Origin of the sequence: Pseudomonas sp. P9_2, assembly GCF_034008255.1 — a bacterium.
Classification (GTDB): Bacteria; Pseudomonadota; Gammaproteobacteria; order Pseudomonadales; family Pseudomonadaceae; genus Aquipseudomonas; species Aquipseudomonas synxantha_A.
The window spans coordinates 2,581,094-2,638,764 of the sequence record NZ_CP125376.1; the positions used below are offsets into that span (position 1 = coordinate 2,581,094).

Genomic DNA, 57,671 nt, shown 5'->3' on the forward strand with positions numbered 1-57,671 from the left:
CCAAGTGGGCACGGCGTGCCGTTGATATAGCCGCGGGAGCGACCTTCGGCAGTGATTACCCGGCGCAAGATGCACGGCCCTTCATTGTTCAGGTCGCGCTCGACCAGCCATGCCTCGGCCTCGGGAATGTCGGCCAGGTCAAAGGTCGCCAGGATATCGGCTTTGTCGGAGCCTGGGCGTACCACGCCACTGTCGGCGCGGTCGCCGAGGGTCAGGCCGAGGGCGTCGAGCATGATCGACTTGCCGGCGCCGGTTTCGCCTGTGATTACGCTCATCCCGCGATCCAGTTCGAGATCCAGATGTTCAACGATTGCGTAGTTATGTACAGACAGGTGCACGAGCATGACGGCCGCTCCCAGGCTTGAGGTCTGGTTATTTATACAGTGTTTTGTTTGTGGCTGACAATCCTGGCGCTTAGCTCGATTTGCTTGATCAATAGTTTTTTTTAGCGTGATGAGGAATGTAGGGGCAGGAAATGATTCGAGTCATGCGAAAGACTTTTGGTAACGCCCGCGCCCTTGAACCTGGAAATTGTGGCCCCATATACCGGAACAGAAGCGCGAGTCGAGATCGCGCATGATTTTGAAAGGAGAAATCTATGGCTGACGAACAGACGCAGGATACGCAAACTCCAGACGCCAATGCGGCTGCCGGTGATGAGCTGGCCACCCGTGTGCAAGTGCTCGAAGAGCAATTGTCCGCTGCGCAGGATCAATCGTTGCGTGTTGCCGCCGATCTGCAGAACGTCCGCCGCCGTGCCGAGCAGGACGTAGAAAAGGCTCACAAATTCGCGCTGGAAAAATTCGCTGGCGATCTGCTGCCGATCATCGACAGTCTTGAACGTGGTCTTGAGTTGTCTGACCCGGCCGACGAAAACATCCGCCCAATGCGTGAAGGCATCGAGCTGACGCTGAAAATGTTCCAGGACACCCTGAAGCGTTATCAGCTGGAAGCGATCGATCCGCAAGGCGGCGAGCCGTTCAACGCCGAGCATCACCAGGCCATGGCCATGCAGGAAAGCCACGACCTGGAGCCTAACAGCGTGATGAAGGTGTTCCAGAAGGGTTACCAGCTCAATGGTCGCTTGATGCGCCCGGCAATGGTGGTGGTGAGCAAGGCTCCTGCACCCGCTGCACCTTCTATTGATGAGCAGGCTTGAAATCCGCCGCAAGGCCCCCATCTATAAGTCAAGCGTTTAAGTGCTACCGCAGTTAGCCACAACTGCTGCGGCAACCAAATTCAAAGTTCGGGAGAGTAAATCATGGGCAAAATTATCGGTATTGACCTGGGGACCACCAACTCCTGCGTCTCCGTGCTGGAAAACGGCGTTGCAAAAGTTATCGAAAACGCCGAAGGCGCACGTACCACTCCGTCGATCATCGCTTACGCCAACGACGGTGAAATCCTCGTCGGTCAATCGGCCAAGCGTCAGGCGGTGACCAACCCGCACAACACCCTGTACGCGGTAAAGCGTCTGATCGGTCGTAAGTTCGACGAAGAAGTCGTACAGAAAGACATCAAGATGGTCCCTTACAAAATCGCCAAGGCTGACAACGGTGACGCCTGGGTTGAAGTAAACGGCCAGAAAATGTCGCCGCCGCAAATCTCGGCTGAAATCTTGAAAAAGATGAAGAAGACTGCCGAAGACTACCTCGGTGAAGCAGTGACTGAAGCGGTGATCACCGTTCCTGCCTACTTCAACGACAGTCAGCGTCAGGCAACCAAAGACGCCGGCCGTATCGCGGGTCTGGACGTGAAACGTATCATCAACGAGCCAACCGCAGCCGCTCTGGCTTACGGCATGGACAAGGCCAAGGGCGACCACACTGTGATCGTCTACGACCTGGGTGGCGGTACTTTTGACGTGTCCGTGATCGAGATCGCAGAAGTTGACGGCGAGCACCAGTTCGAAGTGTTGGCCACCAACGGTGACACCTTCCTGGGTGGTGAAGACTTTGACATCCGTCTGATCGACTACCTGGTAGACGAATTCAAGAAAGAAAGCGGCATGAACCTCAAGGGTGACCCGCTGGCCATGCAGCGCCTGAAAGAAGCCGCTGAAAAAGCCAAGATCGAGCTGTCTTCCGCTCAGTCGACCGACGTCAACCTGCCGTACATCACTGCAGACGCTACCGGTCCTAAGCACTTGAACGTGAAAATCTCGCGCTCCAAGCTCGAAGCTCTGGTTGAAGACCTGGTTCAGCGCACCATCGAGCCGTGCCGTATCGCACTGAAAGACTCCGGTATCGACGTTGGCTCGATCAACGACGTGATCCTGGTCGGCGGTCAGACCCGTATGCCGCTGGTTCAGAAGCTGGTAACCGAGTTCTTCGGCAAAGAAGCACGTAAAGACGTGAACCCGGACGAAGCTGTTGCCATGGGTGCTGCCATCCAGGGTGCGGTATTGGCCGGTGACGTAAAAGACGTATTGCTGCTGGACGTGAGCCCGCTGACCCTGGGTATCGAAACCATGGGTGGCGTGATGACTGCGCTGATCGAGAAAAACACCACGATTCCTACCAAGAAATCCCAGGTGTTCTCGACTGCCGATGACAACCAGGGCGCCGTGACCATTCACGTGCTGCAAGGTGAGCGCAAGCAAGCCGCGCAGAACAAGTCCCTGGGCAAGTTCGACCTGGCTGAGATTCCACCAGCACCACGTGGCGTGCCACAAATCGAAGTGACCTTCGACATCGACGCCAACGGCATCCTGCACGTCGGCGCGAAAGACAAGGCAACCGGCAAAGAGCAGAAGATCACCATCAAGGCCAACTCCGGTCTGTCTGATGAAGAAATTCAACAGATGATTCGTGATGCTGAAGCCAACGCTGATGCGGATGCCAAGTTTGCTGAGCTGGCTGGCGCCCGTAACCAGGGTGATGCGCTGGTTCACTCCACTCGCAAGATGATCGCTGATGCTGGCGACAAAGTGACCGAAGAAGAGAAAACCGCAATCGAAGCGGCCTTGGTTGCCTTGGAAGCCGCCATCAAAGGTGACGACAAGGCTGCCATCGAAGCCAAGATCGAGGAGCTGTCGAAAGTCTCCGCACCGGTCGCTCAGAAAATGTACGCCGAACAAGGCCAGCCGGCTGATGGTGCTGCGCAGCAGGCAGAGCCAGAAGCCAAGCACGACGATGTTGTCGATGCCGAGTTCGAAGAAGTCAAAGAAGACCAGAAGAAGTAACTTGGTCGCCCGGTTGACCGCTCACAAGCGGTGACTGGTAGGATGTCGCCGCGCGGGAGCTTGCTCCCGCGTTGGCGTGTCTGGGGTATGCGAATTTTTACAGCATGCGACAACGCTCGGATGCTGGCGGTGTGATCGGGAATGCTCCTGCTTTCCGAATGGCATTCACCGCGTTTTTGGCCGGGTCCCTGGCTAAAAGCAGTAATGACCAGGATCGTTGAATTGACGTGAGTTGGGTCCGGGCCTGTATTGGGGCTCAACGAGTTTGGCAGGGTTCAGGAGGGCCAGGCCGAACGTCCTTAAGAGTGCAAAGACTTATGGCAAAGCGTGACTATTACGAAGTATTGGGTGTGGAGCGCGGGGCCAGCGAGGCGGACCTGAAGAAGGCCTACCGTCGCCTGGCGATGAAGCACCACCCCGACCGTAATCCGGATAACAAAGAATCCGAAGAGATGTTCAAAGAGGCCAATGAGGCCTACGAATGCCTGTGTGATCCCAATAAGCGTGCGGCCTACGACCAGTACGGTCATGCCGGCGTCGACCCGAGCATGGGTGGCGGCGGCGCCGGTTTCGGCGGTCAGAACTTCTCCGATATTTTCGGCGACGTGTTCAGCGATTTCTTCGGCGGTGGCCGTGGCGGTCAGCGTGGCGGCGCGCAGCGTGGCAGTGACTTGCGCTACACGCTGGAGTTGAATCTGGAAGAAGCCGTGCGCGGCACCAGCGTCAATATTCGTGTGCCGACGCTGGTTAACTGCAAGCCGTGCGACGGTTCGGGTGCCAAGAAAGGCTCCTCGCCGATCACTTGCCCGACCTGTGGTGGCATCGGTCAGGTGCGCATGCAGCAGGGCTTCTTCTCGGTGCAGCAAACCTGCCCGCGTTGCCATGGCCAGGGCAAGATCATTTCCGACCCGTGCGATTCCTGCCACGGTGAAGGTCGTGTTGAAGAGTACAAGACCCTCTCGGTGAAAGTGCCGGCGGGTGTGGATACCGGTGATCGTATCCGCCTGTCGGGCGAAGGCGAGGCGGGTACCCAGGGCGGTCCGACTGGCGACCTGTACGTGGTGATCAATGTGCGTGAGCACTCGATCTTCCAGCGCGATGGCAAACACCTGTTCTGCGAAGTGCCGATCAGCTTTGTCGATGCGGCCCTGGGCGGTGAGTTGGAGATTCCGACCCTTGATGGTCGAGTCAAACTCAAGATTCCCGAGGGGACACAGACTGGCAAGCAGTTCCGCATCCGTGGCAAAGGCGTTGCGCCAGTGCGCGGTGGCGGTGCGGGCGACCTGATGTGTCGTGTGGCGGTGGAAACCCCGGTCAATCTGGGCCGTCGTCAGCGCGAACTGCTCGAAGAGTTCCGCAGCTCCCTGGAAGGCGATGACTCCCATTCGCCGAAAACCACTGGCTTCTTCGATGGCGTGAAACGCTTCTTCGGCGACCTGTAAGGACGTGAATATGCGACGTATAGCCGTAATGGGCGCTGCCGGGCGCATGGGCAAGACGCTGGTCGAGGCGGTGCAGCAACGCTCGCCGGCCTCCGGGCTGACGGCGGCGATTGTTCGCCCAGGAAGCACGTTGATCGGGGCGGATGCCGGTGAGTTGGCGTCGTTGGGCCGCATCGGTGTGTCGTTGACGGGCAGCCTTGAGCAGGTGGCTGACGAGTTCGACGTGCTCATCGATTTCACCTTGCCTGACGTGATGCTGAAAAACCTGGCCTTCTGCCGCAAGGCAGGCAAGGCCATGGTGATCGGTACGACTGGTTTGAGTGCTGAGCAGAAGCAGTTGCTGGTGGAGGCGGGCAAGGATATTCCGATCGTCTTTGCTGCCAACTTCAGCGTTGGCGTGAACCTGTCGCTGAAATTGTTGGACCTGGCAGCGCGTGTGCTGGGTGATGAAGCCGATATCGAGATTATCGAGACTCATCACCGCCACAAGATCGATGCGCCATCGGGCACTGCGTTGCGCATGGGTGAAGCTATCGCTGATGCGCTGGGCCGCGATCTATCGAAAGTGGCGGTATACGGGCGTGAAGGCCATACCGGTGAGCGCGCGCGCGACACCATCGGCTTTGCAACCGTGCGCGGTGGTGATGTGGTTGGCGATCACACGGTGTTGTTCGCCACCGAAGGCGAGCGCCTGGAGATCACGCACAAGGCTTCAAGCCGCATGACGTTCGCCAAGGGCGCAGTGCGAGCTGCACTCTGGTTGGAAGGCCGCGAGCCGGGCCTGTATGACATGCGTGACGTGCTGGATCTGCACTAATCAGTAGCTTAAATGGGGCCTCGGGATTATCCTGAGGCCCCGTTTTTACCCGCTAAGCGACGTCCTGTCGCATTCTCCTGCCTTTAAGGCTCATTAGCGGTGGACCCAAAAAGCCTTTTTCTGTAAGCTACAGCTTTAGTGTGTCCACTAAAAGCGCGCAGAATAATTCGATGAAGAAGCGGGGTGACGTGTCCATACGTCACTCCGCTTTTTTACAACCTGCGATCGCCCTTTCAGGCTTTATTTACGGGAGGTCTTCTTGACTAAGCCAGCCATACTCGCCCTTGCTGATGGCAGCATTTTTCGCGGCGAAGCCATTGGAGCCGACGGTCAAACCGTTGGAGAGGTGGTGTTCAACACCGCCATGACCGGCTATCAGGAAATCCTTACCGATCCTTCCTACGCCCAACAGATCGTTACCCTGACCTATCCGCACATCGGCAACACCGGCACTACGCCGGAAGATGTCGAGTCTGATCGTGTCTGGTCGGCCGGTCTGGTGATTCGTGACCTGCCACTGGTTGCGAGCAACTGGCGTAACACGATGTCGCTGTCCGATTACCTGAAAGCCAACAATGTTGTGGCGATCGCCGGTATCGATACGCGCCGCCTCACGCGCATCCTGCGTGAAAAAGGCTCGCAGAATGGCTGCATCATGGTCGGTGACAATATTTCCGACGAGGCGGCGATTGCCGCAGCACAAGGCTTCCCTGGCCTGAAAGGCATGGACCTGGCGAAAGTCGTCAGCGTCAAAGAGAAGTACGAGTGGCGTTCCACTGTGTGGGATCTGAAGACCGACAGCCACGCGACTATCGAAGCTGCCGATCTGCCTTACCACGTGGTCGCCTACGACTACGGCGTCAAGTACAACATCCTGCGCATGTTGGTCGAGCGTGGTTGCCGCGTGACCGTGGTGCCTGCGCAAACGCCTGCCAGCGATGTGCTCGCGATGCAACCGGACGGCGTGTTCCTGTCCAACGGCCCGGGTGACCCCGAGCCATGCGACTACGCTATCCAGGCCATCAAGGACGTGCTGGAAACCGACATTCCGGTGTTCGGTATCTGCCTTGGCCACCAGCTGCTGGCTTTGGCCTCCGGCGCCAAGACCCTGAAAATGGGCCACGGCCACCACGGTGCCAACCACCCGGTACAAGACCTGGACACCGGCGTTGTGATGATCACCAGCCAGAACCACGGTTTTGCGGTGGATGAGGCCAGCTTGCCGAGTAATGTGCGCGCCATTCACAAGTCGCTGTTCGACGGTTCCCTGCAGGGCATCGAGCGCACCGACAAGAGCGCGTTCAGCTTCCAGGGCCACCCTGAAGCCAGCCCGGGCCCGAACGACGTAGCGCCGCTGTTCGACCGTTTCATCAATGAGATGGCCAAGCGACGCTGACTGAGTGCTCTGCGGGCGGCCCCGAACCTCGGTGGCCCCCGCAGGCTCTTCAAGGATTGTTCTAGACGGCTTGCCGACTGACCTGCGGATTTGAGTGACAAACCCATGCCAAAACGTACAGACATAAAAAGCATCCTGATTCTCGGCGCTGGCCCGATCGTGATCGGCCAGGCCTGCGAATTCGACTACTCCGGCGCCCAGGCCTGTAAAGCCCTGCGTGAGGAGGGCTACCGCGTCATCCTGGTGAACTCCAACCCGGCCACCATCATGACCGACCCGGCCATGGCCGACGCGACATACATCGAACCGATCAAATGGCAGACCGTTGCCAAGATCATCGAGAAAGAGCGTCCGGACGCGCTGCTGCCAACCATGGGCGGCCAGACTGCATTGAACTGCGCCCTGGACCTGGAGCGCGAAGGCGTCCTGGAAAAGTTCGGCGTAGAGATGATCGGCGCCAATGCCGACACCATCGACAAAGCTGAAGACCGTTCGCGTTTCGACAAGGCCATGAAGTCCATCGGCCTGGCGTGCCCGCGTTCCGGTATCGCCCACAGCATGGAAGAAGCCAATGCGGTCCTTGAGACCCTGGGCTTCCCTTGCATTATCCGTCCGTCCTTCACCATGGGCGGCACCGGTGGCGGCATTGCCTACAACCGTGAAGAGTTCGAAGAGATCTGCGCGCGTGGCCTGGACCTGTCGCCGACCAAAGAGCTGCTGATCGACGAATCGCTGATCGGCTGGAAAGAATACGAGATGGAGGTTGTCCGCGATAAGAAGGATAACTGCATCATCGTCTGCTCCATCGAAAACTTCGATCCGATGGGCGTGCACACCGGTGACTCGATCACCGTAGCTCCGGCGCAGACCCTGACCGACAAGGAATACCAGATCCTGCGTAACGCCTCCCTGGCGGTATTGCGCGAGATCGGCGTTGAAACCGGCGGTTCCAACGTTCAGTTCGGCATCTGCCCGGACACCGGCCGCATGGTCGTGATCGAGATGAACCCACGTGTATCGCGTTCTTCTGCGCTGGCCTCGAAAGCTACCGGCTTCCCGATTGCGCGGATCGCTGCCAAGCTGGCTATCGGCTACACCTTGGACGAACTGCAAAACGAAATCACCGGCGGCGCTATGCCGGCGTCTTTCGAGCCGTCTATCGACTACGTTGTGACCAAGCTGCCACGCTTTGCCTTTGAGAAGTTCGCCAAGGCTGATGCGCGCCTGACCACCCAGATGAAGTCGGTCGGCGAAGTCATGGCGATCGGCCGCACGTTCCAGGAATCCCTGCAGAAAGCCCTGCGCGGCCTGGAAGTCGGTGTTTGCGGCCTGGACGAGAAGCTCGACCTGAGCAATCCGGAAAGCATGAGCATCCTCAAGCGCGAGCTGACCGTGCCGGGCGCCGAGCGTATCTGGTACGTGGCCGACGCCTTCCGTGCCGGCCTGAGCGTCGAAGATATCTTCGGCATGAACATGATCGATCCGTGGTTCCTGGTGCAGATCGAAGATCTGATCAAGGAAGAAGAGAAGGTCAAGACTCTGGGCCTGTCGTCTATCGACCGCGACCTGATGTTCCGTCTCAAGCGCAAAGGCTTCTCCGACCAGCGTCTGGCCAAGCTGCTGGGTGTGACCGAGAAGAACCTGCGTACTCATCGCCACAAGCTGGATATCTTTCCGGTCTACAAGCGCGTTGACACCTGCGCCGCAGAGTTCGCCACCGACACTGCCTACATGTACTCCACCTATGAGGAAGAGTGCGAAGCCGCGCCGTCGGATCGCGACAAGATCATCATTCTGGGCGGCGGTCCGAACCGTATCGGCCAGGGTATCGAGTTCGACTACTGCTGTGTACACGCCGCCCTCGCCCTGCGCGAAGACGGGTACGAGACCATCATGGTCAACTGCAACCCGGAAACCGTTTCCACCGACTACGACACTTCCGACCGTCTGTACTTCGAGCCGGTAACGCTGGAAGACGTATTGGAAATCTGCCGCGTCGAGAAGCCTAAGGGCGTGATCGTCCAATACGGCGGCCAGACCCCGCTGAAACTGGCGCGTGCCCTGGAAGCTGCCGGCGTGCCGATCATCGGTACCAGCCCGGACGCTATCGACCGTGCCGAAGACCGTGAGCGCTTCCAGCAGATGGTTGAGCGCCTGAACCTGCGTCAGCCGCCAAACGCTACCGTGCGCAGCGAAGACGAAGCCATCCGTGCAGCCAGCAAGATCGGCTACCCGCTGGTGGTGCGCCCGTCCTACGTACTGGGCGGTCGCGCGATGGAAATCGTCTACGAAGAAGACGAACTCAAGCGCTACCTGCGTGATGCGGTGAAAGTGTCCAACGACAGCCCGGTGCTGCTGGACCACTTCCTCAACTGCGCCATCGAAATGGACGTGGATGCGGTATGCGACGGTACTGACGTAGTGATCGGCGCGATCATGCAGCACATCGAGCAGGCCGGCGTTCACTCCGGTGACTCCGCGTGCTCGCTGCCGCCGTACTCGCTGCCGGCGCACATCCAGGACGAGATGCGCGAACAGGTCAAGAAAATGGCCCTGGAGCTGGGTGTGGTCGGCCTGATGAACGTTCAGTTGGCGCTGCAAGGCGAAGACATCTACGTCATTGAAGTCAACCCGCGTGCCTCGCGTACCGTGCCTTTTGTATCCAAGTGCATCGGTGTGTCCCTGGCCATGATCGCTGCCCGTGTGATGGCCGGTAAGACCTTGAAGGAAATCGGCTTTACCAAGGAAATCATTCCAAACTTCTACAGCGTGAAAGAGGCGGTGTTCCCATTCGCCAAATTCCCTGGTGTGGACCCGATCCTGGGCCCAGAGATGAAGTCCACCGGTGAAGTGATGGGCGTGGGCGATACCTTCGGTGAAGCGTTCGCCAAGGCCCAGATGGGTGCCAGCGAAGTGCTGCCAACCGGCGGTACTGCGTTTATCAGCGTGCGTGATGACGACAAGCCACTGGTTGCGGGCGTGGCCCGTGATCTGATCAACTTGGGCTTCGAAGTCGTCGCGACTGCCGGGACCGCCAAGCTGATCGAAGCTGCCGGCCTGAAAGTACGTCGCGTGAACAAGGTGACGGAAGGCCGTCCGCATGTGGTCGACATGATCAAGAATGACGAAGTCACGCTGATCATCAACACCACCGAAGGTCGTCAGTCGATCGCGGATTCCTACTCCATTCGTCGTAATGCCTTGCAGCACAAGATCTACTGCACCACCACCATTGCTGCTGGCGAAGCCATCTGCGAAGCGCTCAAGTTCGGTCCGGAAAAGACCGTGCGTCGCTTGCAGGATCTACACGCAGGATTGAAGGCATGAGCATAACCAAATACCCGATGACCGTTCAGGGCGCTCGCGCCCTGGAAGAGGAGCACGCCCATCTGACCAAAGTCGTACGTCCAAAGCTGAGCCAGGACATCGGTACGGCCCGCGAGCTGGGTGACTTGAAGGAAAACGCCGAATACCACGCTGCTCGCGAGCAGCAGGGTATGGTCGAGGCGCGGATCCGTGATATCGAAGGCCGTATGCAGAATGCGGTGATCATCGACGTCACGACCATCCCGCATACCGGCAAGGTGATTTTCGGCACGACCGTGGAAATCGCCAACGTCGAGACTGACGAAAGCGTGACTTACCAGATCGTGGGTGAGGACGAGGCTGATTTCAAGCAAGGCAAGATCTCTGTCGGCTCGCCGATCGCTCGCGCCTTGATTGCCAAGGAAGAGGGTGACGTCGTTGCCGTGAAAACGCCGAGCGGCGTCATCGAGTACGAGATTGTCGAAGTCCGCCACATCTGAAAGACGGCGCCCGCTGCGTGCGGGCGCCATGCTTTGGCAGCTCTCTCAGATGCTTTGGGTGGGTGGCCTGTGGCTGTTGCATATGGGTGTATTACCGGTGCTGGGCCTTATTGGTCTGGCACCGTTACTGATCGATGAGATCGACAAATTGCTGAGCGCGCTACTGGTGGGTTTTGCGGCGGCGTGTGTGTTGCTCCAGGCGTTAGTGCTAGTCAAGGCTGAGGGCTTTGAGAGTTTGTGGCGGGACATTCGCGGGCAACTGCTGTTGATGTCGCTGTATGCGTGCGCGATGTTTTGCGTGGTGTATATTTGGCTGCCGCAAGCGTTGCGCTGGCAGTTATTCAGCTATCTTGTGCTAGGGTTTTCCGGTTTGGTGCTGGTCATGCAGCCGGCGCCGGGGTGGAGTGGCAGGGCGCGCGAAGCACGCCCGTGACCCTTTTCATCATTTGAAACGATGAACGTTCGACAGTTGCTTGTTGACGCTGAAGTTCTTGCGATACAGCAGCGCCATCTTGCCGATGACCTGAACCAGGTCCGCTTTGCCCACCTTGCACAGTTCTGCGACGGCGGCCAAACGCGCTTCGCGATCAAGGATATTGACCTTGATCTTGATCAGTTCGTGATCGTTCAGTGCGCGTTCAAATTCGGCTAAAACACCTTCAGTCAACCCGTTGTCTGCCACAATCAGAACTGGTTTCAGATGGTGGCCAATGGATTTGTACTGTTTCTTCTGCTCTTGAGTGAGCGGCATAATCTGACCCCTGCGTCTGATCTTGTAAAAAGCGGCGGCCAGTTTACCCGAGCGAGTCCGGGACCGCCCAGTTAATCACGACCCGTTTTATTTTTCGAGGTGGCCCGTGGCCCGTTCCAAAACCAGCCTTAAGTGGCTACAAGAACATTTCAATGATCCTTACGTCAAAAAGGCGCAAAAGGACGGCTACCGTTCCCGGGCCAGCTACAAGCTGCTGGAGATCCAGGACAAGGATAAACTGATCCGTCCGGGCATGAGCGTTATCGATCTCGGCGCGGCCCCCGGTGGCTGGTCCCAGGTGACCAGTCGTCTGATTGGTGGGCAAGGCCGATTGATCGCTTCCGACATCCTCGAGATGGACAGCATCCCGGACGTGACCTTTGTTCACGGCGACTTTACCGAAGACAAGGTATTGGCCGAGATCCTGGAGGCTGTGGGAAATTCGCAGGTAGACCTTGTGATTTCCGACATGGCCCCCAATATGAGTGGATTACCGGCTGTTGATATGCCGCGTGCCATGTTCCTGTGTGAGCTGGCGCTGGATTTGGCGGGTCGGGTATTGCGCCCGGGTGGCGATTTCCTGGTGAAGGTCTTCCAGGGCGAAGGTTTCGACGAGTACCACAAGAACATTCGCAAGTTGTTCGACAAGGTGCAGACCCGTAAACCGGACTCTTCCCGTGACCGGTCCAGGGAGCAGTATCTGCTGTGCCGTGGCTACCGCGGTGTGGAAGGCGCAGCGAGCGAAGAGCGTTTTTGAGAAATTCGAGGAGGGCGATAGGTTTTTTTATATCGCTTTCGTCACGAAGCTTTACGAATATTGTGTAGTCAAAGTTTCACAAAGGGTTACAGACGGCGCCTGCCAGAGTTGTAGGTAATGTAGTAAGTTAGGCCGGTGAATATCATGCGAAGCGCGCGCCAGTAGCGGAGCTTGCTTCAGAGGGTAGTTAATTGAACGATATGGCAAAGAATCTGATCCTGTGGTTGATCATCGCGGCTGTCCTGGTGACGGTGATGAACAACTTCTCCAGCCCTAACGAGCCACAGACCCTCAACTATTCCGACTTCATCCAGCAAGTCAAGGATGGCAAGGTCGAGCGCGTAGCGGTTGATGGCTACGTGATTACCGGTAAGCGCAACGACGGCGACAGCTTCAAGACCATTCGTCCGGCAATCCAGGACAACGGTCTGATCGGTGACCTGGTGGATAACCACGTGGTTGTCGAAGGCAAGCAGCCTGAACAGCAAAGCATCTGGACTCAGCTCCTGGTGGCAAGCTTCCCGATCCTGGTGATTATCGCCGTGTTCATGTTCTTCATGCGCCAGATGCAAGGTGGTGCGGGAGGCAAGGGCGGGCCGATGAGCTTTGGCAAGAGCAAGGCGCGCCTGCTCTCCGAGGACCAGGTCAAGACTACTCTGGCTGACGTTGCAGGTTGCGACGAAGCCAAGGAAGAAGTGGGTGAGCTGGTCGAGTTCCTGCGTGATCCGGGCAAGTTCCAGCGCCTGGGTGGTCGTATTCCTCGCGGCGTGTTGATGGTCGGTCCTCCGGGTACCGGTAAAACCTTGCTGGCCAAGGCGATTGCCGGCGAAGCCAAGGTGCCTTTCTTTACCATTTCCGGTTCTGACTTCGTCGAGATGTTCGTCGGTGTGGGCGCCAGCCGTGTTCGCGATATGTTCGAACAGGCCAAGAAGCATGCGCCGTGCATCATCTTCATCGACGAAATCGATGCCGTTGGTCGCCATCGTGGCGCTGGCATGGGCGGTGGTCATGATGAGCGTGAGCAGACCCTCAACCAGTTGCTGGTAGAGATGGATGGTTTCGAGATGAATGACGGCATTATCGTCATCGCCGCGACCAACCGTCCGGACGTACTGGACCCGGCGTTGCTTCGCCCGGGCCGTTTCGACCGTCAGGTCGTGGTTGGCCTGCCGGATATCCGCGGTCGTGAACAGATTTTGAAAGTACACATGCGCAAGGTGCCAATGGGTGACGACGTGGCTCCGGCTGTGATTGCTCGTGGTACGCCTGGCTTCTCCGGTGCCGACCTGGCCAACCTGGTCAACGAGGCTTCGTTGTTTGCTGCCCGTACCGGCAAGCGCATCGTTGAAATGAAAGAGTTCGAATTGGCAAAAGACAAGATCATGATGGGCGCTGAGCGCAAATCCATGGTCATGTCCGAGAAAGAGAAGCAGAACACGGCTTATCACGAAGCCGGTCACGCCATTGTTGGTCGCGTTGTGCCTGAGCATGACCCGGTCTACAAGGTGTCGATCATTCCTCGTGGCCGTGCGCTGGGTGTGACCATGTTCCTGCCGGAAGAGGATCGCTACAGCCTCTCCAAGCGCGCATTGATCAGCCAGATCTGTTCGCTGTATGGCGGGCGGATTGCCGAAGAGATGACCTTGGGCTTCGACGGCGTCACCACAGGTGCTTCCAATGACATCATGCGTGCCAGCCAGATTGCACGAAATATGGTGACCAAGTGGGGGTTGTCGGAAAAACTCGGTCCTTTGATGTATGCAGAGGAAGAGGGTGAGGTGTTCCTCGGTCGTGGTGGTGGCGGTCAAAGTGCCAGCTTCTCCGGTGAGACTGCCAAGCTGATCGACTCCGAAGTTCGCAGCATCATTGACCAGTGTTACGGCACGGCCAAGCAGATCCTCACCGATAACCGCGACAAGCTTGATGCCATGGCTGATGCGCTGATGAAGTACGAGACCATTGATGCCGATCAGATCGACGACATCATGGCCGGTCGTACACCGCGTGAGCCTCGCGATTGGGAAGGTGGTTCAGGTACTTCGGGTACCCCACCCGTCGTTCAGAACGAACGCCCTGAGACCCCGATCGGCGGCCCGGCAGCTGACCACTAAGGTTTGAAATGACTTCTGCTTTGTCCTCTACCCGGTTGCCTTGCGGCAACCGGGTTCTTGATTTGGCCCATACGCATGTCATGGGTATTCTCAATGTAACTCCCGATTCCTTTTCCGATGGTGGCCGTTTCAGCCAGCTGGATGCTGCGTTGCGTCATGCCGAGGCGATGGTGGCTGCCGGTGCGACCTTGATTGATGTGGGCGGCGAGTCCACTCGGCCTGGGGCTCGTGTGGTGTCCCCGTTGGAAGAGCTTGAGCGGGTAGCGCCCATTGTCGAGCGTATCGCCCGTGAGCTGGATGTGATCATTTCTGTGGACACTTCAACTCCCGCGGTAATGCGTGAAACCGCGCGTCTGGGGGCGGGGCTTATCAATGATGTGCGTTCGTTGCGGCGTGACGGTGCTCTCGATGCCGCTGCAGCGACCGGCCTGCCGGTGTGCCTGATGCATATGCTGGGTGAGCCCGGTAACATGCAGGACAGTCCTCACTACGACAACCTGGTCGGCGAGGTCACTGGGTTCCTGGCAGACAGGATCGCTCAGTGTGTCGAGGCGGGCATCGCGTGCGAAAAGATCATCCTTGACCCGGGGTTTGGCTTCGCCAAGACCCTGCAACATAATTTAAGCCTGTTCAAGCATATGGAGGCGCTGCATGCCCTTGGTCGGCCGCTGCTGGTCGGTGTGTCGCGCAAGAGCATGATAGGGCTGGCCTTGAATCGCCCGGTGGGTGAGCGCTTGTACGGCGGCCTCGCCCTTGCAGCGCTTGCCGTGACCAAGGGCGCTCGTATTTTGCGTGTGCATGATGTCGCCGAGACGGTGGATGTGGTGCGCATGATTGCCGCTGTAGAATCAGCCGAATAAGAATGATGGAGCACTTATGACTAAAAAATACTTTGGCACCGACGGCATCCGTGGTCGGGTTGGCGAGTTTCCGATTACCCCTGATTTCATGCTCAAGTTGGGTTGGGCGGCAGGCATGGCGTTCCGCAGCATGGGGGCGTGCCGGATCCTGGTTGGCAAGGACACCCGTATTTCGGGTTATATGTTTGAATCCGCGCTTGAGGCAGGCTTATCTGCTGCCGGCGCCGACGTAATGCTGTTGGGGCCCATGCCGACGCCGGCGATCGCTTACCTGACGCGTACCTTTCACGCTGAAGCCGGTATTGTGATCAGTGCGTCGCACAACCCGCATGACGACAATGGCATCAAGTTCTTCTCGGGGCAGGGTACCAAGTTGCCTGACGAGATCGAGTTGATGATCGAAGAGCTGCTGGATGCGCCGATGACGGTGGTTGAATCCAGCAAGCTGGGCAAGGTGTCGCGTATCAATGATGCGTCCGGCCGTTATATCGAATTCTGCAAAAGCAGCGTGCCGAGCAGTACCAATTTTGCCGGGCTGAAGATCGTTGTCGATTGCGCCCATGGTGCGACCTACAAGGTAGCGCCAAGTGTTTTCAAGGAGCTGGGAGCGCAGGTCACCGTGCTGTCGGCTCAGCCTAACGGGTTGAACATCAACGACAACTGCGGCTCCACGCACATGGAGCAACTGCAGGCGGCGGTTCTGGCCGAACATGCGGACCTGGGTATCGCGTTCGATGGCGACGGCGATCGTGTGCTGATGGTGGATCACACCGGCATGATTGTGGATGGTGATGATTTGCTGTTCATCATTGCCCGTGATCTGCATGAGCGTAACAAGCTGCAGGGCGGCGTTGTGGGTACCCTCATGAGCAACCTGGGGCTTGAGTTGGCATTGGCGGAGTTGGGTATTCCGTTTATCCGCGCCAATGTCGGCGACCGTTATGTGATCGCCGAGCTTCTGGAGCGTAACTGGCTGGTAGGCGGCGAGAACTCGGGACACGTCGTATGCTTCCAGCATACGACTACGGGCGACGCCATCATCGCTGCGCTGCAGGTGCTTCTGGCCTTGCGTCGTCGTGACGAGAGCCTGGCGCAGGCGCGTCAGGCCCTGCGCAAGTGTCCGCAGGTGCTGCTCAATGTGCGTTTTGCCGGTGGTGAAAATCCAATCGAGCACCCTGCCGTCAAAGAGGCTTGTGAGCGTGTTACCCAGGCAATGGCCGGGCGTGGGCGTGTGTTGTTGCGCAAGTCGGGCACTGAGCCTCTGGTGCGTGTCATGGTCGAAGGCGAGGACGAAACCCAGGTTCGCGGCCATGCCGAAGACCTGGCAAAACTGGTAACTGAAGTTTGCGCCTGAATTCGGCTTGCCAGTGATGGTGTGGTTGGGTAACATCTGCGCCCACTTTGACCGACGGGGTACAGCATGCGTCGCACTATGGTAGCTGGTAACTGGAAGATGCACGGTACCCGCGCCAGTGTCGCTGAGCTGATCAATGGCCTTCGTCACTTGGCCTTGCCTAGCGGTGTTGATGTCGCGGTTTTCCCGCCTTGCTTGCATATCAACCAAGTGGTTGATGGCTTGAAGGGCAAGTCGATCCAGGTCGGCGCGCAGAATTCTGCGGTGGAGCCCATGCAAGGCGCATTGACCGGTGAGATTTCGCCGAGTCAGTTGGTTGATGCAGGGTGTGCCTATGTACTTGTCGGGCACTCCGAGCGCCGTCAGATGATGGGCGAGCGGGATGCGACGCTCAACCGCAAGTTCGCCGCGGCACAGGCTTGTGGCTTGGTTCCGGTGTTGTGCATAGGGGAGACCCTTGAGCAGCGCGAATCAGGCAAGACTCTTGAAGTTGTCTCGCGTCAGCTGGGCAGCATCATCGAGGAGCTGGGTGTTGGGGCGTTTGCAAAGGCGGTTATTGCTTACGAGCCGGTCTGGGCCATTGGCACCGGACTGACTGCTACACCGCAACAGGCGCAGGATGTGCACGCAGCCATCCGCGCGCAGTTGGCGGCAGAGAATTCTGAAGTCGCGCAAGGTGTGCGGCTTCTATACGGCGGCAGCGTGAAGGCGGCCAATGCGGTCGAACTGTTCGGCATGCCGGATATCGATGGGGGGCTCATTGGTGGAGCCTCCCTGAATGCAGATGAGTTCGGTGCGATCTGTCGCGCCGCGGGAAACTGAAAAAATGCTGGAAACAGTCGTAGTCGTTTTTCATCTGTTGGCTGCCCTGAGCGTAGTTGCTCTGGTTTTGTTGCAACAGGGTAAAGGTGCGGATGCTGGTGCGTCTTTCGGTGCAGGTGCTTCAAATACTGTGTTCGGAAGCCAAGGTTCCTCTACCTTTCTTAGTAAGTTTACTGCTATACTTGCCGCAGGTTTCTTCATAACCAGCTTAGGGTTAGGTTACTTTGCTAAAGAGAAAGCTCATGTGCTGACTCAGGTAGGTTTGCCAAACCCAGCAGTGTTGGAAGTTCCAAAAGCAAAACCGGCTTCTGATGATGTCCCGGTGCTTCAAGAGCAAAAGTCGGCTACTCCAGCGACTGACGTACCTCCAGCTCAAGAGCAGAAGTAAGAAGGGTTGTAAGCGCTGTATTGCCGAGGTGGTGGAATTGGTAGACACGCAACCTTGAGGTGGTTGTGCCCATAGGGTGTAGGGGTTCGAGTCCCCTTCTCGGTACCAATTATCAGGAGAGCCCGCTGTTGCGGGCTTTCTTGTAGGTGGAAGGTTACATTGACCCTGTAAGGGATCGGTCGTATACTTCCGCCCCAGCTTTGTCGCGGGGTGGAGCAGTCTGGTAGCTCGTCGGGCTCATAACCCGAAGGTCGTCGGTTCAAATCCGGCCCCCGCAACCAGTTTTAGCGGAGCCCCTTTTAAGGGGCTTTTTGTTAGCTGGACACTTTCAACGCCGCTGTTCGACGGCGTTTCAAGGATGGGCGTTTCGCCCATTTTTTTATTTTGCACAGCATGCACATACATGCACGAGGGGGTTCAGGTGTCGAGCAAGCTAGAAGAGTTGCAGGCCTTGCTGGCCCCGGTGGTCGTGGCCCTAGGCTATGAATGCTGGGGTATTGAGTTTTCGGCTCAAGGTCGCCACTCAATGTTGCGCGTTTATATCGATAAAGAGGGCGGCGTGCTGGTGGACGATTGTGCCATTGTCAGCCGTCAGATCAGCGGTGTGCTGGATGTTGAAGATCCGATTTCCGTTGAATACACCCTTGAAGTTTCCTCGCCAGGCATGGAACGCCCACTGTTCACTATTGATCAGTTTGCAAAATTTGCCGGTGAACAAGTGAAGATCAAGCTGCGTTCGCCCTTCGAAGGGCGACGCAACTTTCAGGGCCTTCTGCGCGGTGTAGAAGAACAGGATGTCGTGGTGCAGGTAGAAGACCATGAGTTCCTGTTGCCGATCGATATGATCGACAAGGCCAACATTATTCCCAGTTTTGACTGAGACGCGGATCCCGCGGATCCAATGGCTTGCGAAAGGCGAGGCGTACGATGAGCAAAGAAGTACTGCTGGTTGTTGAGTCGGTATCCAATGAAAAGGGCGTACCGGCAAACGTGATTTTTGAAGCGCTGGAGCTGGCCCTGGCCACTGCTACCAAAAAGCGTTTTGAAGACGAAGTTGATCTGCGTGTGGAAATCAACCGCCACACCGGTGCCTATGAGACTTTCCGTCGCTGGACGGTCGTCGAAGAAGCCGATCTTGATGATCCGGCCATCGAAACCTGGCCGAGCAAGGTTGCGCAAACGCACCCGGGCGCCCAGGTCGGTGATGTCGTCGAAGAAAAGATCGAATCGATCGAATTCGGCCGTATTGCTGCACAGACCGCCAAGCAGGTCATCGTGCAGAAGGTTCGTGAAGCCGAGCGCGCTCAAGTCGTTGACGCTTATCGCGAGCGCCTGGGTGAAATCATCTCCGGCACCGTGAAAAAAGTTACCCGCGACAATGTGATCGTCGACCTGGGCAACAACGCCGAAGCGTTGCTGGCCCGCGAAGACATCATCTCTCGCGAAACCTTCCGTGTCGGCGTGCGTCTGCGTGCGCTGCTCAAGGAAATCCGCACCGAGAACCGCGGTCCTCAGCTGATCCTGTCGCGTACCGCGCCGGAAATGCTGATCGAGCTGTTCCGCATCGAAGTGCCGGAAATTGCCGAAGGTCTGATCGAAGTCATGGCTGCGTCCCGCGATCCGGGTTCGCGTGCCAAGATCGCGGTTCGCTCCAAGGACAAACGCATCGACCCGCAAGGCGCTTGCATCGGTATGCGCGGTTCGCGCGTCCAGGCAGTGTCGGGCGAATTGGGCGGTGAGCGTGTGGATATCGTCCTGTGGGACGATAACCCGGCGCAGTTCGTGATCAACGCCATGTCGCCGGCTGAAGTGGCGGCAATTATCGTTGACGAAGATGCCCATGCAATGGACATCGCCGTTGGCGCAGACAATCTGGCTCAGGCCATTGGTCGTGGTGGTCAGAACGTGCGTCTGGCCAGCCAACTGACCGGCTGGACCCTGAACGTGATGACCGAATCGGACATCCAGGCTAAGCAGCAAGCTGAAACCGGTGACATCCTGCGCAACTTCATCGAAGAGTTGGAAGTCGATGAAGACCTGGCACAGGTACTGGTAGATGAAGGCTTCACCAGCCTGGAAGAGATTGCCTACGTACCGTTGGAAGAAATGCTCAACATCGACGGCTTTGACGAAGACACCGTCAACGAGCTTCGCGCTCGGGCCAAGGATCGTTTGTTGACTAAAGCCATCGCTACTGAGGAAAAGCTGGCAGACGCCCATCCGGCCGAAGACCTGCTCTCGCTTGAGGGTATGGACAAGGATTTGGCGATGGAACTGGCGGTGCGCGGCGTAATTACCCGCGAAGACCTGGCCGAGCAGTCTATTGACGATCTGCTCGACATCGACGGCATTGACGAAGATCGTGCCGGCAAGTTGATCATGGCCGCCCGAGCCCATTGGTTCGAGTAATTAGGCGCGGCCTGAGGAGAGAAGTGCATGACGCAAGTCACGGTGAAACAACTGGCCGATGAGGTCAAAACACCGGTAGAGCGCCTGTTGCAGCAGATGCGTGAGGCAGGTCTGCCGCACACCGCCGCCGATGAAGGTGTGAGCGATAGTGAGAAGCAGTCTTTGCTGACTCACTTGAAGAGCAGCCACAAGGCGAAAGTGGAAGAACCGCGCAAGATTACATTGCAGCGCAAAACCACCAGCACCCTGCGTGTTGCGGGTAGCAAGAGCATCAGCGTAGAAGTACGCAAGAAGAAAGTCTTCGTACAGCGCAGCCCGGAAGAAATCGAAGCCGAGCGCAAACGCGAGCTGGATGAACGTCGCGCAGTAGAAAATGCTGCTCGCCAGAAGGCTGAAGAAGAAGCCAAGCGTCGCGCCGAAGAAGAAGCGCGTCGCCAGCCTGCTGCTGCGCAACCTGCCAACACTGAAGCGGTTGCCGCTCCTGTTGAAGCTGTGCGTGAGGCCGTCCCGGTTGCTGCTGCGCCTGCTCCTGCAGCCGACGCCCGCAAGCGCGACGAACCTCGTCGTCCGGACAAACCACGTGCCGACGATAACAATCGTCGCGGTGGTGGTGGCGATGGCGAGCGCAAAAACGCTCCGCATCGTGCCTCGGTCAAAGAGAAAGCGCCTGCTCCACGCGTTGCCCCACGTACTACCGACGAAGAAAGCGATGGCTTCCGTCGTGGTGGTCGCGGCAAGGCCAAGCTGAAAAAACGCAACGCCCACGGTTTCCAGAGCCCAACCGGCCCTGTCGTGCGTGAAGTGAAGATCGGCGAGACCATCACTGTGGGCGATCTGGCCCAGCAGATGTCGGTCAAGGCTGCTGAAATCATCAAGTTCATGTTCAAGCTGGGCACCCCGGCCACCATCAACCAAGTACTGGATCAGGAAACTGCCCAGTTGGTTGCTGAAGAGCTGGGCCACAAAGTGACCCTGGTCAGCGACACTGCCCTGGAAGATTCCCTGGCCGAGTCCCTGAAGTTTGAAGGCGAGGCAGTTTCCCGTGCGCCGGTTGTGACCGTAATGGGCCACGTTGACCACGGTAAAACTTCCCTGCTCGACTACATCCGTCGTGCCAAGGTTGCCGCAGGCGAAGCCGGTGGTATTACCCAGCACATCGGTGCATACCACGTTGAAACCGAACGCGGCATGGTCACCTTCCTCGACACTCCAGGTCACGCCGCGTTTACCGCAATGCGTGCCCGTGGTGCCAAGGCGACCGACATCGTGATCCTGGTGGTTGCAGCGGACGACGGCGTAATGCCGCAGACCATTGAAGCTGTCCAGCACGCCAAGGCTGCCGGTGTTCCTCTGGTTGTAGCCGTGAACAAAATCGACAAGCCGGGCGCCGATCTCGATCGCATCCGTAGCGAACTGTCGGTTCACGGCGTGACATCCGAGGAATGGGGTGGCGAGACGCCATTCGTATCGGTCTCGGCGAAAATGGGTACCGGCGTTGACGAACTGCTCGAAGCGGTCCTGTTGCAAGCTGAAGTCCTGGAATTGACTGCTACGCCTTCGGCTCCTGGCCGTGGTGTAGTGGTTGAATCGCGCCTCGACAAGGGCCGTGGCCCGGTCGCGACCGTGCTGGTTCAAGACGGTACCCTGCGCCAAGGCGACATGGTGCTGGTCGGTTCGAACTACGGCCGTGTACGTGCCATGCTCGACGAGAACGGCAAGCCAATCAAGGAAGCAGGTCCTGCTATCCCGGTCGAGATCCTCGGCCTGGACGGTACGCCGGACGCTGGCGACGAGATGAGCGTAGTTGCCGACGAGAAGAAAGCCCGTGAAGTGGCTCTGTTCCGTCAAGGCAAGTTCCGCGAAGTCAAGCTGGCCCGTGCTCACGCCGGCAAGCTGGAAAACATCTTCGAGAACATGGGCCAGGAAGAGAAGAAGACGCTTAACATCGTCCTCAAATCCGACGTCCGTGGTTCCCTCGAAGCGTTGAACGGCGCCTTGAACGGCCTGGGTAACGACGAAGTGCAAGTGCGTGTTGTCGGTGGCGGTGTCGGTGGTATCACCGAATCCGACGCCAACCTGGCACTGGCTTCCAACGCTGTACTGTTCGGCTTCAACGTGCGTGCCGATGCTGGCGCTCGCAAGATCGTCGAGCAGGAAGGCCTGGACATGCGTTACTACAACGTCATCTACGACATCATCGAAGACGTCAAGAAAGCCCTTACCGGTATGCTTGGCAGCGACGTCCGGGAGAACATCCTGGGTATCGCCGAGGTGCGTGATGTGTTCCGCTCGCCGAAATTCGGCGCGATCGCCGGTTGCATGGTTGTCGAAGGCACCGTGTACCGTAACCGTCCGATCCGTGTACTGCGTGAAGACATCGTTATCTTCGAAGGCGAGCTGGAATCCCTGCGCCGCTTCAAGGATGACGCTGCCGAAGTACGTGCCGGCATGGAATGCGGTATCGGCGTCAAGAGCTACAACGACGTCAAGGTTGGCGACAAGATCGAAGTCTTCGAGAAGGTTCAGGTTGCTCGCAGCCTCTAACTCGCGCACTTCAGGAGCCACACAGCGCGTGGGCATGTACTTGCCCCGCGCCGTGTCCGGACTCTAAACGCAACGCCCGGTCTGGCTTTTGTCAGGCCGGGCGTTTGCCGCTTTCAGACCCCACGGGTTTCACCGTGTGGCAGTAACAGGTAACAAGACATGGCAAAAGAATACAGCCGTACCCAGCGTATCGGCGATCAGATGCAGCGTGAGCTGGCTCAACTGATCCGTCGCGAAGTTAAAGACCCGCGCGTTGGCCTGGTCACCATCACCGCCGTTGAAGTGAGCCGTGACGTGGGTCATGCCAAAATCTTCATCACCGTGATGGGGCAGGACAACAGCGAAGAAATCGCGCAAAGCATCAAGGTGCTCAACTCCGCCGCAGGTTTCCTGCGGATGCAGTTGGCCCGCGAAATGAAGCTGCGCAGCGTTCCGCAGTTGCACTTCCATTACGACGAAAGCGTCGTGCGTGGCGCGCACCTCTCGGCCTTGATCGAGCGCGCCGTGGCTGAAGACAGCCAGCATCCGTCCACACCTGAAGACGCCAAGGAGTAAGCGGTGGCTCAGGTCAAACGTATCCGTCGCAACGTCAGTGGCATCATTCTGCTCGACAAGCCCATTGGTTTCACCTCCAATGCAGCGCTGCAGAAGGTCCGCTGGCTGCTTAACGCCGAGAAGGCGGGACACACCGGCAGCCTGGATCCACTGGCCACCGGCGTTCTGCCGTTGTGCTTTGGTGAGGCCACCAAGTTCTCGCAGTACCTGCTTGATTCAGACAAGGGTTATGAAACCCTCATGCAACTGGGCAAGACAACCACCACGGCAGACGCCGAAGGTGATGTTTTGCAGGTTCGCGACGTGACCGTTGGTCGTGCGGATATCGAAGCTGCATTACCTGCTTTTCGTGGGCAAATCAGTCAGATACCGCCGATGTACTCGGCGCTCAAGCGGGATGGGCAACCTCTTTATAAGCTGGCACGTGCGGGCGAAGTGGTGGAGCGCGAACCGCGTTCTGTTACTATTGCCCGGCTGGAATTGCTCGCTTGTGAAGGTGACACTGCTCGATTGGCGGTGGACTGCAGCAAAGGCACCTATATCCGTACCCTCGTGGAAGATATTGGTGAGAAGCTGGGCTGCGGTGCTTATGTAGCTGAACTGCGACGTACCCAGGCCGGCCCTTTCACCCTGGCCCAGACGGTCACGCTGGAAGAGCTGGAAGCGGTGCACGCCGAAGGCGGCAACGAAGCGGTTGATCGCTTCCTGATGCCATCGGACAGCGGTTTGCTGGATTGGCCATTGCTGCACTTCTCGGAGCACAGCGCGTTCTACTGGCTCAACGGCCAGCCGGTACGCGCCCCGGATGCCCCGAAGTTCGGCATGGTGCGAGTACAGGATCATAACGGTCGCTTTATCGGTATCGGTGAAGTGAGCGAAGACGGGCGCATCGCGCCGCGTCGACTGATTCGGTCAGAATGACCGAACGAGGGTGGCTGTTAATAGGCATGGTCACTTCTCATTTATAGATACGGGGGTATGCCCTCGGCCTATTGAGATCACCCCTTGGGTGGTTTCCTGAAAAAAGGATTGCCTCATGGCTCTCGACGTTCAAGAAAAAGCACAAATCGTAGCTGACTATCAGCAAGCTGTTGGTGACACTGGTTCGCCAGAAGTGCAAGTTGCACTGCTGACCCACAACATCAACAAACTGCAAGGTCACTTCAAGGCCAACGGTAAAGACCACCACTCCCGTCGTGGTCTGATCCGCATGGTAAACCAGCGCCGTAAGCTGCTGGACTACCTGAAAGGCAAGGATCTGGGTCGTTATCAGGCTCTGATCGGTCGCCTGGGTCTGCGTCGCTAATCAGCGATTGCGCTAGAGGTTGGTTGTCTGCCGTGTGCCAGTGGGATTCCCGCTGGCCCATGGTAGGCTCCCAGCCTCAAGTTTTATCTGGATACACGTTTTACCCTGGACGAGGGTCGGGCCGATTCCCGACATTGCCCAAGAATTTCGCAAGAAGACAAGTTCCCCCAAGAGCCACAAAGAAGGTAGGACACCGTGAACCCGGTTATCAAAAAATTCCAGTTCGGTCAGTCGACCGTTACCCTCGAGACAGGCCGTATCGCCCGTCAAGCCTCTGGCGCAGTGCTGGTTACCGTTGACGACGACGTTACCGTACTGGTGACCGTGGTTGGCGCCAAGACCGCTGACCCGAGCAAGGGCTTCTTCCCTCTGTCCGTTCACTACCAGGAAAAGACTTACGCTGCCGGTAAGATCCCTGGCGGGTTCTTCAAGCGCGAAGGCCGTCCTTCCGAGAAAGAAACCCTGACCTCCCGACTGATCGACCGTCCGATCCGTCCGCTGTTCCCGGAAGGCTTCATGAACGAAGTGCAGGTTGTCTGCACCGTCGTTTCCACCAGCAAAAAGACCGATCCGGACATCGCTGCGATGATCGGTACTTCGGCTGCGCTGGCTATCTCCGGTATTCCGTTTGATGGCCCAATCGGCGCCGCTCGCGTTGCTTTCCACGAAAGCACAGGTTACCTGCTGAACCCATCCTACGAGCAGCAGAAAGCTTCGAGCCTGGACATGGTCGTTGCCGGTACCTCCGAAGCCGTATTGATGGTTGAGTCGGAAGCCAAAGAGCTGACCGAAGACCAGATGCTGGGCGCCGTACTGTTTGCTCACGACGAGTTCCAGGTGGTAATCAACGCGGTCAAGGAATTGGCTGCCGAAGCTGCCAAGCCAACCTGGACCTGGGCTGCTGCTCCGGAAGCTACCGACCTGCTGGGCGCTATCCGCTCCGAGTTCGGCGCTGCCATCTCCGACGCCTACACCATCACCGTCAAGGCCGACCGTTACGCTCGCCTGGGCGAGCTGAAGGATCAGGTTGTCGCCAAGTTGTCCGGTGAAGAAGGCCAGCCTTCTGCCAGCGACGTCAAGGCTGCATTCGGTGAAATCGAATACCGCACCGTTCGCGAAAACATCGTTAACGGCAAGCCACGTATCGACGGTCGCGACACTCGCACCGTGCGCCCGCTGAACATCGAAGTCGGCGTGCTGCCCAAGACTCACGGTTCGGCGCTGTTCACCCGTGGTGAAACCCAGGCCCTGGTAGTTGCGACTCTGGGTACTGCCCGTGACGCACAGCTGCTGGACACCCTGGAAGGCGAGAAAAAAGACCCGTTCATGCTGCACTACAACTTCCCTCCGTTCTCGGTGGGCGAGTGTGGCCGCATGGGTGGTGCTGGTCGTCGTGAAATCGGTCACGGCCGTCTGGCCCGTCGTTCGATTGCTGCGATGCTGCCGGCTGCCGACGTGTTCCCGTACACCATCCGTGTCGTATCGGAAATCACTGAGTCCAATGGTTCCAGCTCGATGGCTTCCGTTTGCGGTGCTTCCCTGGCGCTGATGGACGCTGGTGTGCCGATGAAGGCGCCGGTTGCCGGTATCGCCATGGGCCTGGTTAAAGAAGGCGAGAAGTTCGCCATCCTGACCGACATCCTGGGCGACGAAGACCACCTGGGCGACATGGACTTCAAAGTAGCCGGTACCGCTAAAGGCGTAACCGCGCTGCAGATGGACATCAAGATCAAGGGCATCACCGAAGAGATCATGGAAATCGCTCTGGGCCAAGCCCTGGAAGCGCGCCTGAACATCCTCGGCCAGATGAACCAGATCATTGGCCAGTCGCGTACCGAACTGTCGGAAAACGCTCCGACCATGATCGCGATGAAAATCGACACCGACAAAATCCGTGATGTTATCGGTAAAGGCGGCGCGACCATCCGTGCGATCTGTGAAGAGACCAAGGCTTCGATCGACATCGAAGACGACGGCTCGATCAAGATCTTCGGCGAAACCAAGGAAGCGGCTGAAGCTGCACGCCAGCGCGTCCTGGGCATTACCGCTGAGGCCGAGATCGGCAAGATCTACGTCGGCAAGGTTGAGCGCATCGTCGACTTCGGCGCATTCGTCAACATCCTGCCGGGCAAAGACGGTCTGGTTCACATCTCCATGCTGAGCGACGCTCGTGTTGAGAAAGTGACCGACATTCTCAAAGAAGGCCAGGAAGTGGAAGTGCTGGTACTGGACGTGGACAATCGCGGCCGTATCAAGCTGTCCATCAAGGACGTAGCAGCAGCCAAGGCTTCGGGCGTTTAATCACCCCGCGTTCTAGCTGAAAAAAAGGGACTCTTCGGAGTCCCTTTTTTGTGGGAGAAGGAAATTCCCCTAAAATCAGTTGTTTAGTCGCCTGCAAAAAACCGCAACTTGCACGCAGGCACGACCTGCTTCATGCAACTTGCACGATTTCGAAAAGCGCGCTGTTTTTTAACTTGTTGTTTTATAACGATTTTGTCCTGTTATCCCACTTGGCACGCCGCCTGCACTATCCCTGTTAACGCTGCCGCATCAAGGTTCACACGCTGCAGACTTTTAATAAAACAGGAGTTACTCGTATGAAGAAGTTCGCTCTCGCTACCGCAACTGCTACCGCTCTGACCCTGGCCATGGCTAACGCCGCCTTCGCTCAGCCAACCCAGGCGCCAATGACCCTGGCAGCTGGCGAAATGACCAAGGCTAAAGAGTCCACCTCGGATACCTGGATCACCACCAAAGTCAAAGCAGACCTGCTGACTGAAAAAGGCATCCCAGGCTCCGACATCAAGGTAGAAACCAACAAAGGTGTGGTTTCCCTATCTTCGGACGTAGCTATCTCGGACTCGCAGAAAGCGACTGCTGTAGCCATCACCAAGAAAATCAAAGGTGTGAGTGCTGTTTCGGCTGACGGCCTGCTGGCTGGCGGCGCTGTCAAAGCTGACGGCATCGACAAAACCAAAGGTGCGGCTGCTGATGCCAAAGAAACCACCAGCGACACTTGGATCACCACCAAAGTGAAGGCTGACCTGATTACCGAAAAAGGTATTCCTGGCACTGATATCAAGGTCGAGACCAACAAAGGTGTAGTTTCCCTGTCGTCCCCGACTGCTGTGACTGCATCGCAGAAAGAAACTGCGGTTGCCATCACCAAGAAAATCAAAGGCGTTAAAGCTGTATCGGCCGACGGCCTGAAAGCAGAGTAACGTTCAAGGTTTCGTCTGAACGATATAGCGGCGGCTTAGGGTGAGCTAGTTATCCACCCGATGCACCTCTGGAGTTCATGCGACCGACCACACGGATGTGGTCATTACAGGCCCCGGCACTTGTGTCGGGGCCTGTTCTATTTTGGGGTTGAAACAAAAACTGCCAGCCCCCCCAAAAATGTGGGAGCTGGCTAGCCAGCGATGCTGGCACCTCAGTCATTCAGTTGCACCGAGGTGGTGCTATCGCAGGCAAGCCAGCTCCCACATTAGGATAGGCGTTGCTCAGAAGTTACTCAGCATCCAGATGCATTGGGGTGATGACGCGACCATCTTTCTCCGCCTGCCCCAGCTGCGCATCAATGAAGTACACCCGGTCGTCTTCCAACTGGCCCTTGTCCACCAAGTAATCCTTGATGGTACTGGCGCGCTCCTGGCCCAGTTGGCGCAGCAGCACATCACTGCCGCTCCAGAACTTGATCACACCCTCTTTGAGCTTCGCCGAGCGCTCATCGCTGCCCAGGTCTTTCCATTCGGCGGGAGGTTGCTGTTTAAGACGGGTGCGGTAGATACCTTCCAGCAACGGTGCTTTTTCTTTCTCGGGCACTTCAAGCAACGAAGCTTGGGCCGGGACTTTGTCGCCACGGCGCTGGAGGATCTTGTAGTAGTTGTACTGGTATTCACGTTCCAGTCGCTGTGCCGCCAGGAACGGCCCGTCGCTGCTGGCAGCAGCCGTGCCTTCGATTTCCAGGCGCAGGGTAGGGCGCTCTTTCAATGCCTTGGCCAAGGTATTCAGCGCGCCCTCGGCATCTTTGTTCAGCTCACTGGAGCCCGCGGCGAACGAAACATTACCCAAGTCTTCAGAGCCGCCACCCGTCACCAGCCCGCCAATAAACTTGAAGGGCGCCGTCGCTGCGCGGACGACGAGGTTACGCAGGGTCTGCCACACAATCGGCATTACGCTGAATTGCGGGTTGTTCAGGTCGCCACTGACCGGCAGTTCGATCGAGATCTTGCCGTCGCTGTCCTTGAGCAGGGCGATGGCCAGGCGAATCGGCAAGTCCACCGCATCGGAGCTGTCGACTTTCTCACCCAGTTGCAACTGTTCGACCACCACTTTGTTTTCGGCCTTCAACTGGCCCTTGGTGATCACGTAGTGCAAGTCGAGATTCAGCCGGCCCTTGCGGATACGGAAGCCTGCGAACTTGCCCGAGTAAGGTGTCAGGTTGGTCAACTCGACACGTTTGAAGCTGGTTGCGATATCCAGGGCTGCCATCGGATCAAACGGGTTCACGCTGCCCTTGATGGTCACCGGGGCGTAACGGTCTACCTTACCCTTGATATCGACGCTGGCCGGTTTGGCCTGGCGACTATCGATGGTGCCAATCTGGCCGTTGAGCTGTTGAATCGCGGTGGCGAAGTTGGGCGTGAGGCTAAAGTCGGCAAAGTTGGCCGAACCATCGTTAATTGCGATCTGCCCGATGTGGATGCCCAAGGGTTTGTCTTTGCTGGCCGCCGGCTTGGCGGCTGATTTGGCACCACTGTCGGCAGGCTGGGGAATCAGCAAGTCATCGATGTTGGTGGTGCGATCGTCGTTGATCATGAAGCGTGCATACGGCTGCAGCAGGTTGACCTTGTCGATCGACAGGCTCTGACCGTGCTGATAGTTCACACCCTCCAGTACCAGGCGCTGCCACTTGAGGAAGTCGCGGGTCTTGAGGGTGTCCAGGGTATGCAACTGATCGACCTGAGCGCGGCCGGTGATTTGCAGGGCCAACGGCTCGGTGCTCTTGAGGTTCACATCCAGGTTGCTGCCCAACATGCCGCTGCGCAGTTCCAGGCGAATAAATGGGCTGATATACGACTGGGCCACCCGCAGGTCGATGTCCTGGGTATTCACTTTCAGCTTGGCGCTGACCGGGTTGAGGTTAACCTCGCCGGTTGCCTGGATCTTGCCTTGCTTGCCCACGCCACTATCGACCTTCAAGGTGAAGGGGCTTTGGTTGAGGCTGTCGAAGTTCTGCATGTCGACATTCAACGGGCCCAGTTCCAGCGCCACCGCAGGTTTGGCCTGGCGGTCGGCCAGATGTACCTGATAGTTACGCAGTTGCACATCCTTGAGCATCACTTGCCAGGGTTTGCTTGGCGCTGCCGGTTGAGGTTCAGGCGTGTCGGCGTTGGCTGGTGCTGGTGCTGGCTTGCCTGGCTGGCTGGCGAACAGTTTCTGCCAGTCGAGTTGGCCATCGGCTTCAAGAGCGGCCCAGGTTTCCAGCTTGTTGCTGCGGATTTTGCCGACAACTACTTGCTGCTTGGCCAGGTCCACCGTGGTTTCGCTGACATCCAGGCGTTCCAGGCGTACCAATGGCCGGCCATCCGGCGCCTTGATCGCGAAGGGCGCAATGCTGGCGGCGGTGTTGGTCAAGTTCAGTTCGGTCTCTTTGGCCAGGCTGAACTTATAGTCGGTGCTGAAGTTAAGCACGCCGTCCTCCAGCACCAGCGGCAAGGCGTCACGTACATACGGCCACCAGGCTTTCATCTTGCCGTCGGTGACCTTCAAGGTACCTTCGGAGGTGATCGGTACCAGGCTGACATTCCCTTTCCAGTCGATCTGCCCGCCGTCAGGGCCAGCGGCCACCAGGGTCATGTCGGCGTTGTCTTCGGGCAGGGTGCTGAGGTTTTTCAGCTCGAAGTCGAGTTTGTCGTAGAGGAATTCGATAGGTTCGCTGGGGCGCAGATCTCTGAAGTGCAGATTGCCGCCCGCCAGTTTGATGCTGTCGATACGCAGCGGGAACGGTTTGGCATCGGGATCTGCGGGAGTCGGTTCGCTCGGCGGCAGTTTGAACAACTGCGCCAGGTTCAACTGGCCGGATTTGTCGAACAGCAGTTCGGTCTTGGGCTGGTCCAGTTGCACATCGGCCAGGTGCAGGGCGCGGGTCCAGAGACTGTCGGCCTGCAGGTTGGCGTAAAAGCGCTGGAAGCCCACTTGTTCTTTGCCCGGCTCACCGATCTTCAGGCCCCACAGCGTGAGTTCCAGGCTGAACGGGTTGAGCTCGATGCGCTCGATTCGCGCCGGCACCGTGGCGTAATTCGCCAACTGTTGGTTGGCAATGCGAAGAGCGATGCCGGGTAAAATCAGAAAGCCCAGCAAGCTGTACAAAGCCAGGGCGGTCAACAAGGCGCCTGCGGCGCGGATCAATCCTTTGGGCATGGGTGACGCCATCTGTGTCGAACGAGAGTGCCTTGGAGTATGGCACGGTAATTCGGTTCCGAAGAACAGTGGCCGCTGGGAAACTTCCTACAAATGCAGGATCAAGGTCTTTAACGGAGGCTGCTGATCCGTGGAAGGAAAGTCCGCCCCGGGTGTCATGACCTGCCAGTCGCGCACTGGGCGACCGGCTTTTTCTGCGCAACGCAGCACCTGTTCACGCCAGTCATCCATGCTGACTTTGGCCAGGTTGTTACAACAGATCAGTACGCCATTGTCAGCGGTGGTCAGCAGCGCTGGCTTGAGCAAGCTCTGATAGTCGCGCAGCAGGTCGACGGTGCCGAACGCGCTCTTGGCCCAGGCGGGCGGATCAAGCAGGACCAGGTCGTACTGGCGCTGCTCCAGGCGCGGATAGCTCGGCAGTTTTTGGCCGCGACGCTGGGTGATCGGCAGGCCCGCCAGTTGGCGAATGGCCGGGAAGTAATCGGACTGTACGAATTCCATGCTCGGCAATTGTGGGTTGAGCAGGCCGTTTTCACGCCCAACCGCCAGGTTGCCCTCGGCAAAATCCAGGTTGCACACTTCGCGTGCGCCGCCGGCGGCCGCGCTCAAGCCCACGCCGCAGGTGTAGGCGAACAGGTTCAGCACGCTTTTGCCGGCGCTGTGATCCTTCACCCAGCCACGGGTGTTACGCAGGTCGAGGAACAGCAACGGGTCCTGCCCGGCATGGCGCCCCCGCACACGGTAGCTGAGGCCCCACTCGTGGCCGACCAGATCTTCCAGCGCCGCAGGCTCTGCGCGGTATACCGTGTCTTCACGATCGATACGCGAGTTGCCTCGGGCACGGTCGTTGTACACCAGCAGCAATTCCAGGCCCATGTATTGGTTGATCAGCTGATGCAGGTCCAGAAGGTCTGCGCTGTCCAGCGACTGATGGAAGCTCTGCACCAGCAATTGCGGGCCGTAGCGGTCGATGGTCAAGCCGCCGGCGCCTTCCTGGCTGCCGTGGAATAGCCGGTAGCAGTCCGTACCCTGGGCGTGCAGTTCGTTGATCAGGTCTTGGCGGTGATCGAGGGCGGCGCGCAGCGCCTGATTCAGGGGGGTCATGAAGCGCGCCTTGCTTGCAGAAAAATAAGAAAATCGGGGCGCGGAGTTTAACAGTTAACCCCGGCCTGCACAGGCCGGGGATTATCCTGAGCGCTATCGGTTCAGGCGTTTGTCGATCAACCCGTCTACGACGCTTGGGTCAGCCAGGGTTGAGGTATCGCCCAGGCTGTCCAGTTCGTTGCAGGCGATCTTGCGCAAGATGCGCCGCATGATCTTTCCGGAGCGGGTTTTCGGCAAGGCAGGCGCCCACTGGATCAGTTCCGGTTTGGCAAAGCTGCCAATTTCCTTGCTGACCAGGTCCAGCAAGTGCTTTTTCAGCGCATCGCTGGGCTCGACGCCGTTCATTGGCGTTACAAAGGCATAGATGCCCTGGCCCTTGACGTCATGGGGATAGCCGACCACAGCGGCTTCAGCGACCTGGTCATGCAGCACCAGGGCACTCTCGACCTCGGCGGTGCCGATGCGATGGCCGGATACGTTGATCACATCATCGATGCGACCGGTGATCCAGTAGTCGCCGTCTTCATCGCGGCGCGCGCCGTCGCCGGTGAAGTAGTAGCCGGGATAGGGCTTGAAGTAGGTGTCGACCATGCGCTGCGGGTCGCCGTAGACGCTGCGAATCTGCCCCGGCCAGCTGGCCTTGATCGCCAGCACGCCACTGCCGGCGCCGCTGATTTCCTTGCCCTGCTCATCGAGCAGCACCGGTTGTACGCCGAACATCGGCTGTGTCGCGCAGCCCGGCTTGATGCGCCGGGCGCTGACCAGCGGGCTGAGCATGATGCCGCCGGTTTCGGTTTGCCACCAGGTATCGACGATGGGGCAGCGCTGTTCGCCCACCGCATTGAAGTACCAGTCCCAGGCTTCCGGGTTGATCGGCTCACCGACACTGCCCAGCAGGCGCAGGCTGGCGCGGGAGGTGCTCTCCAATGGACCGTGGCCTTCACGCATCAGGGCGCGCAAAGCGGTGGGCGCGGTGTAGAAAATATTCACCTGATGTTTATCGATCACCTGCCAGAAGCGCGAGCTGTCCGGATAACTCGGTACGCCCTCGAACATCAGCGAAGTAGCGCCATTGGCCAGCGGACCGTAGACGATGTAGCTATGTCCGGTGACCCAGCCCACATCGGCGGTGCACCAGAACACTTCGCCCTCTTGGTAGTCGAGTACGTACTTGAAGGTCATCGCCGCTTGCAGCAGGTAGCCGCCAGTGGTGTGCAGCACGCCCTTGGGTTTGCCGGTGCTGCCGGAGGTGTAGAGGATGAACAGCGGATCCTCGGCGTCCATCGGCTCGGGTGGGCAGTTGTCGCTGGCGGCGTCCAGGGCCGCTTGGTACTTGAGGTCGCGGCCCTCGTTCCAGTTCACGCTGGCTCCGGTGCGCTCGACCACCAGCACCGTGCTGACGTTCGGGCAACTGGCCAGGGCTTTATCGACATTCTGTTTCAGCGCCACGGGCTTGCCGCCGCGCACGCCTTCGTCGGCGGTTATCACGGTGCGGCAGTCGGCATCGAGAATACGGTCACGCAGGGCGTCAGGCGAAAACCCGCCAAACACCACTGAGTGCACCGCGCCAATTCGCGTGCAGGCCAGCATGGCGTAGGCCGCTTCCGGGATCATCGGCATGTAGATGCACACGCGGTCGCCTTTTTTCACGCCACGGTTTTTCAGCACATTGGCCAGGCGGCTGACGTTTTGATGCAGTTGGCGGTAAGTGATCGTGGAGGATTTTGACGGATCGTCGCCCTCCCAGATGAAGGCCGGCTGATCGGCGCGTTGCGCCAGGTGACGGTCAATGCAGTTGTAGCTGACGTTCAGTTGGCCGCCGGCAAACCATTGGGCGGCACCGGTATTGATGTCTGACTGCTGGACGGTGTGCCACGGTGTTATCCAGTCCAGAAAGGCCTTGGCCTGTTCGGCCCAAAAAGTGTCCGGCTGTTCGATGGATTGGCGATAGAGGCGCTGATAGTCCTCTTGACTGAGTTGCGCAGCCCGGCGGACGGCATCGGCGGTGGGAAACGTGCTGATATCGAACATGAGCGATCCTTATTCTTGTTTTTGCGACAAGTGATAAAGATGCACCCTGTGGTGGGAGGGTTCAAGGCCAACGTCCAAACAGACGTTGGCCTTGAGTGATCAGCATCAGCCGCGGTGACGACCGCGGAAGTAGTTGATCAGGCCCTGGGTCGAAGCGTCCTCGGCTGAGGTTTCTTCGGCGCCCGTCAGGCGGTTGTAAACGCCTTTGCCCAGTTCTTTGCCCAGTTCAACGCCCCATTGGTCAAAAGCGTTGATGCCCCAGACCACGCTCTGCACGAACACCTTGTGCTCATACATCGCCACCAGCGCACCGAGGCGACGCGGGCTGATGCGTTCGACCACGATGGTGTTGCTCGGACGGTTGCCCGGGATCACCTTGTGCGGTGCCAGCTTCTGCACTTCCGCTTCCGGCAGGCCCTTTTCACGCAGCTCGGCTTCGGCTTCGCCGCGGGTCTTGCCGAGCATCAGTGCCTGGCTCTGGGACAGGCAGTTGGCGTATAGCCACTGGTGGTGATCGGAGACCGGGTTGAAGCTGACGATCGGCACGATGAAGTCGGCCGGGATCAGTTGCGTCCCTTGGTGCAGCAGCTGGTGGTAAGCGTGCTGCCCGTTGCAGCCTACGCCGCCCCAGATCACCGGGCCTGTATCGGTGGACACTGGCGTGCCGTCCTGGCGCACGCTCTTGCCGTTGGATTCCATGTCCAGCTGTTGCAAATGCTTGGTGATGTTACGCAGGTAATGGTCGTACGGCAGGATCGCATGGCTCTGCGCGCCCCAGAAGTTGCCGTACCACACGCCCAGCAAACCCAGCAGCACAGGCATGTTGGCTTCGAACGGCGCGTTCAGGAAGTGCTGGTCCATGGTGTAGGCACCCGACAGCAGTTCCTTGAAGTTGGACATGCCGATGGCCAGGGCGATTGGCAAGCCAATCGCCGACCACAGCGAGTAACGCCCACCTACCCAATCCCACATCGGGAAGATGTTCTCTTCGCGAATACCAAAGGCCACGGCCGCCGCGTTGTTGCTCGAAACGGCGATGAAGTGGCGATACAGCTCAGCTTCCGAACCACCCTGGGCCAGGTACCAGGCGCGGGCGGCCTGGGCGTTCTTCAGGGTTTCAAGGGTGTTGAAGGATTTGGACGAGACAATGAACAGCGTGGTCTCGGCGCGCAGCTTCATGGTCAGCTCGTGGAACTCGCTGCCGTCGATATTCGCCAGGTAGTGGCAACGCACGCCTTTGTGGGCGTAGGACAACAGTGCTTCGGAGACCAGTTCCGGACCGAGGAACGAACCACCGATGCCGATGTTCACCACGTCGGTGATCGGCTTTTCGGTGTAGCCACGCCACAGGCCGTCGTGGATGCGGCCGACCAGGTCAGTGATCTGGTTCAGCACCTTGTGCACGTCCGGCATGATGTTCACGCCGTTGACCGACAGCTTGTCACCCACCGGGCGGCGCAGGGCGGTATGCAGCGCCGGGCGGCCTTCGGAAGAGTTGACGGGCTCGCCGGCGTACAGCGCATCAATCGCGCCTTTAAGGTTCACTTCCTTGGCCAGGTCCACCAGCAGGTCGCGGGTTTCGCTGGTGATCAGGTTTTTCGAGTAATCGAGGAAAAGTCCGCAGCTGCTCAAGGTAAATTGGGAAAAGCGCTGAGGGTCGGCATTGAACGCTTCGCGCATGCTGAAATCCTGCATGGCTTGGCGATGTTGAACAAGCGCTTGCCAGGCGGGCAGAGCGGTAACGTCGTGAGGGGTGCGGTAGTACGCCATCGCTGCGGGTTTCCTTTTATTACAGGGACTGCCTTTAGGACACTTAAAAGCCCGGAACATCCATTCTTGTCTCAACGACTGGGTTCCAGACAGCGCTAACCATAGCGCAGGGCGATTACATTAAACCTAGCGTGTGGATATGTCTTGGCTTTGTCTGCGCTGTGGCCGGTACTTTTTTATACCGGCACAGCCGTCGGGGCAACAGGTGGAGGGTAAAGTGGGGTCAGGCGAGGTTCAGGTGCAGGTTATCGATCAGGCGCGTGGCGCCCAGATAAGCGGCGACCAGGATCACCACATCCCGATCTTCAGCCGTGGCCGGGCGCAAATTTACGCCTTGGCGCACTTCCAGGTAGTCCATGCGTAGCCCTGCGGCTTCAATCTGCTGGATTTGCTCGGCGCGAAGCTTGGCGAAATCATGATCACCGTCTTGGATGGCCGTGGCGATCTGGCTGAGCGCGTGGTACAGCACCGGCGCGATCGCACGTTGTTCCTCGGTGAGGTAACCGTTGCGTGATGACAGCGCGAGGCCGTCCGCTGCACGCACGGTGGGTTCACCGATAATCTGGATCGGCATGTTCAGATCGCGGACCATGGCGCGAATGACTGCCAACTGTTGGTAGTCCTTCTGGCCAAATACGGCCATGTCGGGCTGGACCATGTTGAACAACTTGCTGACCACCGTGGCCACGCCTTCGAAATGCCCTGGGCGGCTGGCGCCGCACAAGCCTTCGGACACTTGTGGCACGCTGACGCGGGTCTGGCCGTTCATGCCATCGGGGTACATTTCCTCGACAGTGGGCGCGAACAGCAGGTTGCAGCCCGCCTGCAGGAGTTTTTCCTGGTCGGCGGCCAATGTGCGCGGGTATTTATCCAGATCTTCGCCGGCACCGAATTGCAGTGGATTGACGAAAATGCTCGCCACCACGAAATCCGCCTGCTGCGCGGCCTTGGTCACCAGGGTGGCATGGCCGCTATGCAGGTTGCCCATGGTAGGCACAAAGCCGATGCGTTTGCCGGCGCTGCGGGCGTGGGTCACGGCAGCCCGCAGTTCGCGGACGGTTTTAACGGTGTTCATGCCGAGAATCCGTGTTCAACGCCTGGGAAAGTCACATTCTTGACTTCGCTGACGTAAGCGCTCAGGGCTGCGTGAATGCTGTCCTGGCCGGCCATGAAGTTCTTCACGAACTTGGGCACGTGACCGCTAATCGACAGGCCGAGCATGTCGTGCAGGACCAGCACCTGGCCATCGGTGGCGGAGCCGGCGCCAATGCCGATTACCGGCACTTTGACGGCCTGGGTGATTTCTGCGGCCAGTTCGCTGGGGACGCACTCCAGCACAATCATCGCGGCACCGGCTTGTTCCAGGGCGATGGCATCGGCACGCATCTGGCGTGCCTGGGCTTCATTGCGACCCTGTACCTTGTAGCCGCCGAGGATGTTCACCGACTGCGGGGTCAGGCCCATGTGCGCACATACCGGTACACCGCGTTCAGCCAGCAGCCGGATCGACTCGGCCAGCCACACGGCGCCTTCGACTTTGACCATATGGGCGCCGGCCTGCATCAGCTTGCCGGCGTTCTGGAAGGTCTGCTCAAGCGTGGCGTACCCCATGAACGGCAGGTCGGCGATGATCAAGGCGCCGTCGTTGCCACGCTTGACGCTGGCGGTGTGGTAGGCAAGTTCATCCGTGGTCACGGGCAAGGTGCTGTCATTCCCTTGAAGAACCATGCCCAGGGAGTCGCCCACTAACAACACTTCAACCCCGGCCTGGCAACAGGCGTTGGCGAAGGTGGCGTCATAGCAGGTCAGCATGGTGATTTTTTCACCCTTGAGCTTGAGGCTCTGCAAGGTGGTCAGGGTAATGTCTGGCATGAAAAGGGTCCTCGTTCAGGCGCTTGGAAACAGCGAGTAACGCGCGTGAGTCTTCGTTTATACAGGCGCACTGTCTTGAAAGCAGTGCTTATAAGGCCTGGATTGCGCCCTGTAGCGCCGGGTTGGCGGCAGCGGGACGCCTATAGTCGTGAGGAGGACACGGGAAGTCAATTGGATGTGTTACCGCATTGTTACGATGGCGGTGTTACCGCTGTTACTGACGCCATTGCGCAACTTGTGCGCGGTTTTACGGCAGAGGAGATCAAATGTGGAAGCTGGCTTGCCTGCGATGGCATCCACGCGGTGTGGCTGATACACCGAGTCGCTTGTATCGCAGGCAAGCCAGCTCCCACATTGACCGAGTCATTCTTGCGGTAAGCGTTCCAGGCCGACGAATGGGCAGGCTGTGAGCAGGGCGCTCAAGCGTTGGCCGTCAGGCAGTTGCAGGTCGGCTGACGCCAGTTCAGCCAGCGGATACAGCACAAAGGCGCGCAGATGCATCTGGTAGTGCGGCACCTTGAGGCGCGGTTCGTCGATCAGGCGATAACCGAACAGCAAGATATCCAGATCCAGTGTGCGTGGGCCCCAGCGCTCAAGCCGTTCGCGGCCCTGGTCATTCTCGATGGTTTGCAGTGCGTCGAGCAGGTCCAACGGCGCCAGGCTGCTGTCCAGTGCCGCAACCGCGTTGGTGTAGCGCGGTTGGCCCGGGAGCAGGGAGTCACTTTGATAGAAGGCGGACACACCAGCGAGGTGGGTGCCAGGCAGTTGCGCCAGCGCCTCGATCGCGCTGCGCAATTGCTGTTGCGGGGCAGCCAGGTTGCTGCCCATGCCGATGTAGATACGTTCCACGTTTATTCGCCCGCGGCGCCCGAGGCATCGGCACTGCTGCGTTTACGCTTACTGCCGCTGCGGCGACGCTTTTTCGGCCCTTCACCGGCACCATCGCCTTTGCTGCCAAGCTCACGAATCATTTCGCGGCGCTGGCTGTCATTGGCGTCCTGATAGTCAGTCCACCATTCGCCCAGGCCATCGGTCTGCTCACCGGCGCTTTCGCGCAGCAGCAGGAAGTCGTAGCCGGCACGGAAACGCGGGTTGTCCAGCAGCAGGTCGGCACGCTTACCGCTGCGACGCGGCAAACGCTCCTGCATGTCCCAGATTTCGCGGATCGGCATGGTGAAGCGTTTCGGGATAGCGATGCGTTGGCATTGCTCGGCGATCAGTTCGTGAGCGGCTTCCTGCATGGCCGGGATCGGCGGCATGCCACGGTCCTGCAGGCGCAGTACGCGCTTGGGCAGCGCTGGCCACAGCAGGGCGGCAAACAGGAATGCCGGGGTTACCGGTTTGTTCTGCTTGATGCGCAGGTCGGTATTGACCAACGCTTCGCTGATTAGCGTGTGGGTGTACGTCGGGTTGTATTCCAGCGCCTCGGCACTGGCCGGGAACAGCGGGTCGAACAACTGCAGGTCGACGAGCATTTCGAAGGTGTCGGCGGCATACCCCGAGAGGAACAGCTTGAGCACCTCTTCGAACAGGCGTGCCGAGGGGATTTCCCGCAGCATGGGCGCCAGATCGCGAATCGGCGTGGCAGTGTGCTTCTCGATACCGAAGTTGAGTTTGGCCGCGAACCGCACGGCGCGCAGCATACGCACCGGATCTTCCTGATAGCGCTGGGTCGGGTCACCGATCAGGCGGATCAGGTTATTGCGAATGTCGTGTACGCCATTTGCGTAATCGAGGATGCGCTCGCTGACCGGATCGTAATAAAGGGCATTGATGGTGAAGTCGCGACGTTGCGCGTCCTCCTCCAGGGTGCCGTAGACGTTATCGCGCAGGATGCGCCCGCTCTCGTTGCGGGAAGACTGATTGGTGTCTTCTTCGTCATCGTTTTGCGGGTGACCGGCGCGGAAGGTCGCGACCTCGATGATTTCGCGACCAAAATGGATATGCACCAGCTTGAAGCGCCGGCCGATGATTCGTGCGTTACGAAACTCGGCGCGCACTTGTTCAGGCGTGGCACTGGTGGCTACGTCGAAATCCTTGGGCGTGATATTGAGCAGCATGTCGCGTACGCAACCACCCACCAGGTAAGCCTGGTAGCCGGCGTTCTGCAAACGTTCGACGATGTTCACTGCATAACGGCTGAATTGAGCGCGCTGCAACGAATGCTGGCTGCTGTTGAGCACTTCAGGCGTGCTGCGTTTGTGTTGCGTACGACGCAAGGGAGAACGGAATGACTGGAACAACTTCTTCAGCATGGGATGCACTGTTTGAAGGAATGTTCGGCCATAACGAAGAATGACCGCATGATGGGCGGGGATTCTAGCATTTAGTCAGGGGATGGTGTAGGAACAAGCTACAGGCATTGCGCCATAAGCGTTTTGGGGGCAAATCCCGGAAACTACAAGGGGAGCCGAAGCTCCCCCAGAAGTAGTTGCGTGCTCTATTTTTATTATTGATTTCGGGCTTCTTGTTTTTGTTGATCGCCCTCGCCATGAAGCTTCACCTTCATGACACTCCCAATCGAGAGTCAAGAGCAAACGGATTGCTTTGGTCGCTGTGTTGCTGATCTACGATCCAACCAGTTCAGGCTCTGCCTTAGGGCAGTTTTTGTTGTTCTCGGCCTGGTTGCGGGGCAAGCCCCAAATGCAACGCCTCTCCAAAAGAATCAGTTAGCTGCGCCTCCGCCGTGTTGTTTTTGTTATGCGTGAGTCGATTCGTCTTATTTTTATTGTCTTGTACAAAGCTTGTTATTGTTTTTGTACTAAGCATATAGCAGGGTGCGTGCCAACTTTTGTGCCGGCCAGAAAAATCAGGGGGTTGAGGTGGTTTTGCAGTTTTCGGGGGCAAAAAAAAGCCGGGGCTTCGTTACCGTAAGCCCCGGCTTTTGTTACGTGAAAAGTCAGCGGTAACAGTTTTTTCACATCTGCAGGTGTTACCTGTGGGGGCGCCCCCTCAACTCTCGCTGGCAACCCCGGTCTTGCGCCGCGGAATGCCCAGGCGCTGGCGCCGCTCCCACAGGCACTTGCGACTCACACCCAGTTTGCGGGCCAGTTCGGTCTCGGTCATATGGTCCTGATGTTCCAGGACGAAATGCTGGAAGTAGTCTTCCAGTGACAAATCCTCCGTCGGCTCATGACTGGTATTGCTACCGCCGCCCTGTTGTGGGGCCAGGCCGATGAAGTCATCGTCTTCCAGGTCACTGAGCTCGATATCGATGCCCAAAAGCTCGGCGGAAATCTCCGGGCTTTCCGACAGGATCACCGCGCGCTCCACGGCGTTCTCCAATTCCCGCACGTTACCCGGCCACGAGTAATGCCGGATTGCCTGCTCGGCGTCCGCGGCAAACTTCAGGTCGGTACGGTTGATGCGTGCGCTCTGGCGTAACAGGAACGCACTGGCGATCTCGTTGACGTCGGCGCCGCGCTCGCGCAGGGCTGGCAATTTGAGGGCGATCACGTGCAGGCGGTAATACAAGTCTTCACGGAACTGGCCGATCTTGGCCAGGCTCTTGAGGTCACGGTGCGTCGCTGCAATAAGCCGCACATCAACCTTTTGCGATTGCACCGAACCGACTCGGCGAATCTCGCCTTCCTGCAACACCCGCAACAAGCGCGCCTGGGCTTCCAGTGGCAGCTCGCCGATTTCATCGAGGAACAAGGTGCCGCCGTCCGCCGCTTCAACCAGGCCGGCACGCCCGGCGCTGGCGCCGGTGAACGCGCCTTTCTCGTGACCGAACAGTTCGGACTCGATCAGCGATTCAGGGATTGCCGCACAGTTCACCGAGATCATCGGTGCCTTGGCGCGCTTGGACAGGTTGTGCAGGGCGCGGGCTACCAGCTCCTTGCCGGTGCCCGACTCGCCCTGGATCAATACATTGGAATCGGTCGGCGCCACCTTGCGGATCTTGCTGTACAGATCCTGCATCGGCGGGCAGGAGCCGATGATGCCGATCTCGCCATTGCTGTTGTCCACACCAGGTTTGTCGGCGCCGTTGGTCGCTTTACCGGCTGGGCGTTGTTCGGCAGGCGCGCTGCTGGCCGACTGACGGTCACGCAGGATGCGGGCCACGGCCTGGAGCATCTCATCGTGATCGAAAGGCTTGGCGATATAGTCCACCGCGCCCATCTTCATCGAGTCGACCGCCGAGCGCAGGCTGGCGTAGCTGGTCATGATCAGCACCGGGGTGCCTTGGCCCAGCTTGATCAGCTCGGTGCCCGGGGCTCCAGGCAGGCGCAGGTCGCTGACAATCAGGTCGAACGTGGGGATGCTGAACCGCTCCTGGGCTTCCTGCACCGAGCCGGCTTCGCTGACCTGGTACTGATTTCGTTCAAGCAGGCGACGCAAGGCAGAGCGGATAATGGTTTCGTCTTCGACGATCAAAATGTGCGGCATTGATTCAATTCTCTCGACGGTCTCAGTTCACAGCGGACGTCGCTTCGACATGACGCGGCAAGGTCACCCGGATACGGGTGCCGCGTTGGCTTTCGGTGTCAGCCGGGCTGTCGATGGTGATTTGTCCATAATGCTCTTCAACGATGGAATAGACCAGTGCAAGGCCCAGACCGGTACCTTCACCGGGGTCCTTGGTGGTGAAGAAGGGTTCGAACAATCGGTCCATGATGTTCTGTGGGATGCCGCTGCCTTCGTCCTCCACGATCAGGTCGACCGTGTGCTCGAAAGCCTCGCTCTTGACGCGCACAGCACTGCCGGCCGGCGATGCATCGCGTGCGTTGGACAGCAGGTTGATCAGCACTTGGGCCAGGCGTTGCGAGTCGCCATCGACCCAATGTTCCGGATCACACAGATTAAAGAACTGTACTTCGAAATTGCGCCGATTCAAGGCCAGAAGCCCAATGGCGTCCTGCGCGACCTCGGCCAGGCATACCGCTTCGTCCTGGTTTTGATGCGCGCCGGAGTGGGCGAAGCTCATCAGCGACTGCACAATGCGCGAAACACGCTTGGTCTGTTCAAGGATCTGCCCGCTGATTTCGGTGATTTCACCGTCTTCCTCGCGCTCTTCGCGCAGGTTCTGCGCCAGGCAGGCGATACCGGTGATCGGGTTGCCGATTTCGTGGGCCACGCCGGCTGCGAGACGACCAATACTGGCCAGGCGCTCGGAATGCACCAGCTTGTCTTCGAGCATCTGTGTGTCGGTGAGGTCTTCCACCAGCAAAACCAGGCCGCTGTTACCGGGGGCCAGGGGCTCATCAATGGCGGCTTTGTGCAGGTTGAGCCAGCGGGTCTGGCCGTCGAGGGCCAGGTGCTGCTTGTGCAAATGCTCGTCGGGCAGGTTGATAAACCCCTGGAGCAGTTCTTTCCACGGATCGGCCAGGGTATTGAGGCGCGAGCCCACTACCCGCTGCGCGGCGATGCCGGTGAGTTCTTCCATGGCCTTGTTCCACATCAGGATTTCCTGGTCCTTGGCCAGGGAACAGACACCCATCGGCAGTTCCTGCAAGGTCTGGCGGTGGTAACGGCGCAAGGCATCGAGTTCGGCGGCCAGGCCGGTGAGGCGTGAGTGGTAATCCTCCAGCCGGCTTTCGATGAAATGAATGTCTTCGGTCACGTAGTTTTCGCCGCCCGCCTTGTAGGGCAGGAAGGTTTCGACCATGTCCTGGGACACGCTGGGGCCCATCAGGCCGGAGAGGTTGGCCTCGATACGGTCACGCAGACGGCGCAGGGCATAGGGGCGACGCTCGTCGAACGGCAGGTAGAGGTCACGCAGTGCTTGCTCGACCTCCTTTTGCGCCGCCTTGGCGCCCAGAGGCTTGGCCAGTTGCGTGGCAAACTCCTGGGGCGAGGCTGCGTGCAGCTCGCGGCGTTGCGGGCGACGCACGTTGTCCACTGCGCAGGCTTCGGCGGCGCTGGTTTCTTCGGCGCTGGCGTTGGTGAACAGTGAGATCAGGGTAAACATCAGTACGTTGGCGGCCAGCGAGGCGATAGCCGCCATGTGCCAACTGGTGTCGTCGAGCACGTAAATCATGTTCAGCAACGGGATGTAGAATCCCTGCAAGTTGCCGACCAGTGGTAGCAACATGGTGACGATCCACACCAGGATCCCCGCCAGCAGCCCGGCGATAAAACCACGGCGGTTGGCGGTCGGCCAGTACAGCACCGACAACACCCCCGGCAGGAACTGCAAGGTGGCGACAAACGCGACAATGCCAAGGTTGGCCAGGTCTTGCCCGGCGCCGAGCAGCAGGTAGAACCCGTAGCCGGCGGTAATGATCGCAACGATCAGCGCACGGCGGGTCCATTTCAACCAGCGGTAGATATTGCCTTCAGCCGGCGGCTGGTACAGCGGCAGCACCAAGTGGTTGAGTGCCATGCCCGAGAGTGCCAGCGTGGTGACAATGATCAATCCACTGGCCGCCGACAAACCGCCGACATACGCCAGCAGTGCCAACGCCGGGCTGTTGGCGGCAATGCCGATGCCCAGGGTGAAATACTCAGGGTTGGTGGTGGCCCCCAGTTTCAGGCCGGCCCACAGGATCAACGGCACCGCCAGGCTCATCAGTAACAGAAACAGCGGCAAGCCCCAGCTCGCACTCACCAGTGAGCGTGGGTTGAGGTTTTCGGTGAAGGTCATGTGGTACATGTGCGGCATTACGATCGCCGAGGCGAAGAACACCAACAGCAGCGTGCGCCACGGGCCTTCCTGCAAGGGTGTGTGCAGGGCGGCGAGGGCAGTCTGGTTTTGCAGCAGCCACAGCTCCAGCTGTTGCGGGCCGTCAAATACGCCGTAGAGCGCATACAGGCCGACGCCGCCGATGGCGATCAGCTTGATGACCGACTCAAAGGCAATTGCGAACACCAAGCCTTCGTGTTTCTCGCGGGTAGCAATATGGCGCGAGCCGAAGAAAATTGTGAACAGGCTGATCAGTGCACAGAAAGCCAGGGCAACACGGTGTTGCACGGGTTCGCGGGTCAGGATGCTGATGGAGTCTGCCACTGCTTGAATCTGCAGGGCCAGCAACGGCAGTACGCCGATCAGCATGAAAATCGTGGTCAGCGCACCGGCCCAGGTACTGCGAAAGCGGAAGGCAAACAGGTCCGCCAGGGATGATAACTGGTAGGTACGAGTGATTTTCAGGATCGGGTACAGCAACACCGGCGCCAGCAGGAACGCACCGGACACCCCCAGGTAACTGGACAGAAAACCGTAGCCGTACTGATAGGCCAGGCCCACCGTACCGTAGAACGCCCAGGCGCTGGCGTACACACCCAGGGACAAGGTGTAGGTCAGCGGATGGCGAATGATCGCCCGCGGAATCATTCCGCGCTCACTGATCCAGGCCACGCCGAACAACGCAGCCAGGTAGGCGGCGCTGATCAGCAGCATCTGGGTGAGGCTAAAGCTCATCGGCATCTTTTTGGCTCTGCAGGATGAAGGTCACGACGATCAGGATCAGCCACAGCAGATAAGGGCGATACCAGGCACCCGTGGCGTCGATCCACCAATCCATGATGGCGGGGGAGAACAGGTAGATCCCGACGACCAGCAACAGGACCAATCGATAGATGTACATATTGGCCTCTGATTAAAAATCTGCGGCGATGGTAACGGATGGCGGGCAACCTGCAAGCGCCTTCAACTCAATTGCGCTTCGGCCAGCGTGAGTGTGCGCGGGATCTGCGTCGCGTCCCAGTGCGTAATGCCCCAATCCAGCAGTTCTCGTGGGCTTGCGTAAAGCAGTTCGTTACCGGCTGGCTGGCCGAGGGCGCGCAGTGCGCGAAGCAGCAAGGGCGTGGCCTGGTCGGTGGTCAATGGTGGGGAACGGTAGGATTTGCCCAGTTTGTTGCCGTCCGGTTGCACAATCAGCGGTACATGCAGGTAACGTGGCTGGCGCAGGCCGAGCAGTTCTTGCAGGTAAAGCTGGCGCGGTGTGGAGTCCAGCAGGTCCGCGCCGCGCACGATATCGGTAACCCCTTGCCAGGCATCGTCGAGGACCACGGCCAACTGATAGGCGTAGAGGCCGTCGCGGCGCCGGATGATGAAGTCGCCGGCGTCGCGGCCCAGATGCTGTCGGAACTCGCCCTGCACGCGGTCGGTAAAGTGGTATTCCAGTTCGGGTACACGCAGACGGATGGCAGCATCCTGCTGGTCGTGGCCGGCATTGCGGCACAAGCCTGGGTAAATCCCGTTGTAGGGTTCCAGTTGCTTGCGCGAGCATGTGCAGGCATAGGCCAGGCCATGGTTGAACAGGTCATTCAGCACTTTGGCGTAGGCGTCATGCCGCTCGCTCTGCCGAACCAGCTCGCCATCCCACTCAAAGCCGTAGCGTTCCAGGGCATGCAGGATCGCTGCCTGGGCGCCGGGCTCTTCACGGGGAGGGTCAAGGTCTTCCATGCGCATCAACCAGCGGCCATGTTGGGCGCGTGCGTCGAGGTAGGAGGCGAGGGCGGCAACCAGGGAACCGAAGTGCAAATGGCCGCTGGGCGTGGGGGCGAAACGCCCGATATAGGTAGAGGCTGTCATGGGCGGATACTACTGCAAAACCGGTAAACGCCAGAAACAAAAATGGGGCGTTTGCACGCCCCATTCGTTCAGCTCGGCAGGGTTACTTGCCGACCTGTTTTTCCTTGATTTCAGCCAAGGTCTTGCAGTCTACGCACAGGTCCGCAGTCGGGCGGGCTTCGAGGCGGCGAATACCGATCTCGACGCCGCAGGATTCGCACCAGCCATACTCTTCGTCTTCGATCAATTGCAGGGTCTTGTCGATCTTCTTGATCAACTTGCGTTCGCGATCACGAGCGCGCAGTTCAAGGGCGAATTCCTCTTCCTGGCTGGCACGGTCTGCCGGGTCCGGGAAGTTGGCTGCTTCGTCCTTCATATGGTCAACCGTGCGGTCGACTTCCTGCATCAAGTCCTGCTTCCACTGCTTCAGGATTTTGGAGAAGTGCTCGCGCATGGGCTTGCCCATGTATTCCTCGCCCTTGGATTCAACGTAGGGCTGGAAACCGCTGATGCTCTGTTGCTTTGCTTGGGTGGACATGAATAGACCGCCTCTCACTCTTCTAATCCATTGCGCAGGATTGCAACGTCACCGACACCTGCCGGCCCTGCGGCTGCAAGCGGGCGAACTTACCAGATAGATTCAGGGTGCGCTACTCCCGGTTGTCGAGCTCCAGGGCAAAGGGGTTGCAAACTGCAGCAGCCCGCCATGACTGGGTATGTATCGCCTCGAATGTTGATTTTAGCTGTTTTACGAGCGTGCGCAGGGTGCACTTGCAGCCCCAATCAGGCAATAGAGCATGTTTTACCGCGAGGGTTCGGTAGAATCCTGATTTTGTCCTCACCGTTAAGGAAGGCTAATGGCTCAGCCCTACAGTGCGCGCAGTCGCGCCATCGAACCTTTTCATGTCATGGCGTTGCTGGCACGCGCCAATGAGCTGCAGGCTGCCGGCCACGACGTGATCCATCTGGAAATCGGCGAACCGGACTTTACCACCGCCGAGCCGATCATCCAGGCCGGCCAGGCTGCGCTGGCCAATGGCAAGACGCGCTACACGGCGGCCCGTGGGGTGCCCGAGTTGCGCGAGGCCATCAGCGGGTTTTACCAGCAGCGCTACGGCTTGAGCGTCGATCCCGAGCGTATCCTGATTACGCCCGGTGGCTCCGGCGCGTTGCTGTTGGCCAGCAGCTTGCTGGTCGACCCTGGCAAGCACTGGCTGCTGGCTGACCCAGGCTACCCCTGCAATCGACACTTTCTGCGATTGGTAGAGGGCGCGGCGCAATTGGTGCCGGTAGGGCCTGAGGTCCGCTATCAGTTGACCGCCGATCTGGTCGCCAGGCATTGGGATCAGGACAGCGTGGGCGCGCTGGTTGCGTCCCCGGCCAATCCTACCGGCACAGTCCTCACAAGGGACGAACTGGCAGGCTTGTCGAGTGCAGTCAAAGCGCGTAACGGCCACTTGGTAGTGGACGAGATCTACCACGGCCTCACCTACGGCACCGATGCCGCCAGCGTGCTGGAAGTCGACGATGAGGCCTTCGTCTTGAATAGTTTTTCGAAGTATTTCGGCATGACCGGCTGGCGCCTCGGTTGGCTGATAGCGCCTCCTGCTGCGATCAGCGAATTGGAGAAACTGGCGCAGAACCTCTACATCAGTGCGCCGAGCATGGCCCAGTACGCTGCCTTGGCCTGTTTTACCCCGCAGACCCTGAGCATTCTTGAAGAGCGTCGCGCCGAATTCGGCCGGCGTCGTGACTTTCTGCTGCCGGCCCTGCGTGAGCTTGGATTCGGTATCGCCGTGGAGCCGGAAGGGGCGTTCTATTTGTATGCCGATATCAGCGCGTTCGGCGGCGATGCCTTCGCGTTCTGCCGTCACTTTCTGGAGACCGAGCACGTGGCTTTTACACCCGGGCTGGATTTCGGTCGTTATCAAGCGGGCCACCATGTGCGTTTTGCCTACACGCAAAATATTGACCGGCTGCAAGAAGCGGTGGAGCGCATCGCTCGTGGCCTGCGGAGCTGGCAAGGCTGATGCGCTTTTATCCTCCTCTTGAAGAAGGGCGGCTGATCCGCCGCTACAAGCGCTTTCTCACCGATATCGAAACCGTTACCGGCGAGTTGCTCACCATTCATTGCCCGAACACCGGCTCGATGCTCAATTGCATGGTCGAAGGTGGCCAGGTCTGGTTCAGCCGGTCCTCGGACCCCAAGCGCAAGTTGCCAGGTACCTGGGAAATTGCCGAAACGCCCCAGGGCCGGCTGGCGTGCGTCAACACTGCGCGGGCCAATCAGCTGGTTGAAGAAGCGCTGCTGGCTGGCGTGATCACTGAACTCAATGGCTTTACGGCGCTAAAGCGTGAAGTGCCTTACGGTCAGGAGAAGAGCCGCATTGACTTTCGCCTGGATTACCCTCAGGGCGCCGCCTTCGTGGAGGTCAAAAGCGTCACCCTGGGTTTTGACGCAACCTCGGTGGCGGCTTTTCCTGACGCAGTGACGCAGCGCGGCGCCAAGCACTTGCGCGAACTGGCTCACCTGGCGCGTGAAGGCGTGCGGGCGGTGCAGTTGTATTGCGTGAATTTGTCGGGCATCGATGCGGTTCGCCCAGCGGTGGAAATTGACGCCGGTTACGCTGCGGCGTTACGCGAGGCCAAGGCCGCGGGTGTCGAGGTGCTGGCGTACGGCGTGCGGGTTACGCCGCAAGAGATGTATGTCGAGCGTCGGCTGAAGGTGTTGTTGGGCGACTAGAGTTCTACCCACAAGCCTTGTTCATCCTCATGGCCGGGCAGGGCGGTGAGACTCTGGCCTGCGCACGGGCCGGCGATGCACTCGCCGCTCTCGATCAGGAACAGGGCGCCATGGGTGGCGCATTGGATCAGGCTGGCGCTGGCGTCGAGGAAGCGGTCGGGCTGCCATTCCAGCGGGATGCCGCGATGGGGGCATTGGTTGCGATAGAAGTAGGCAATGCCGTCCCGGCGCACGGCCAGCAGTTTGTGGCCATCGATATCAAAACCGCGGCTGCTGTTGGGTGCGAGGTCGCTTGAGGGGCAGAGAAACTTCATTTCAATCCTTAAGTGCCTTGACGTTCAAATGCAAACAATTATCAAATGCCCGCTTCGCCCGTCAGCTGACTGGGTGCTCAATACGATGTCCGGCAGCAATTTTCTGTCACATTGATGAGTGCCCGAATGGCCCTGCTCTAGGAAGGAAACCCTGTTATGCGCCTGAGTACCAGCGCTATTGCGCTTGTTGCCTCATTGCTGGTCAACCACGGGGCACACGCCTCTGAACTGCCACAACGCTGGGTCAGTGCAGGAGGGGCGCTATCGGAATGGGTGACGGCTTTGGGCGGCGAATCGAAATTGGTCGGAGTCGATACCACCAGCCAGCATCCACAGTCGCTCAAGGCGTTGCCGAGCATTGGCTACCAGCGGCAGCTGTCGGCTGAAGGCATTCTCAGCCTGCGCCCGCAAATCCTCGTGGGCACCGAGGAAATGGGGCCGCCGCCGGTACTGGCGCAGATTCGCAATGCCGGCGTGCAGGTCGAGATGTTTTCGGCCCAGCCGGATCTGCCGACATTGAAGGGCAACCTTGAACACTTGGGAAAACTGCTGGGCAGTGAGACCCGGGCAGACGCACTGTTTGCCAAATACGGGCAGGCGCTGGAGCAGCAAAAAAGCTGGGTGACCAAGGCCCAGGCGGCGCAAAAGGCTCCGGGCGTGCTGTTGTTGCTGGGCCATGCCGGTGGCAAGCCGCTGATCGCGGGTAAGGACACGGCCGCCGATTGGATATTGCAGCAGGCCGGCGGTCGTAACCTGGCCACGCACTCGGGCTATAAGCCCTTTTCAGTCGAGTCTTTGGCGGGGTTGAGTCCTGATGTGCTGGTGTTTGCCGATCGCGCGCTGACCGGTGATGCGGCGCGCGCAGCCTTGTTCAAGGAAAACCCGATTCTCGCGTCGACACCGGCAGCCAAGCGTGGGCGAGTGTTTGAGCTGGATCCGACCTTGCTGGTGGGTGGCCTGGGGCCGCGATTGCCAGAAAACCTGGTGAAACTGTCCGCTGGTTTTTATCCGTCCCAGACTAAATCGGCCCCATGACCACGCTGCTTAAGCCCAAGACACTGTTTATTGGCCTGTCGCTGCTGTGTGTGTTGGCGATCTGGCTTTCATTGGCCCTCGGACCGGTCAGCTTGCCGTTGATTGATACGCTCAGAGCCGCGTTAAGGCTACTGGGTGTGCCGATTGAGGCGGCGGGGTTGGAGCAGGCTGAATTGATCCTGGGGCAGATTCGCCTGCCGCGGACCCTCTTGGGGCTGGCCGTCGGCGGTGTCCTTGCGTTGTCGGGCGTGGCGATGCAGGGGTTGTTTCGCAACCCGCTGGCCGATCCTGGGTTGGTGGGTGTGTCCAGCGGTGCGGCGTTGGGGGCAGCGGTGGCGATTGTCGGCGGTTCGTTCTTCGGTGGGCTGCCGGATGCGTTCGGTCCCTATTTGTTGTCGCTGTGCGCATTTCTGGGGGGGCTGGGCGTTACCGCACTGGTCTACCGGTTGGGGCGTCGCAATGGCCAGACCAATGTCGCGACGATGCTGCTTGCAGGTATCGCGCTGACGGCACTGGCCAGCTCAACGGTGGGGCTGTTTACCTATCTGGCCGACGATGCCACCTTGCGCACCCTGACGTTCTGGAACCTGGGCAGCCTCAACGGCGCGAGCTATTCGCGGTTGTGGCCGTTGCTGTTGGTAAGCGCTGGCGTGGCGCTGTGGTTGCCGCGCCGGGCGAAAGCGCTGAACGCATTGCTGCTGGGTGAGTCGGAGGCCAATCATCTGGGCATTGATGTTGAACGGCTCAAGCGCGAGTTAGTGTTCTGCACGGCCCTAGGCGTTGGCGCAGCCGTGGCGGCTGCGGGCATGATTGGTTTTGTCGGTTTGGTGGTGCCACATCTGGTGCGGCTGCTGGCGGGGCCGGATCATCGGGTGTTGTTACCGGCGTCAGTGCTGGCGGGGGCGAGCCTGCTGTTGTTTGCCGACCTGGTGGCGCGCTTGGCGTTGGCGCCGGCGGAACTGCCGATCGGTATTGTCACTGCATTTATCGGTGCGCCATTTTTCCTCTATTTATTGTTACGAGGGCGCGCCTGATGCTGCGGGTAGAAGCGTTGCAGATTCGGCGCGGTGGTAAAACCGTGTTGTCCGATGTCACCTTGGACCTGCTGCCGGGCGAAGTGTTGGGTGTGCTGGGGCCCAATGGTGCGGGCAAAAGTACCTTGCTCGGAGCGCTGTGCGGGGAGTTGTCGCCTGACGAGGGCAAGATCTGGTTGGACCAGCAAGAATTGAAGAGTCTGGGAGGGGTGCAACGTGCCCAGCGTCTGGCGGTGTTGCCACAGACTTCCACCCTGGACTTCGCCTTTCGTGTCGAAGAGGTGGTGGGCATGGGACGCTTGCCTCATCAGACCGGGCGAGTGCGCGACGATCAAATTATCCGCGCGGCGCTGCACGCGGCCGATGTGGGCCACCTGAGTGGCCGCAGTTACCTGGCCTTGTCGGGCGGCGAGCGACAAAGGGTGCACCTGGCGCGGGTGTTGGCGCAGTTATGGCCAGGTGAGGCGGGGCAAACGTTGTTGTTGGACGAGCCAACGTCGATGCTCGATCCCCTGCACCAGCACACCACCTTGCAGGCGATTCGCAGCTTTGCCGACAAGGGGGCTGCGGTGCTGGTTATCCTGCATGACTTGAACCTGGCGGCGCGTTACTGCGACCGGATCCTGCTGCTGGAAGGCGGACGCCCTCATGCTCTGGATAGGCCCGCAACAGTCCTGCAACCTGAGCCACTCAAGGCTGTATTTGGTCTGGATGTGCTGGTACAACCGCATCCGGAGCGGGGGCATCCGCTGATCATTGCGCGCTGAAATCAGTAATTTGCAGGCAAAAAAAGACCCGGCAAGAGCCGGGTCAAATAACCGTGATTAGCCTGATGAGGAGATAATCTGAGAGTCCGAACCAATGGTCTTTCAGTTATCGGCTGATCTCGCGACCAGTTGTGATAATCATAACGATTCTCATTTGAGAGTCAACTATTGTTTTATCTGCTCATCCAGTTTTTCTCAAACGCTCGTTTGTAATACTTGTAAACATTGGGCTTGAGGGCCGATCTAGTTTTTCTGCCGCGCTGACAGGGCATCCAACTGGCGGTTCAGCGCCTCCTTGCGTTCAGAGGGGAGGTCGTTCCAGTGCACATCCATCAATGCGCCTTCAATGGCGTACAGCAGAACTTTCGAAGCTCGGAAGCCGCGAGTCCGTACGGCTCGGTAAGCATCGACCGCGCCCAGGCGGCGCAAGTCAGACGCGCTGTGGATACCCACCGCATGCAGCCACTGCGCTGATGTCTTGCCGAGGTTTTTCAGGTGTTGCAGCTCATCGTTCATCAAGCCTCCTTGCGACGGCCGAATGGTGCGGTGGGTATCGTGACCAGGCAGCCTGAAAATGAGTGTAGCGCTCAGTAGGAAAAACGCAGTTCTTTGGGCAGGAACGGCTGAAAAGCTTATAAGAATGTGGCGATGCTTTAGCTGACGGGCAGGCGTGAAACGCCCGGCACGCTTGAGGCGACGCCGGGGTTCAGAAGGTGGATTACTTGGTGCGGTAGCGTAGGCGAGTGCCGAAGTTGACTGACATCAGGATCTCGTCAGCCGTGAGCTCGGGTGGGAAGTAAGTGCCGGAAATCTGCGCGTGGGCCAGGCTGGCGCCTTCCAGCGAGCAGTCGCGTAAATCCAGGCCGCGCAAGTCGGCAGAGCGAAAATAGGCGTCGGTGAAGTCAACACCTGCGGCGTTCAGATCTCGCAGGTCCAGCCCTCGGAAGTCGCCACCGCGCATGTCGATGGTGCCGTCTTGAGGGCGCTGCTGGTTGAATCCGCGGATGTCATCCTTGTGCAGGAGCGCATAGAGCGGGGTATCAAGAAGCTTGGGCTGACTCACGATAGCGACTCCTGTTAGGTGGTGATGTCATTATAGTGGCTATATTGCCGGGTCGTGCGCCATGTGGGCGACGCGACCAGGAAATATTGCTTACAAGCCCGGGAGGCGCTGGCGAATATGCGCGACCAACGCATCCAGCGTTCCGCTTTCATTGGTTTCCACGCGCTTGCTCAGCAACAGCTCTTGCGCCGTCAACGGCTCACGACTGGCTTGCTGCTCTTGGATAACGCTCAGCGTTGCGTCGGACGGATCGTTTTGATCCGCCTGACGTTGTGCCAGCCAACTGCTGATAACCGCTTGAGGTGCGTTGCAATCGAGGATCAGGAATGGCGCGCCGGTGGCTTCGGCGATCTGGGCTGCCGCATCACGTTGAGCGCGTTTCAAGAAGGTCGCATCCAGCACCACCGGGTAACCGGCGCGCAGTACGGTCTCGGCAATTTCGTTCAAGCGTGTATAGGTGGCAATGCTGGCGTCCTGATTGTAGATGCCGGCCTGTGGCGCGTTTTCGACCTGCTGCTCGCCAAACAGACGCTTGCGCTCCACATCCGAACGCAGGCGTACGGCGCCCAGGGCCTCGACCAGGCGCATGGCTACATGGCTCTTGCCCACCGCTGAAACACCATGGGTGATTGCCAGAAAGCGCGACGGAATGGTGCTGTAGCTTTCCGCCAGGTTGGCGTAGTTGCGGTACTGGCGCAGGGTAGTGGCGCGCTGCACCGGGCTTGCCTCGCTCGGCATACTGAACAGCGCAACCTTTGCACGTACCAGCGCACGGTAGGCTTTATAGAAATTCAGCACTTCCAGGCCTTGATAGTCGCCGGTCAGTTCCAGGTACTGGCTGATGAAGCGGCGCGCCAGAGACTTGAGCCCACGGTCTTCAAGGTCCATGGCGAGGAAGGCGGTATCGGCGTAAACATCGGTAAAGCGGAAAGGCTCGTTGAACTCGATGCAGTCGAAGATCACGACGTGGCCGTCAATCAGGGTGGCGTTGCCCAGGTGGATGTCACCGTGGCATTCGCGAGTGAAACCATCGAGCTTGCGTTGTTCAAGCAGTGGCTTGAGGCGCTCGAAGCTGCTTTCGGCCCAGGCTTGCAGGGCCTCAAGTTGAGTCAGGTCGGCTTTGTCGCTGAGGAACGGGCGAATCTGGTCGAAGTTCTGGCGTACCGGCGCCATGACTTCATCCGGCGTGCCGGCCGGGTGCTCTTGCGGGACCTTGGGGGCAGTGAGGTGAAAGTGCGCAATCTGCCTGGCCATCTCGTCGATGTGGGCGTTGGTCAGTTCGCTGTTGGCTTGCAGGGTGCTGAGCATCTGGCTTTGCGGGAATTGGCGCATTTTCAGTGCGTACTCGATGACCGGGCCGTCGCCGCCCAACTGCGGCGCGTCGGCAGTGCCGGTAATCGGCAACACTTCAAGATACAAATCTTTGGTCAAGCGCTGGTTGAGACGCAGCTCCTCATTGCAGAAGTGGCCACGTTTTTCCAGGTCGGTGAAATCCAGAAATCCGAAGTTCATCGGTTTCTTCAATTTGTAAGCATAGGGACCTGTCAGAACCACCCAGGAAATATGGGTCTCGATGACTTGAAATGCTTCAACCGGATGAGGGTATAAAGCCGGGTTTTGCAGGGCTGCGATCAGGGACTGGCTCACGGGCGATCCTTCAAAGTCTGGGAGAAATCATGGTGGCCATTATGGCTGCTGATGCCAGTCGTGCAAACCGCTGTCCGGCTCATGTTGATCATCAATAAAGTGCGTATAATCCGCCGCCATGACTCGAACCCGATCTCCCCGTTCCCGTAAAAAACCTCCTTCCCGCAGCTTGCGCCCCTGGTTGGGCTGGGCGCTCAAGCTGGGCCTGGTTGGCCTTGTGGTGGTCGCCGGCTTTGCGGTGTACCTCGATGCCGTGGTGCAGGAAAAATTCTCCGGCAAGCGCTGGACGATTCCGGCCAAGGTGTATGCACGCCCGCTGGAACTGTTCTCCGGCCAGAAGCTGAGCAAGGAAGACTTCCTTACCGAGCTCGACGCACTGGGCTATCGCCGCGAACCTGTGAGCAATGGCCCCGGCGCCGCAGCCGTCAGCGGCAACACCGTCGACCTGAATACCCGTGGGTTCCAGTTCTACGAAGGCCTGGAAAAAGCCCAGCCGGTACGCGTGCGTTTCTCCGGCGACTATGTGGCTGAATTGTCCTCGCTCAATGGCTCCAAGCTGCCGGTAGTGCGCCTGGAACCGTTGATGATTGGCGGTATTTATCCGAAAAACCTTGAAGATCGCATCCTGATCAAGCTTGATCAGGTACCGCCTTATTTGCTGGAAACCCTTGTGGCGGTCGAAGACCGCGATTTCTACAGCCATTGGGGCGTTTCGCCGAAGTCGATTGCCCGCGCTGTCTGGGTCAACACCTCCGGTGGCAAGATGACCCAGGGCGGCAGTACGCTCACGCAACAATTGGTCAAGAACTTCTACCTGACCAACGAGCGCAGTCTCACCCGTAAACTCACCGAAGCCATGATGGCGATGTTGCTGGAGCTGCATTACAGCAAGCAGGAAATCCTTGAGGCGTACCTCAACGAGGTCTTCGTCGGTCAGGATGGCCAGCGCGCGGTGCACGGTTTCGGTTTGGCCAGCCAGTTCTTCTTTGGGCAACCGTTATCCGAGTTGAAGTTGCATCAGGTCGCGCTGCTGGTGGGCATGGTCAAGGGGCCGTCCTATTACAATCCGCGTCGCAACCCGGAGCGTGCGCTCGAACGTCGCAACCTGGTACTCGATGTATTGGAGCAGCAGGGTGTCGCCACGGCTGAGCAGGTGGCCGCCGCGAAGAAAATGCCGTTGGGTGTGACCACTCGCGGCAAGTTGGCTGATAGCTCGTTCCCCGGCTTTATCGATCTGGTCAAGCGCCAGTTACGTGAAGACTACCGCGACGAAGACTTGACCGAAGAGGGCTTGCGGATTTTCACCAGCTTCGACCCGATCCTGCAGATGAAGGCCGAGGCGTCCGTCAACGACACCTTCAAACGCCTGACCGGCCGTAAAGGCTCGGATGAAGTCGAAGCCGCCATGGTCGTGACCAACCCGGAAACCGGTGAAGTCCAGGCCATGATCGGCAGCCGCCAGGCCAGTTTCGCCGGCTTCAACCGCGCACTGGACGCCGTGCGGCCGATTGGCTCGCTGGTCAAGCCTGCGGTCTACTTGAGTGCGTTGGAAAAACCCAGCAAGTACACGCTGACCAGTTGGCTGTCGGATGACCCGTTGTCGGTCAAAGGCGCGAATGGCCAGGTATGGACGCCGAAGAACTTCGATCGCCGTTCCCACGGCACGGTGTTCCTGTATCAGGGGCTGGCGCATTCCTACAATATTTCCACCTCGCGCCTGGGGCTTGAGGTCGGTGTGCCAAATGTCCTGAAAACCATTGCGCGACTGGGGGTGGAGCGTGAGTTCCCTGCATTCCCGTCCATGCTTCTGGGCGCTGCGGCCATGACCCCGATGGAAGTGGCGACCATGTACCAGACCCTCGCCAACGGTGGCTTCAATACACCGATGCGCGGGATCCGCAGTGTGCTGACCGCCGAAGGCGAACCGCTCAAGCGCTACCCGTTCCAGATCCAGCAGCGTTTTGACGCGGGCTCTATCTACCTGATCCAGAACGCCATGCAGCGTGTGATGCGTGAGGGTACAGGGCGCTCGGTGTACAGCGTGCTGCCGTCGAACCTGACGCTGGCGGGCAAGACCGGTACCAGTAACGACTCGCGTGACAGCTGGTTTGCGGGTTTCGGCCAGGATGTATTGGCCGTGGTGTGGCTGGGGCGTGACGATAACGGCAAGACGCCGTTTACCGGTGCGACCGGCGCACTGCAGGTATGGACCAGTTTCATGCGCAAGGCTGACCCGTTGCCGCTCAACATGCCCCAGCCGGACAATATCGTGCAGGCCTGGATTGATCCGCACACCGGCCAGGGCTCTGATGCCAACTGTCCGGGGGCGGTGCAGATGCCGTATATTCGCGGCAGCGAACCACCACCCGGCCCTGCGTGCGGTGGCAGTGCCCCTGCTGACGCGGATTCGGTGATGGATTGGGTCAAGGGCTGGATGAATTAAGCAAAGAGGGTTTCAAGTGAACAAGTTGTGGATTCCAGCAATTACGGCTCTGGCTTTGCTCGGCGGTTGCTCCAGCGTGCAGCGCGGCTCCATCCCTGTGGTGGACTCAAGCACGTCCGTCTCCAATAACGACCGCATTTCGGCCAATGGCGGCTTCCGCCAGACCGTGGTCAAGCGGCCTGCCCAAGCTGCAACCCAGGCAATTCCCCAGGACTCCGGCGTCGTGGTGATGGTGCCCGGCAGTGGTGCTGCAACCTCGGCGCCTATCAGTGCCGAGCCATGGACCCCAGGCCCGAGCACTTCCGGGCCGGTTAACGCCACGCCGATTCAAACCGCGCCGGTCAACCAGGGCACCTACAACATGCCTTCGACGCCGAGCGGTATTCCGTCATCGTCCAATGCGGGCGGGTTGTCGGCTGACGAACAACTCGATGGCCCGGTGCTGGCGCTGCTCACCACCGC

General features: G+C 58.9%; 48 protein-coding genes and 2 tRNA genes (2 of these 50 running past the window's edge). 31 read left to right on the forward strand and 19 right to left on the reverse strand.

The features are described from left to right. Nucleotides 1-344: the 5' end (the start) of a DNA repair protein RecN gene (gene recN / locus QMK52_RS11520; protein WP_194439229.1), read on the reverse strand. It extends 1,330 nt beyond the left edge of the window; only the first 344 of its 1,674 coding nucleotides appear in the window; its start codon is at nt 342-344; its stop codon lies beyond the left edge, outside the window. Between the two features lie 254 nt (nt 345-598). Here recN and grpE point away from each other — a divergent pair, with 254 nt between their 5' ends. The 8 genes from grpE to QMK52_RS11560 all read left to right on the forward strand — a co-directional run bounded on the left by grpE (nt 599) and on the right by QMK52_RS11560 (nt 11,078). Next, the gene (grpE, locus tag QMK52_RS11525; protein ID WP_005791505.1) at nt 599-1,159 is read left to right on the forward strand and encodes a nucleotide exchange factor GrpE; all 561 of its coding nucleotides are present in this window, start codon (nt 599-601) and stop codon (nt 1,157-1,159) included. A gap of 102 nt (nt 1,160-1,261) precedes the next feature. After that, nucleotides 1,262-3,184: a molecular chaperone DnaK gene (gene dnaK, locus QMK52_RS11530; protein ID WP_005791503.1), complete on the forward strand. Its 1,923-nt coding sequence runs from the start codon at nt 1,262-1,264 to the stop codon at nt 3,182-3,184. Between the two features lie 317 nt (nt 3,185-3,501). Continuing rightward, nucleotides 3,502-4,626: a molecular chaperone DnaJ gene (gene dnaJ, locus QMK52_RS11535; protein WP_005791501.1), complete on the forward strand. Its 1,125-nt coding sequence runs from the start codon at nt 3,502-3,504 to the stop codon at nt 4,624-4,626. A gap of 10 nt (nt 4,627-4,636) precedes the next feature. Next, complete coding sequence (gene dapB, locus QMK52_RS11540) at nt 4,637-5,443, forward strand: 4-hydroxy-tetrahydrodipicolinate reductase (protein WP_005791500.1); 807 nt, start codon at nt 4,637-4,639, stop codon at nt 5,441-5,443. Nucleotides 5,444-5,702: 259 nt separating this feature from the next. Beyond that, nucleotides 5,703-6,839: a glutamine-hydrolyzing carbamoyl-phosphate synthase small subunit gene (carA, locus tag QMK52_RS11545; RefSeq protein WP_005791498.1), complete on the forward strand. Its 1,137-nt coding sequence runs from the start codon at nt 5,703-5,705 to the stop codon at nt 6,837-6,839. Between the two features lie 105 nt (nt 6,840-6,944). Next, on the forward strand, nt 6,945-10,166 hold the full coding sequence (gene carB / locus QMK52_RS11550) for a carbamoyl-phosphate synthase large subunit (RefSeq protein WP_005791497.1): 3,222 nt from the start codon (nt 6,945-6,947) through the stop codon (nt 10,164-10,166). A 2-nt stretch (nt 10,167-10,168) separates the two neighbouring features. After that, nucleotides 10,169-10,645, forward strand: a complete 477-nt coding sequence (gene greA / locus QMK52_RS11555; RefSeq protein WP_032873232.1) for a transcription elongation factor GreA — start codon at nt 10,169-10,171, stop codon at nt 10,643-10,645. Nucleotides 10,646-10,673: 28 nt separating this feature from the next. Then, nucleotides 10,674-11,078 (forward strand): hypothetical protein, encoded by a 405-nt coding sequence (locus QMK52_RS11560; protein WP_005791492.1) that lies wholly within the window; start codon nt 10,674-10,676, stop codon nt 11,076-11,078. A 9-nt stretch (nt 11,079-11,087) separates the two neighbouring features. Here QMK52_RS11560 and QMK52_RS11565 read toward each other — a convergent pair whose 3' ends face one another. Beyond that, nucleotides 11,088-11,396: a YhbY family RNA-binding protein gene (locus QMK52_RS11565; RefSeq protein WP_003176146.1), complete on the reverse strand. Its 309-nt coding sequence runs from the start codon at nt 11,394-11,396 to the stop codon at nt 11,088-11,090. Between the two features lie 106 nt (nt 11,397-11,502). On the opposite strand from QMK52_RS11565, the gene rlmE reads away from it, so the two are divergent. The 16 genes from rlmE (at nt 11,503) to QMK52_RS11645 (ending at nt 27,723) form a co-directional block, all read left to right on the forward strand. Beyond that, entirely contained in the window at nt 11,503-12,153 is a 651-nt protein-coding gene (rlmE, locus tag QMK52_RS11570; RefSeq protein ID WP_003194199.1) for a 23S rRNA (uridine(2552)-2'-O)-methyltransferase RlmE, read from the forward strand. A gap of 200 nt (nt 12,154-12,353) precedes the next feature. Continuing rightward, nucleotides 12,354-14,264, forward strand: coding sequence for an ATP-dependent zinc metalloprotease FtsH (ftsH, locus tag QMK52_RS11575; protein WP_032803717.1), 1,911 nt, complete (start codon nt 12,354-12,356; stop codon nt 14,262-14,264). Between the two features lie 8 nt (nt 14,265-14,272). Next, entirely contained in the window at nt 14,273-15,124 is an 852-nt protein-coding gene (folP, locus tag QMK52_RS11580) for a dihydropteroate synthase (RefSeq protein WP_005791487.1), read from the forward strand. Nucleotides 15,125-15,140: 16 nt separating this feature from the next. Then, complete coding sequence (glmM, locus tag QMK52_RS11585) at nt 15,141-16,478, forward strand: phosphoglucosamine mutase (protein ID WP_005791485.1); 1,338 nt, start codon at nt 15,141-15,143, stop codon at nt 16,476-16,478. Between the two features lie 66 nt (nt 16,479-16,544). Next, entirely contained in the window at nt 16,545-17,300 is a 756-nt protein-coding gene (tpiA, locus tag QMK52_RS11590; RefSeq protein WP_005791483.1) for a triose-phosphate isomerase, read from the forward strand. Between the two features lie 4 nt (nt 17,301-17,304). Then, nucleotides 17,305-17,688 carry a preprotein translocase subunit SecG gene (gene secG, locus QMK52_RS11595; RefSeq protein WP_003194191.1) on the forward strand — a complete coding sequence of 128 codons (384 nt, stop codon included), beginning with the start codon at nt 17,305-17,307 and terminating at the stop codon, nt 17,686-17,688. A gap of 22 nt (nt 17,689-17,710) precedes the next feature. Beyond that, a tRNA-Leu gene (locus tag QMK52_RS11600) sits at nt 17,711-17,796 on the forward strand. Between the two features lie 96 nt (nt 17,797-17,892). Next, a tRNA-Met gene (locus QMK52_RS11605) sits at nt 17,893-17,969 on the forward strand. Nucleotides 17,970-18,109: 140 nt separating this feature from the next. Beyond that, a complete protein-coding gene (rimP, locus tag QMK52_RS11610) occupies nt 18,110-18,568 on the forward strand; it encodes a ribosome maturation factor RimP (RefSeq protein ID WP_003235029.1) in 459 nt (152 codons plus the stop codon). Between the two features lie 47 nt (nt 18,569-18,615). Continuing rightward, entirely contained in the window at nt 18,616-20,097 is a 1,482-nt protein-coding gene (nusA, locus tag QMK52_RS11615; protein ID WP_005791481.1) for a transcription termination factor NusA, read from the forward strand. A 27-nt stretch (nt 20,098-20,124) separates the two neighbouring features. Then, complete coding sequence (gene infB / locus QMK52_RS11620; protein WP_320404110.1) at nt 20,125-22,641, forward strand: translation initiation factor IF-2; 2,517 nt, start codon at nt 20,125-20,127, stop codon at nt 22,639-22,641. A 159-nt stretch (nt 22,642-22,800) separates the two neighbouring features. Continuing rightward, complete coding sequence (gene rbfA, locus QMK52_RS11625) at nt 22,801-23,196, forward strand: 30S ribosome-binding factor RbfA (RefSeq protein WP_003176137.1); 396 nt, start codon at nt 22,801-22,803, stop codon at nt 23,194-23,196. 3 nt (nt 23,197-23,199) lie between these two features. After that, entirely contained in the window at nt 23,200-24,117 is a 918-nt protein-coding gene (gene truB, locus QMK52_RS11630) for a tRNA pseudouridine(55) synthase TruB (protein ID WP_005791476.1), read from the forward strand. A 115-nt stretch (nt 24,118-24,232) separates the two neighbouring features. Next, a complete protein-coding gene (gene rpsO / locus QMK52_RS11635) occupies nt 24,233-24,502 on the forward strand; it encodes a 30S ribosomal protein S15 (protein WP_003176135.1) in 270 nt (89 codons plus the stop codon). Between the two features lie 195 nt (nt 24,503-24,697). Then, the gene (gene pnp / locus QMK52_RS11640; RefSeq protein ID WP_005791474.1) at nt 24,698-26,803 is read left to right on the forward strand and encodes a polyribonucleotide nucleotidyltransferase; all 2,106 of its coding nucleotides are present in this window, start codon (nt 24,698-24,700) and stop codon (nt 26,801-26,803) included. A gap of 296 nt (nt 26,804-27,099) precedes the next feature. Then, nucleotides 27,100-27,723, forward strand: a complete 624-nt coding sequence (locus QMK52_RS11645) for a BON domain-containing protein (protein ID WP_320404111.1) — start codon at nt 27,100-27,102, stop codon at nt 27,721-27,723. Between the two features lie 289 nt (nt 27,724-28,012). Here QMK52_RS11645 and QMK52_RS11650 read toward each other — a convergent pair whose 3' ends face one another. The 13 genes from QMK52_RS11650 to dksA all read right to left on the reverse strand — a co-directional run bounded on the left by QMK52_RS11650 (nt 28,013) and on the right by dksA (nt 46,701). Continuing rightward, a complete protein-coding gene (locus QMK52_RS11650; RefSeq protein ID WP_005791470.1) occupies nt 28,013-30,928 on the reverse strand; it encodes a DUF748 domain-containing protein in 2,916 nt (971 codons plus the stop codon). A gap of 87 nt (nt 30,929-31,015) precedes the next feature. After that, a complete protein-coding gene (locus tag QMK52_RS11655; RefSeq protein WP_078822319.1) occupies nt 31,016-32,032 on the reverse strand; it encodes a class I SAM-dependent rRNA methyltransferase in 1,017 nt (338 codons plus the stop codon). A 93-nt stretch (nt 32,033-32,125) separates the two neighbouring features. After that, complete coding sequence (acs, locus tag QMK52_RS11660) at nt 32,126-34,063, reverse strand: acetate--CoA ligase (protein WP_320404112.1); 1,938 nt, start codon at nt 34,061-34,063, stop codon at nt 32,126-32,128. A 105-nt stretch (nt 34,064-34,168) separates the two neighbouring features. Further along, entirely contained in the window at nt 34,169-35,833 is a 1,665-nt protein-coding gene (gene pgi / locus QMK52_RS11665; RefSeq protein ID WP_005791464.1) for a glucose-6-phosphate isomerase, read from the reverse strand. Nucleotides 35,834-36,056: 223 nt separating this feature from the next. Continuing rightward, nucleotides 36,057-36,908, reverse strand: a complete 852-nt coding sequence (gene panC / locus QMK52_RS11670; protein WP_320404113.1) for a pantoate--beta-alanine ligase — start codon at nt 36,906-36,908, stop codon at nt 36,057-36,059. Next, complete coding sequence (panB, locus tag QMK52_RS11675) at nt 36,905-37,705, reverse strand: 3-methyl-2-oxobutanoate hydroxymethyltransferase (protein ID WP_005791461.1); 801 nt, start codon at nt 37,703-37,705, stop codon at nt 36,905-36,907. Before panB ends, panC begins: the two co-directional genes overlap by 4 nt. 363 nt (nt 37,706-38,068) lie before the next feature. Then, on the reverse strand, nt 38,069-38,554 hold the full coding sequence (gene folK / locus QMK52_RS11680) for a 2-amino-4-hydroxy-6-hydroxymethyldihydropteridine diphosphokinase (RefSeq protein ID WP_320404114.1): 486 nt from the start codon (nt 38,552-38,554) through the stop codon (nt 38,069-38,071). Between the two features lie 2 nt (nt 38,555-38,556). Continuing rightward, entirely contained in the window at nt 38,557-39,960 is a 1,404-nt protein-coding gene (locus tag QMK52_RS11685; protein WP_005791457.1) for a polynucleotide adenylyltransferase PcnB, read from the reverse strand. A gap of 697 nt (nt 39,961-40,657) precedes the next feature. Continuing rightward, entirely contained in the window at nt 40,658-42,097 is a 1,440-nt protein-coding gene (locus tag QMK52_RS11690; RefSeq protein WP_005791455.1) for a sigma-54-dependent transcriptional regulator, read from the reverse strand. Nucleotides 42,098-42,119: 22 nt separating this feature from the next. Then, on the reverse strand, nt 42,120-45,074 hold the full coding sequence (locus QMK52_RS11695; protein ID WP_005791453.1) for a sensor histidine kinase: 2,955 nt from the start codon (nt 45,072-45,074) through the stop codon (nt 42,120-42,122). Next, nucleotides 45,058-45,234, reverse strand: a complete 177-nt coding sequence (locus QMK52_RS11700) for a hypothetical protein (protein ID WP_003176118.1) — start codon at nt 45,232-45,234, stop codon at nt 45,058-45,060. The genes QMK52_RS11695 and QMK52_RS11700 overlap by 17 nt, the downstream gene beginning before the upstream one ends. Before the next feature lie 62 nt (nt 45,235-45,296). Then, complete coding sequence (gluQRS, locus tag QMK52_RS11705; RefSeq protein ID WP_005791432.1) at nt 45,297-46,184, reverse strand: tRNA glutamyl-Q(34) synthetase GluQRS; 888 nt, start codon at nt 46,182-46,184, stop codon at nt 45,297-45,299. An 82-nt stretch (nt 46,185-46,266) separates the two neighbouring features. After that, complete coding sequence (gene dksA, locus QMK52_RS11710) at nt 46,267-46,701, reverse strand: RNA polymerase-binding protein DksA (RefSeq protein WP_005791430.1); 435 nt, start codon at nt 46,699-46,701, stop codon at nt 46,267-46,269. Between the two features lie 319 nt (nt 46,702-47,020). On the opposite strand from dksA, the gene QMK52_RS11715 reads away from it, so the two are divergent. Further along, entirely contained in the window at nt 47,021-48,193 is a 1,173-nt protein-coding gene (locus QMK52_RS11715; RefSeq protein WP_320404115.1) for a pyridoxal phosphate-dependent aminotransferase, read from the forward strand. Further along, nucleotides 48,193-48,906, forward strand: a complete 714-nt coding sequence (gene sfsA / locus QMK52_RS11720) for a DNA/RNA nuclease SfsA (protein ID WP_005791427.1) — start codon at nt 48,193-48,195, stop codon at nt 48,904-48,906. The genes QMK52_RS11715 and sfsA overlap by 1 nt, the downstream gene beginning before the upstream one ends. Here sfsA and QMK52_RS11725 read toward each other — a convergent pair. Continuing rightward, nucleotides 48,903-49,220, reverse strand: a complete 318-nt coding sequence (locus QMK52_RS11725; RefSeq protein WP_320404116.1) for a Rieske (2Fe-2S) protein — start codon at nt 49,218-49,220, stop codon at nt 48,903-48,905. The two genes, sfsA and QMK52_RS11725, sit on opposite strands and share 4 nt — an antisense overlap. Nucleotides 49,221-49,376: 156 nt before the next feature. Between QMK52_RS11725 and QMK52_RS11730 the strand changes: the two genes are divergently transcribed. Genes QMK52_RS11730 through QMK52_RS11740 form a run of 3 tightly spaced genes read left to right on the forward strand, consistent with a single transcriptional unit; the run spans nt 49,377 to nt 52,056 of the window. Then, nucleotides 49,377-50,255 (forward strand): heme/hemin ABC transporter substrate-binding protein, encoded by an 879-nt coding sequence (locus QMK52_RS11730; RefSeq protein WP_320404117.1) that lies wholly within the window; start codon nt 49,377-49,379, stop codon nt 50,253-50,255. A 50-nt stretch (nt 50,256-50,305) separates the two neighbouring features. Continuing rightward, on the forward strand, nt 50,306-51,289 hold the full coding sequence (locus QMK52_RS11735) for a FecCD family ABC transporter permease (RefSeq protein WP_194440710.1): 984 nt from the start codon (nt 50,306-50,308) through the stop codon (nt 51,287-51,289). Beyond that, complete coding sequence (locus QMK52_RS11740) at nt 51,289-52,056, forward strand: heme ABC transporter ATP-binding protein (protein ID WP_005791419.1); 768 nt, start codon at nt 51,289-51,291, stop codon at nt 52,054-52,056. The genes QMK52_RS11735 and QMK52_RS11740 overlap by 1 nt, the downstream gene beginning before the upstream one ends. 243 nt (nt 52,057-52,299) lie before the next feature. Here QMK52_RS11740 and QMK52_RS11745 read toward each other — a convergent pair whose 3' ends face one another. The 3 genes from QMK52_RS11745 to QMK52_RS11755 form a co-directional block, all read right to left on the reverse strand. Further along, nucleotides 52,300-52,572, reverse strand: coding sequence for a TfoX/Sxy family protein (locus tag QMK52_RS11745; protein WP_005791418.1), 273 nt, complete (start codon nt 52,570-52,572; stop codon nt 52,300-52,302). 202 nt (nt 52,573-52,774) lie between these two features. Next, entirely contained in the window at nt 52,775-53,119 is a 345-nt protein-coding gene (locus tag QMK52_RS11750; RefSeq protein WP_005791416.1) for a pentapeptide repeat-containing protein, read from the reverse strand. A 90-nt stretch (nt 53,120-53,209) separates the two neighbouring features. Continuing rightward, nucleotides 53,210-54,766 carry an AAA family ATPase gene (locus QMK52_RS11755; RefSeq protein WP_005791415.1) on the reverse strand — a complete coding sequence of 519 codons (1,557 nt, stop codon included), beginning with the start codon at nt 54,764-54,766 and terminating at the stop codon, nt 53,210-53,212. A 118-nt stretch (nt 54,767-54,884) separates the two neighbouring features. Between QMK52_RS11755 and mrcB the strand changes: the two genes are divergently transcribed. Then, on the forward strand, nt 54,885-57,209 hold the full coding sequence (gene mrcB / locus QMK52_RS11760) for a penicillin-binding protein 1B (protein WP_005791412.1): 2,325 nt from the start codon (nt 54,885-54,887) through the stop codon (nt 57,207-57,209). A 16-nt stretch (nt 57,210-57,225) separates the two neighbouring features. Next, a protein-coding gene (locus QMK52_RS11765; protein ID WP_005791411.1) for a tetratricopeptide repeat protein crosses the window boundary here: on the forward strand, nt 57,226-57,671 show its 5' portion. It continues 289 nt past the right edge of the window; the window shows 446 of its 735 coding nt (coding positions 1-446); its start codon is at nt 57,226-57,228; its stop codon lies off the right edge, out of view.

Coding starts and splice junctions, on each gene's coding strand:
- gluQRS (WP_005791432.1), bottom strand. CDS start 46,184: ATGACAGCCTCTACCTATATCGGGCGTTTCGCCCCCACGCCCAGCGGC.
- rpsO (WP_003176135.1), top strand. CDS start 24,233: ATGGCTCTCGACGTTCAAGAAAAAGCACAAATCGTAGCTGACTATCAG.
- secG (WP_003194191.1), top strand. CDS start 17,305: ATGCTGGAAACAGTCGTAGTCGTTTTTCATCTGTTGGCTGCCCTGAGC.
- dnaK (WP_005791503.1), top strand. CDS start 1,262: ATGGGCAAAATTATCGGTATTGACCTGGGGACCACCAACTCCTGCGTC.
- carB (WP_005791497.1), top strand. CDS start 6,945: ATGCCAAAACGTACAGACATAAAAAGCATCCTGATTCTCGGCGCTGGC.
- QMK52_RS11700 (WP_003176118.1), bottom strand. CDS start 45,234: ATGTACATCTATCGATTGGTCCTGTTGCTGGTCGTCGGGATCTACCTG.
- sfsA (WP_005791427.1), top strand. CDS start 48,193: ATGCGCTTTTATCCTCCTCTTGAAGAAGGGCGGCTGATCCGCCGCTAC.
- panB (WP_005791461.1), bottom strand. CDS start 37,705: ATGCCAGACATTACCCTGACCACCTTGCAGAGCCTCAAGCTCAAGGGT.
- QMK52_RS11715 (WP_320404115.1), top strand. CDS start 47,021: ATGGCTCAGCCCTACAGTGCGCGCAGTCGCGCCATCGAACCTTTTCAT.
- QMK52_RS11655 (WP_078822319.1), bottom strand. CDS start 32,032: ATGACCCCCCTGAATCAGGCGCTGCGCGCCGCCCTCGATCACCGCCAA.
- QMK52_RS11650 (WP_005791470.1), bottom strand. CDS start 30,928: ATGCCCAAAGGATTGATCCGCGCCGCAGGCGCCTTGTTGACCGCCCTG.
- dksA (WP_005791430.1), bottom strand. CDS start 46,701: ATGTCCACCCAAGCAAAGCAACAGAGCATCAGCGGTTTCCAGCCCTAC.
- folP (WP_005791487.1), top strand. CDS start 14,273: ATGACTTCTGCTTTGTCCTCTACCCGGTTGCCTTGCGGCAACCGGGTT.
- QMK52_RS11690 (WP_005791455.1), bottom strand. CDS start 42,097: ATGCCGCACATTTTGATCGTCGAAGACGAAACCATTATCCGCTCTGCC.
- grpE (WP_005791505.1), top strand. CDS start 599: ATGGCTGACGAACAGACGCAGGATACGCAAACTCCAGACGCCAATGCG.
- infB (WP_320404110.1), top strand. CDS start 20,125: ATGACGCAAGTCACGGTGAAACAACTGGCCGATGAGGTCAAAACACCG.
- QMK52_RS11565 (WP_003176146.1), bottom strand. CDS start 11,396: ATGCCGCTCACTCAAGAGCAGAAGAAACAGTACAAATCCATTGGCCAC.
- QMK52_RS11645 (WP_320404111.1), top strand. CDS start 27,100: ATGAAGAAGTTCGCTCTCGCTACCGCAACTGCTACCGCTCTGACCCTG.
- tpiA (WP_005791483.1), top strand. CDS start 16,545: ATGCGTCGCACTATGGTAGCTGGTAACTGGAAGATGCACGGTACCCGC.
- dapB (WP_005791500.1), top strand. CDS start 4,637: ATGCGACGTATAGCCGTAATGGGCGCTGCCGGGCGCATGGGCAAGACG.
- QMK52_RS11695 (WP_005791453.1), bottom strand. CDS start 45,074: ATGCCGATGAGCTTTAGCCTCACCCAGATGCTGCTGATCAGCGCCGCC.
- QMK52_RS11730 (WP_320404117.1), top strand. CDS start 49,377: ATGCGCCTGAGTACCAGCGCTATTGCGCTTGTTGCCTCATTGCTGGTC.
- rbfA (WP_003176137.1), top strand. CDS start 22,801: ATGGCAAAAGAATACAGCCGTACCCAGCGTATCGGCGATCAGATGCAG.
- glmM (WP_005791485.1), top strand. CDS start 15,141: ATGACTAAAAAATACTTTGGCACCGACGGCATCCGTGGTCGGGTTGGC.
- QMK52_RS11725 (WP_320404116.1), bottom strand. CDS start 49,220: ATGAAGTTTCTCTGCCCCTCAAGCGACCTCGCACCCAACAGCAGCCGC.
- nusA (WP_005791481.1), top strand. CDS start 18,616: ATGAGCAAAGAAGTACTGCTGGTTGTTGAGTCGGTATCCAATGAAAAG.
- QMK52_RS11685 (WP_005791457.1), bottom strand. CDS start 39,960: ATGCTGAAGAAGTTGTTCCAGTCATTCCGTTCTCCCTTGCGTCGTACG.
- panC (WP_320404113.1), bottom strand. CDS start 36,908: ATGAACACCGTTAAAACCGTCCGCGAACTGCGGGCTGCCGTGACCCAC.
- dnaJ (WP_005791501.1), top strand. CDS start 3,502: ATGGCAAAGCGTGACTATTACGAAGTATTGGGTGTGGAGCGCGGGGCC.
- QMK52_RS11560 (WP_005791492.1), top strand. CDS start 10,674: ATGCTTTGGCAGCTCTCTCAGATGCTTTGGGTGGGTGGCCTGTGGCTG.
- pgi (WP_005791464.1), bottom strand. CDS start 35,833: ATGGCGTACTACCGCACCCCTCACGACGTTACCGCTCTGCCCGCCTGG.
- mrcB (WP_005791412.1), top strand. CDS start 54,885: ATGACTCGAACCCGATCTCCCCGTTCCCGTAAAAAACCTCCTTCCCGC.
- QMK52_RS11745 (WP_005791418.1), bottom strand. CDS start 52,572: ATGAACGATGAGCTGCAACACCTGAAAAACCTCGGCAAGACATCAGCG.
- ftsH (WP_032803717.1), top strand. CDS start 12,354: ATGGCAAAGAATCTGATCCTGTGGTTGATCATCGCGGCTGTCCTGGTG.
- QMK52_RS11740 (WP_005791419.1), top strand. CDS start 51,289: ATGCTGCGGGTAGAAGCGTTGCAGATTCGGCGCGGTGGTAAAACCGTG.
- acs (WP_320404112.1), bottom strand. CDS start 34,063: ATGTTCGATATCAGCACGTTTCCCACCGCCGATGCCGTCCGCCGGGCT.